This is a genomic window from Umezawaea sp. NPDC059074, from assembly GCF_042738955.1.
Taxonomy (GTDB): Bacteria; Actinomycetota; Actinomycetes; order Mycobacteriales; family Pseudonocardiaceae; genus Umezawaea.
Genome location: NZ_JBHYHC010000003.1, coordinates 126,575 through 183,265 on the forward strand (window position 1 = coordinate 126,575; position 56,691 = coordinate 183,265).

The window sequence follows — 56,691 nt, forward strand, 5'->3', positions numbered from 1 at the left end:
GGGGAGAACGGCGACATGATGCACTTCGATCTGCGGCACTGATCACTCGGCGAGTTCCTGATCGAGCGCCGCCTTCAGGTCTTCGCAGCCTGCCCCGCACCGCCGGAACCGCAACTCCACGGTCGAGTGAGCGACCTTGGACAGCCTCGGGTTCATCGCTCACCTCACCGCCCTCCAACCCTGGGACCCCACTGTCCGGCCGCCGCCGAGCAGCGTTGACAGGTCTCAGCGGAACGCGGCGACGTTGCGAGCTGCCCACTCGGCGAAGGGGCGCGGGGCACGGCCTAGGACTCGCTGGACGTCCGGGCTGACGCGCAGTTCGGCCGGGCTCGGAGAGCTGAGGATGTCTAGGGTGTCGTCGGCCAGTTCCCCCGGCATGCTCTGGGTCATGCCTGCTTTGGCCTCCTCGCGGGTGAGCTCGTGGAATCGCACTGGTGCGCCCAGCGCGGCGGCGATGGCCTCCGTCTGCTCGCGTGGCGTGATCACCTCCGGTCCGGTCAGCTCGTACACACCGCCGGCGTGCTGGTCGTCCAGCAGGCAGGCCGCCGCGACCTCGGCGATGTCCGCCGGGTCGATGATCGGCACGCCGGTGTCGCCGAAGGGGGCGGCGACGATCTGCTGCGAGCGAACGGATTCGGCCCACCACAGGGCGTTGGAGGCGAAGCCGCCCGGCCGCAGGATGACCCAGTCCAGACCCGAATCCCGCAGCACGTCCTCCAGCGCGCGCAACGCGATCCGCGTCGTGCCGAAGGGCCTGGTCGCCACGCCCAGCGAGGAGAGCAGGACGACCCGACGGACCCCGGCGGCCGCGGCCTGACCGATGATGTCGGCAGGACTGGCTCCGGTGGCGTGCAGATCACCGGACAGCAGCAGGAACAACGCCTTCGCCCCGGCCAGCGCGGACTCGAGACCGGCGGGCTCGGCCAGGTCGGCCACCACATGACGAACGCCTTCCGGCACCACCGCGGCGTGTCGTGACACCGCCGTCACCTGCTGCCCCCGCTCGGCCAACGCCTGGGTCAGGGGTCGGCCCACGTTCCCGGTTGCTCCGGTCACCACGATCATGAAACAGCTCCTCGTCGTCGGTACGTCCTCGGTGGTCGTGACGCTAGGAGCACGGGCTAACTCTTGGTAAGGGCATACCTTGAGGTAAGCTCATCACGTGGCAGGAGGCGCGCAGTTCACGCAGGCCGACACCGGGACTCGGTATGAGGTGTTTCACACCGACTGCCCCGCCCGTGACGTGATCGACCACGTGACCAGCAAGTGGGGCGTCTGGGTGCTGATCTCTTTGCTGAGCAACGACCTCAGGTTCTACGAGCTGCGCGACAGCATCCGGGGCATCAGCGAGAAGATGCTCTCCCAGTCCCTGCGCGCGCTGGTCCAGGACGGGATGGTCTGGCGGAAGGTCGAACCGACGACACCTCCCCAGGTCACCTACGGGCTGACCGAGTTCGGCCGAGACGTCGGCGAGCCGCTGACGGACCTGTTCGACCGCGTCACCCGACGGCTACCGCCGCGCAGCGCCGGGCTTGTGGCCGCCGGCCCTGACTCGGAGGACGAGCGGCGTACTACTCGGGATGCGCGAAACGCCGGAGCATGACCATGAACCTGTCCCTGTCGGCGGGGCGCAGGTCTTCGAGCAAGGTCGCCTCGACTCCGCGTGACGCCCGGTGTGCCGCGCGGTAGACCTTGCGGCCCTCGGGGGTGAGTTCGATGGTCTTGACGCGGCGATCGGTCTCCGACGACGTGCGCAGCGCCAGTCCCTTCGCCTCGAGGTCGTCGAGGATCCGCACCACGGAGACCTTGTCGCTGTCCACGCGTTCGCCGATCTGGCGTTGGCTGAGCGGCTCGTCGGCCACGAGCACGCCCATGACGGCGAAGTGCTTCAACTCGATCCCCAGCGGGGCCAGCTTCGCTCCGAACGCCTGCACCGCACGGGTGTGCGCGCGCCGCAGCAGGAGACCGATCGCGAACACCGACGACTGGTCGAGTTGGATCTCACCACGCTTCTGCGCCATGCGCGCAGCATAGTTCGCGCCTTGAAACACGATGGAGACGCCACGGGAGTCCGCCGCGAGGCCCAGTAGTTGCATACGACACCATTTCCCCGAGACCACCCCGGCAGGCAGGCCTCAGGTCTGCGGCGGATAGGTGTACCGGGTGAGGATGTCGAGCAACTGGTCCAATTCCCCGCGCCCGAGGTGCACGACGAGTCGTTCCGCGATGTCGGCCGCCGCGATGTGGGCCTCGGCGAAGACCTGCCTGCCCCGATCCGTCAAGTCGACGGCGCGAATCCTCCGGTCCCCCGACACCGTGCGGCGGACGGCGAGTCCGGCGGCTTCCAGGTCGTCGACGATGCGAACCATCGACACCTTGTCCGTGCCCATTCTTTCGACGAGTTCACGCTGGCTCAGCGGACTGTCGTTCGAGAGCTCGATGAGCGCCGCGAAATGGCGGAACTCAAGCCCCAACGGCCTGAGCGCGGCCACCAGCTCCGACGTCGTCCGGTTGTGCGCCCGCCTCAACAGCAACCCCAACGCGAACGGCGACGTGTCGCCCGGCCGGTCGGTCGCGTGCGGCGGACCGGTGCGGCTGGTGGATTCGCTGTTCATCGGACGAGGCTACCCCGGTGAGGCGGCACACCCGGTGCGGCGTGAACCTGTGGGCGTCGGGGTGGCACAGCGCCGAAAGCGTCGCCCACGGGTTCGCCTGCCGGCTCATCGCCGGTCCTCCTCGGACTCACCGCAACGCGATCCGCGGAGGAGCAGAGGTGGCCCCGCTCCCCCGCGGACCGCGACGGGGTCAGACCGCCGTTGCCTCGATCACCGCGTACGGCGCCTGCACGGTCGTGACGGAGGTCCTCTTCAGACCGGCGCGCGCCAGCAGCCCGTCCAACTCCTCGAGCCCGCGTTCCCGGCCCTTGGTCATCGCGAGCATGTTGAGGTCCATGAGGGTGCCCGCGCCGGGCGCTTCGTCCGGCCCGAGGACGATGTCCACGACCACGACCTTGCCCCCGTCCGACAGGGACTCGCGGCACCGCTCCAGGATCGTCACGCAGGCCTCGTCGTCCCAGTCGTGCAGGATGTACTTCAGCAGGTAGACGTCCGCGGCGGGCACCGACTCGAAGAAGTTCCCGGCCACCGACGAGAGGCGGTCGGACAGGCCGTACCCCTCCACCTCCGCCGCGCCGCCCGCCACGACGTGCGGCAGGTCGAACAGGACGCCGCTCGCTTCGGGGTTGTGGTCCAGCAGGGCGCGGACGAAGGCGCCGTTGGCCGCTCCGAGGTCGGCGACGACCTGACCGGGCCGGATGTCGATGACCGGGACCGATTCCACGATCACGGGCGTGGAGAGGTCGGTCATCGCCGTGGAGAACAGCCCGGCTTCCCGGCCGTTGACGCCGAAGTAGTCGAAGATGTCCATCCCCAGCGCCTTCACGGCCTGGGAACCGCCCTCGCGGACGGCGTCGGTGAAGCCGCCCCAGGTGAGCCAGTGGCCGGGCTCGGTCAACACCTGGGCGAGGTGCCGAAGCGAGTTGGGCGCGCCGTCGCGCAGCGTGTTCAGCAGAGAGGTGCCGCGGTACCGGCCGTCCTCTGTGGTGACGAGGCCGAGCGTCACACCCGCCGCGAGCAGTCGGCGGACAGCGGCCGGGTCGGCGTCCTCGGCCTTGGCGATCTCCTCCGGCGTGCGCGATTGCCCGTGCAGGTGTTCGGGGATCGAGAGGTTCGCGTACGCGCCCACGATCTGGCTCACCCAGTAGCCCGTGATCATGCCGAGCATCACGCCGTGGTTCTCGGTCTCCGAGTGGCGCGTGGAAGTGTTGGACGACAACGTGTCTCCTAGTGACGAGGTGCCTTTCGCCTTGCACGGCACAGTTTCCGGCCACTCGGAGGGCACGTCGTCATGCCTGGGACGCTGCTCCGGTCATCCCGCTGCCGTACGCGGGCGGCCACTCGTACCCCAGGAGTTGGCACTTCCTGGACACGGCTCTGGCCCCTACCCGATCCGGTAGGGGCCAGAGCCGCGTCAGGCGATCACGGCACGTGCACGGACTCGACGGTGAACCGCCGCGGGTCGGGCTTCGACAGGGCCCAGGCCGCCGCCATCCGCTCGCGGATCTCGGGCTTGGCGATCATCGTCCGCATGGCTTCCTCGCTCTCCCACCGGGCGTAGTTGACGACCTGGGTGCCGTCCACACCGGACAGGATGCCGCAGGCGATGAACCCCGGCTCGTGCCGCAGCAGCTCCTCGGCGGCCGACGTCAGTAGCTCGGCCAGTTCCCGCTGCCGTGCGGGGTCCACGGGGAAGGTCGAGATCGAGGTGACGCCGCCCTGCTCGTCGTCGATCGTGAAGTCGGTCATGGGGATCTCCGTTCGTCCAAGGGGTTTTCGGGACGGGTGTTCAGAAGAAGGTCGCCTTGATCTTCCGTTCGAGGTCTGGGAGGCCACCGACGTCCAAGAGGAAGACGTCCTCCAACGTGGCCATCACCTCGGACGCGGAGTCCAGCTCACGGCGCGTGGACGGGCCGCCGAAGCGGTGGACCGCGGCTTCGACGCCGCGGAGCGTGTGCCTGCTGTCGGTGTCGGCCCGTGCGGCCATGAGGTTGTTCACGAACAGCGAGTCCGGGTGCCGGGAGACGTACCAGGTCCCCATCTCCAGGTCCGACCTGTGCTGCGGTTCGAGCTCGAACCGGTAGAGGGACCGCCAGTCGGCCCCGATGAGCGACTGCATCAGGAACCCCCCGGTGTCGACCGGCAGGATCCGGAAAGGTTCGTGCGGAGTCTTCTGTTCCTCGCCGGACCGCAACGCGAGCACACCGGTGATGCTCTGCCCGCCGAAGCCGACGTCCACCAGGTACGACTCCTCGTCGAGGTCCACGCGTACCAGCATGTGCGTGCGCGGGGCCAACGGCTGGTCCTCGTCCCTGCCCCACACGACGCGCCCGGTGAGCGCGGTCGTGCGGTAGCCGAGCGAGTCCAGCGCGCCGCGCAGGAGCATGTTCTGCTCGAAGCAGAACCCTCCGCGGCGACCGTGGACGAGCTTCGCGACGAGCGCGTCGTCGTCGACGGAGACGTCGCGCCCGACGAAGGAATCCAGGTTCTCGAAGGCGATCGACCTGGCGTGTCCGGCCACGATGGACTCGAGCAGGCGCAGGTCCGCCGATTCGCCCCGCTCCACGCCGATCCTCGCGAGGTAGGCGTCGACGTGGAGGTCGAGGCCCGGATTCGCTTCCGCGGGGCTGACCAAATAGGGGTCCAGTGTGGTGTTCATGGCTCCAAACCTGACTACGGGATTCCGGGAAGTCGCGGCGGGCGGACCGCCTCGGGCTCGCGGCCGTCCTGCCGCTGAGCCCATGCTGGTGCCGGAACAGGTGCCAGGTCGTCATCCCGGTGGGGGCGAACCCCTTGTGCCAGGGGTGGTACGGCGACGGTCGGTCGTACCACTCGGGTCGACCGGGCTGGGCGCGCAGCAGCGCAGGCTGTCGCAACCCATGACCTCCAACTCCCGGCACGCTCGCGCACGCGTGCCCTCCGATCGTTCCGCCACGACAGATGGTTACTAACTTAACCATCTCAGATGAAACCAAATCGGGTACGGTCGCACCCAGGGCACGCGGTCGACCCACGACCGCGAGGAGGTGGACCATGAGAGCGCTGATCATCGGCGGCACGGTGACCGGACGGCGCGGCTTCTGGCCGCCGCGCGGCTTCGTCGCGGACCTGGCGGTCGTCCTCACGTCCGTGGCGGTGCTCGCCCTCTGGGGGTGGTCCGACCTCGGCGTCCGGGGGTGGCTCGTCGGCCTCACGATGAGCCTGGCGCTGTTCTTCCGGCGCAGGTACCCGGTCCACGTGGCCGTGCTGGGGCTGCTGCTCTGCGGGGTCTACTACATCGTCGGCGACGCCGACGGCGAGGTGTGGCCAGCGTTCGTCGTGGCGCTCTACACCGTGGCCGCACAGGCCAGGCTGGCCGTCGCGGTCGTGCTGACCACCGTGGGGCTTCTCGCGTTCGCGATCAGCGGCTGGGACACCGGCACGCCCCACCTCGCCGACGCGGCGGCGTTCCTGCTCGCGGGGTGGTTCGTGGCGGCCGTGGCCATCGGCGCGGTGGTCTACAACCGGCGCGCGTACCTCCAGGTCGCCGAGGAGCGCAAGCAGGAGGAGCTCCAGACCCGCGCGGTGCAGGAACGGCTGCGCATCGCCCGTGAACTGCACGACTCCCTCGGCCACCACCTGTCGCTGATCCACGTGCAGGCGAGCGCGGCGCTGCACGGGATCGAGCGCGGACCGGAGCGGGCCTCCCCCGCGCTGGCGACCATCAAGGGCACCAGCAGGCAGGCGCTCCAGGAGTTGCGCCGCACGCTCGGCGTCCTGCGGCACGCCCACGAGCCCGGTCTCGCCGACATCGGCGACCTGGTGGCCGGGACGAGGTCGACCGGGGTGGACGTGACCCTGCGCGTCGAGGGCGACGAGGCCGCCGTGCCGGACGGGGTCGGTCTCGCGTGCTACCGGGTGGTCCAGGAGAGCCTGACGAACGTCACGCGGCACTCGTCCGCCAGCGAGGTCGTCGTCCGGCTGGAGTACGGGACCGAGATCGCCGTGACGATCGACGACAACGGGGACGGGCTGGCCGGGGACCCCGCCACGGCGGGCACCGGCATCCGGGGCATGGCGGACCGCGTCACCGCGCTCGGAGGTCGGTTCACCGCCGAGAACCGCCCCGTCGGCGGCTTCCGCGTGGCCGCCCGGATACCGCTGGGAGGTCGGACGTGATCCGAGTGGTGCTGGTCGACGACCAGGTCCTCGTCCGGGCCGGTTTCCGGTCCATCCTCGACTCCGAGGACGACATCTCCGTGGTCGCCGAGGCGAGCAACGGCTCCGAGGGCCTGCACGAGGTGCGGGAGTCGCTGCCCGACGTGGTGCTCATGGACGTCCAGATGCCGGAAATGGACGGCCTGGAGGCCACCCGTCGCCTGTGCTCCGACCCCCGGCTGGCCAAGACCAAGGTCATCATCCTGACGACGTTCGACCTCGACGACTACGTCTACGCCGCCCTGCGGGCGGGCGCGAGCGGGTTCCTGGTGAAGGACACCGAGCCCGCGGAGATGCTGCACGGCATCCGGGTCGTCGCACGGGGCGACGCGCTGCTCGCCCCGTCGGTCACCCGGCGGTTGATCTCCGAGTTCGCCTCCCGGTCCAAGCAGCCCGATCCCAGCCCCCGGTTGAGCGTGCTGACCCCGCGCGAACGCGAGGTGATGGCGCTCGTCGCGGGCGGCCTGTCCAACGACGCCATCTCCCAGCGGCTGTTCCTGAGCCCGGCCACCACGAAGACCCACGTCAGCAGGATCATGTCCAAAGTGGACGTCCGCGACCGCGCGCAGCTCGTCGTGCTGGCCTACGAGTCCGCGATGGTCACGCCGGGCTGGCTCGGCTGACACCCCACCACGAGAGGCTCGACCATGGTGAACGTGCTCGGCGTGAGCGCACGGGCCGAGGAGGTCTCGGCCGCCCTCCCCGGCGACGACATCGTCCCCGACGCGGTGGTCGTCATGAACCGCGGCTTCACGCTGCCCGCTACGCCCGACCGGGTGTGGCCGTGGATCGCCCAGCTCGGCCGCAACCGCTCCGGCTGGTACCTGCCGCGGTGGGTGGAGGCGGTCCTCCCGAGGGGCAGGAGGGCGCTGCGCCACGTCGACGACTCGTTGCAGCACCTGAGCCCCGGCGACGTCATCGACGACTGGCCGGGGCGCGACGACACCTTCGAGATCGTCGTGCACCGCGCGCCCGACCTCGTGGTCCACCGCTCGACCCGCGGCGACCTCCGGATCAGCTGGGTGATCGCGCTGCGCGCCGAGGGCCCGGCGACCCGTGTGCACCTGCGGCTGCGCCTGGGCGGCGTGCGCCGCAAGCTGCTGGTGGAGACGGCGGGCGAACTCGTCGACCTGCTGACCGTCGCCGGGCTCGCGGCGGGCCTGCGGGAGAGGGTCGCTCCGTGACCAACCGCCGCGGTACGCCGTGGCGTCGGTCTACCCCCGTGGCGAGTGCCGGGAAGACATCCGCGGCGGGACGACCGCGAGCGCGCTCGCGGGCGACCCTGGAGGTGTCGGCAAGGTGGACCACCCGGTACCACCGCGAACTCCGGGAGAGCTGTGAACTCGACGATGGACCAGCAGGACCTGCGAACCGCCACGACGTCGGCGCTGAGCCGATTCGACGGAGCGAGCGGCCTCGCCGTCGCCGCGGCGCCCTCCGTCGCGTTCGGCGTCCTCAGCACAACCGTGTCCACCACCGCAGGACTCGTGGCGGCGGCCGCGGTGTCCGCCGCCACGGTGCTGTGGCGGCTCGCCCGCCGGGCGTCGCTGAAGCAGGCCGTGGTGGGGGTCGCGCTGGTCGCGGTGTACTCGGCGGTGGTGCTCGCGACCGGTGAGGCGAAGAACTACTTCCTGGTGCAGTCGCTGACCTCGGTGGCCACCGTCCTCCTCTGCCTCGCCTCGGTCGCCGTCCGGTGGCCGCTGGCGGGCGTGCTGCTCAACCGGATCGTCGGCGGCAGGCGCGGGTGGCGGGAGAACGCGACCTTCCTCCGCCTGTACACCAGGGCGACGCTCGCGTGCGCGGGAGTCGCGGCGGTCACCTCCACCGTGCAGGTGTCGCTCTACCTCGCCGATCGGACCGCGCTTCTCGCCGCCGTCACGTCGGTGGACGGCCCGCTGTGGGGTGTCGTGGCCGCCGCCATCGTCGTGGTGGCGCGCAAGGCCGTTCGGGAGGACCGCGTGGCGACCGGCTGATCGTCCACGGCCGATCAGGTGACGACGAAGTCCGCCATCATCGCCATGTCCTCGTGCTCCAGGTTGTGGCAGTGGAACACGTACCGGCCCGCGTGGTCGTTGAACCGGACGAGCACCTCCGCCGCCTGGGCAGGTGCCAGGTCGAGGCATCGGTGACCCCGCACCCGGCGGCCGAGAAAGTCACGGCCCCGCCCGCGGTGACCGCCGCCAAGCCGAGGAAGCGCCTGCGGCTCATCCTCCGGCCGGTCACCGGTCCACCCCCGCGGCCTCACGCTCGGGAACGTCTCCCCACCGCGATGGTCGAGTTGTCCCGGTGCAGGGCGAGCATGTCGTAGTCGCCTGCCAGGAACCCGCCCGCGAACACCGCTTGCGTCACCGTCAGCGCGGCCTCGGCGGTGGCGAGCACCCGGAACGTCCACAGGGCCCACCGGCGCGGCCGGTCATCCACAGTCATCACGGCGACATAGTTACATACAAAACGGTTACATGTGTAGCCATCTCACTCCACGATGGAACGCGGGATTCGCCTACCCCAACGGATGTAGACGAGGAGCCAACTCCAGCGGGACGTGGACGAGGCCGTGGGCACAGCATGCTGGCGCCACCTGGGAACGGCACGAGCAGGGCAGGACGCCCGAATCAGAAGCGGATTCACGTGCACGCTCCATCCGAGAGAGGAAGAACTGTGCGAGCACTCGTCATCGGAGCCGGCCTTGGCGGCCTCACCCTCGCCCACGGGCTGCTGCGCGCAGGCGTGGAGGTCACCGTGTTCGAGCGCAGCGGCAGTGCGGGCGCGCAGCCCGCGAGCTACGGGCTGCACCTCGACGCCAACGGCCTCGGTGCCGCGCACGCCTGCCTGCCCGCGGAGAACTGGGCGATCCTCGACCGGGTCGCGGCTCCGGCCCGCGACGCGGTCACCTTCCGCGACAAGGACCTGCACCCCCTCGCGGTCATCGATCGCGAGAAGGACGCCGCGGTCGACCCGGTGACCCGTCGACGCGGGATCAAGCGGGACGCGCTGCGCGACGCCCTCCTGCACGGGCTCGACGACGTGATCCTGTGGGACAAGAAGTTCGTCGGCTACGAGAAGCCGCCCACCGGCGGCGTCCGGGTGCGGTTCGCCGACGGCTCCTCCGTCGAGGGCGACCTGCTCGTCGCCGCCGACGGCAGCAACTCCGCCGTTCGCGCCCAGTACCTCCCCGACCTGAAGCGCGTGGACCTCGGCATCGTCAACATCGCGGGCACCATCCGCCTCACCCCCGGCCTGCGCGATCGGCTTCCCGCGAGCCTGGTCGACGGCTCGGTCAACAACGTCCTGCCGTCCGGACCCGGCTGGGTCTTCACCGCCAACTGGTTGGCCCCCGGCGGGAACAGCGCGCAGGACTCGCTGGTGTGGGCGTGGGCGGGCGCGCGCGACAGCTACCCGAAGGGCGTCGAGGACATGGACGGCGAGGCGCTGCGGCGGATCGTGCTGGACCGGCTCCACGGCTGGTCGCCCGCACTGCGGCAGGTGGTGGTCGACACGGACTCGAGCACCATCGTCCCGATCACCCTCCGCTCCATGCCGCAGCTCCCCTCGTGGACCCCGTCCCAGGTCACCCTCATCGGCGACGCCATCCACAACATGACGCCGATGGGCGGCGTGGGCGCGAACACCGCGCTGCGCGACGCCGACGCCCTGCGCGTGGCCCTCCTCGGCCACGTCAACGGGACGCGCGACCTCGTCACGGCCGTCGGCGACTACGAGACCACCATGCGCGAGTACGCGAACGAGGCCTTGGCCGTGTCCACGCGCAACGCCCGCAACGCGACCTCGCCCGCACGCCTGCCCCGCACGGCCTTCCGCACGATGCTCCGCGTCGCCGAGGCGCTGCCACCGGTGAAGAAGGCCATGTTCTCCCCCGCCGCCAAGGCGCACAGCGCGAAGGCCTAGCCGCCGGGAGGTCCGTCGTCGACGGATGCCGACCGTGCACGTGGTGGGCGTCGGGCTCGCCCCCGGACCTGAGGGCCCGCGGTCGAACGCCGGTCGGCGGCCCCGACCGGCGTTCGAGCACCGAGGTCGCTACTCCACGAGCGGGCCGACGCAGAAGTTCTCCATGTGCCTGATCGCCGCCCTGCTGTGGAAGTCGCCGAACTCGGCCGTGGCGTCCTTCCCGGCGAACAGCCGCGCGACGAACGACCCGCCGGGGTGGTGGTGCTTCCACTCCGTGAAGTCGTAGACCTTCCCCCGGATCACGATCCAGCAGTCGTCGAACGCGCTGTGGAACCGGAGTTCGTCGCGGGTCACCGGCTTGTCGCCGGTGAGCGGCACGTCCGGCTTCCACAGGTTCCGGTAGATGTCCTTGCGCGCGTCCGCTCCGGCGGTCCGGGTGCGGAAGTCCCACGGGCCGAGTCGACGCGGCGGCAGGGTGTCGCCGATCGCGCGGGCGTCGTAGGCGTAGATCCACGAGTCGTCACTGCCCGCGCGCTCCTCGTGGTCGAAGATCGCCATGTCCCGTTCGTCGGTGGCGGCCAGGATCTGCCGCCGTGCGGCCGAGTCCTCCGGCTCCAACTGCTTGAACGCCACCTTGGACCCGAACTGGAACCGGGTGGCGCGGTAGTGCCGGACGCGCTCGTAGTGCAGCAGCGCGCTGCGGAAGTCGTTGCCGTGCAGTGCGAAGCACTTGCTCAGCGCCGCTCCGTCCTCGAAGGACTGGGACGCGCCCTGGCCGAACGTCGGGAGCATCGGGTGGGCGGCGTCGCCGACGAGGCACACCCGCCCCTCCTGCCAGCGGTCGAGCGCGTCCCGGTCGAACAGGCCCCACTTGGTGGGGTTCCCGATCGCGCCCGCGAGGGCGATCACCTCCTCCCCTCGGGGGTCGTCGCCCCAGGTCCGCGCGAGCGTCTCGACGACCTCCGCCCGGTCGATGGCCCGCCAGTCGCCCCAGTCCTCGTGGAACTCCCTGGACTCGGGCTCGTACCAGGTGATCGCGACGTTCAGCAGCTCGCCCCCGCGGACCCAGTAGGACATGCAGAGGGCGTCGTCCCGCTTGATCATGTCGTGGTACCTGTGGCCCGTCGGGCTGAAGTCCAGCGGGCTGCCGTCGCGCTTGCGCAGCGCGGCGACCTCCTCCTTCGGGATGAGTCCGCGCAGGATGATCGACCCGGTCCACCGCCGTTCGCGCGAGCCCGGCCACAGCAGCTCCAGGACCTTCGAGTGGATGCCGTCCGCGCCGATGAGGACGTCGGCCGTGGTGCTGGTGCCGTCCTCGAACGCGGCCGTCACCGAGTCCTCGTCCTGCTCCAGCCGCGAGAGGCGCTTGCCCATGTGGAGGGTGATCGGGCAGCGGACCCCCGACTCCGGGCCGAGTTCCGCGACGCGCTGGTGCAGGCACATCAGCAGGTCCTGGCGGTGCATGTGGTGGAACCCGCCGCCCTCGGCGATCTTCTCCGGGGCGTTGTAGTCGAAGGGCCGCAACGACACCGACAGGTCGGGCATGATCTGGCGGGTGGCGTCCAGGATCGCGGCCCGGCCGCCGTCCGGGACCCCCACCGGCCCCTTCGGGTCGCCGCCGTCCAGGTCGATGCCGAGCCAGTGGCACAGTCGGGCGCCGTTCGGCGCGATGTTGAGGCCCGCTCCCGCCGTGGTCGGGACCGCGGTCTGCTCGTAGACGTCCACGGCCTCGAACGCGTCCCCGGACTCCCGGAGGGCGATGGCCGTGAAGAGGCCCGCCATGCCCCCGCCGATTACCGCAGCGCGCATACCGGCACGCTCCTTTCGCTGGTGTGGAAGGTCTTCCCGATCACGCGAGTTCCGCCGCGTACTCCTCGGCGCTTCTCAGCCGGTCGAGCTCCTCGGGGCGGGAGGCCTGGATCCTGACGAACCACGCGGCGTACGGATCGGTGTTCACCTGCTCCGGGTCGCCCACGAGTGACTCGTTGACCTCGACCACCCGCCCGGAGCATGGCGCGTAGACCTCCGACGCGGTCTTCGTCGACTCCACCTCCACGAACGCGGCCCCGAGTTCGACCTCGGCGCCCACCCTCGGCAGCTCGACCCACTGGACGTCACCGAGCTGGTCCTGCGCGTAGTCGGTGATGCCCACGGTCACGACGTGGCCGGGCGCCACCTCGGACCACTCGTGCTCGGGCCCGTAGCGCAGGTTCTCCGGAAAGCGCATCTCCGACACCTCACGCGATCCCACAACGACCTCCTTCGACGACGTGCCTGCGAGCGGGCTTCACCGGGCGATGCCGAAGGCCGCGTCCCGGACGGCGGCGTCCTCCGACGCCCGCATGTGGTCCCGCACCCGGACGAGCAGCCCGGCCAGCGCCGTGCGTCCCCACAGCCATTCGCCCGCGGCGTCGGGGGATTCGCCCGCCCGCATGACCATGCGGCCTTCGAGGTACAGGGCTTTGAGGTCGTCGGCGCAGTACCTCAGGAACTCGCCCACCGGGACCCCGTCCGGCCGCAGGCCCTTCTCCGGCTCGTCCGCAACGAAGGCCTCCAGGTAGCGCACGACACCCCGGAACCGGACCGCGGGTATCCCGGTGAGGCCGACCGCCGTCCTGCCTTCACGGCGCACCCACAACTCGTGGTAGCGCCGCATCATCGACACCTCGGTGGCGGCGTCGACCTCGACCGGCGCGAGGTCCACATCGGACGCCTGGACGGGGCTGAGCCGCTGCCCTTCCACGCCCTCGGCCGCGTAGCCCCGGACGACGGGACCGGGGCCGGGCTCGTCGAAGAGCGAGAGGGCCGCCGTGAGCACGTCCAACTGCTGTTCCCGGTCGCCGGGGAGTCCGCACGGCGCGCCGAACGGGAACGGGACGTACAGCGAACGCGGGGGCCGGACCTTGTCCGTGTACTCCCGGACCATGCTGATCGCCGCGGTCGGCACCCCCAGCGCCTCCAGGACACGCGCCACCGCGCCACCGGTGTGCGTGCACACCGGGCACGTGGGGGTGACCAGCACCAGGTCCACGCCATCCGCGCGGAGCAGCGGCCCCAGCGCCTCCCCGACCGTGGCGGCCGTCTTCTCCGAATCCTCCTGCGCCCCTACGAGCGAGTAGAAGTTCGGCGACAGCTCCCCCACGCGGCCGTCGGCCACGAGATCCTGGAGCCGGTCGATCGGGTACACGACGTTGATGTCGCGCATCCGCAACGACCGGTCGAACCCGATGCTGCTCTGGCTCTGCAACAAATCGGCTTCTCCGGCCGAGTTCGGGATCACCCGGTAGCCCTGGTCGTACTTGGCGAAGGGCAGGTCCGAACGCAGGTGGAGCCCCGCCGTGGTGACCAGGGCGAGCCGGGAGGCGTTCACCGGCGCGGTCGGCGCCGTCCACGGCACGTCGTCGTTGATCGGCACCGGACGCATCAGCACGCGCTGCCGCACGACGTCGGGCAACTGGTCGAGATCGGGCACGTCCGTCACCACCCTCGTTCGTCGATCGGCTGCCCGTCCCGCGTCACCACGGCTTCTTCCAGCCCTCGACGAGGAGCACCCGCCCCTTGCTGGTGGCCTGCCGCTTGCGCGCCGCAGCCTGGTACTGCTCGGACCCGTACCAGTCCCGAGCCACCGCGACGCTGGCGAACTCCACGACCACCAGGCGCTTGGTCGGCCACTCGCCTTCGAGGCACTCGACCACCCCGCGCGGAGCGGGTTCCCCGCTCAGCACCCGCCCGTCCCACTCCCGGATGCTGGCCTGCCCATCAAGCCGGTAGTCCTCGTAACCCTCGGAATCGGTGATCTCCAGGTCGAAGACCACGTACCCCTTGGGCACGAAGTCCACATCGGACACCTGAGGACCGCTTTCCCGCTTCTCGCCCATGATCACTCCCTCGCGTACTTGCGTAGCTTCTGCTCGTCCAACTCCACTCCGAGCCCCGGCCCCCGCGGCACCACGAGGTCACCGTTCTCGTAGGACACCGGCTCCACGACGACGTCGTCCGTCATGAGCAGCGGCCCGATGAGGTCGCAGCCGTGCACGACGGGCCAGGTGCCGAACAGCTGGGCGGCGGCCGACGTCCCGATCGACGTCTCCATCGTTCCGCCGCCGTAGCACCCGATCCCGGCCGCACGCGCCACCGCCGCGATGCCGTTCGCCGCCGCCAACCCCCCGGATTTGGGGACCTTGACGGAGAACAGGTCGGCACTGCGCCGTCGGCTCACGGCCACCGCGTCGTGCACCGACGCCACGGCCTCGTCCGCCATCACCCGCATCCCCGACGACGCCCTGATCCGGGCCATCCCGTCGAGGTTCCACGCGGGCAGGGGCTGTTCGGCGATGTCCACCCCCGCCTCGGCCAGACGGGGCAACCACCGGCGCGCGGCCGACTCGTCCCACCGCCCGTTCGGGTCGACCACGACCACGACGTCCTCGGGCACCTCGCGCAGGAGCCCGAGGATCCTGGCGGCGTCCTCGGCCGGTGACGGGTGGGCCATCATGAACTTGACCATCCGATGGCCCGCCGCGACGCGGTCGGCGATCTCGTCGGCGGCCCGCTCGGTGTCCGCCCCGACCGACCACAGGACCGGCAGCCGGTCGCGCACCAACCCGCCGAACAGCTCCGACACCGGGCAGCCGTGCACCTTGCCGACGATGTCCCAGAGCGCCATCTCCAGCGCCGCCTTGGCGAACCTGTTGTGCGCCGACGCCCGGTCCAGCCGCGCGACCGCATCGTTCACCCCGCTCATCGGCGCGGCGCACAGGGCGGGGGCGAGGTACAGGTCGATGACGGCCTTCATCGTCTCGACGGACTCGCCACCCCATTCCGGGCCGCCGCCGGGCACCACCGCCTCGCCGAGCCCGGTCACGCCGTCGCGCGTGTGCACCTGGACGACAACCGAACTCTGCCTGGTCATCACCCCGACCCCGATGCGGTGGCGGCGCCGGATCGGCAGGTCGACCACGACGGTGTCAACCGACCGGATCGCGAACATCACGCACCGCTCCGGGACGAGCCGAGCCGTGCCCGGTCGCCCAGGAGGTGGCGCCCCAGGAAGGACGTGGTCACCTGCCACGACGCGTGCGCGGCGGCCGAGGATGGCCCCGGCTCGGTGAGCCCGCCCAGGAAGGCGTGGCCCACGCCGGGGTACACGCGGTGGTCGTAGTCCGCCGCGGAGCCGTCCAGCGCGGACCGCAGTTCCTCGATGTCGTCCCGGTCGATGTAGTCCTGGTCGCCCCAGATGCCGAGGACGGGTCCGCGGGTGCGGGTCGCCGCGCTGATCGGCTCCTCGGCGGCCACCAGCGCGCCGGGCGCGCCTCGGGGGAAGCCGTAGTAGGACGCGGTCACGGCCTCTGGAGCGTCGGCGGCCGCCAACAGCACCAGGCTGCCCCCGAGGCAGAACCCGAGCAGCCCGAACCGCTGCCCCTCCGCCACGAACGCCTGCCGGACCACGGTGAGGTCGGCCAGGGCCTGGCGGTCGTCGAGCCGTGCCCGACGGCGCAGGGCGGCCTCCCTGCTCGAGTCCTCCGCCGCCCCCAGCCTGAAGAACAGGTCGGGGACGTAGGTCGTGAAGCCGGACTCGGCCAGCCGCGACCCCAGGTACCGGTAGAAGTCGTTGACGCCGTGGACGTCCGTCGCGAGCAGCACGCTCGGGGCCGACTCACCGGCCGAAAAGCGCAGGACCGGCATTTCCCCGTTCGCCGTCGCGACCACTTCGGGCGCAGCGGTCACGGTGAGGCCTTCGGACACCGACGTCTTGTCGTGACACATCTCGCACCTGCCATCTCATTTCCGGCGGAATTCAAAACCCTTCGCGCACGACGGGGATGCCGACGCGGTATCGGCGGGCGGATCAGTGAGAACAATGCGAACCCTGAGGGTTCACCGGGAAAAGTCGTTCTTCCCCACGAAATCGAGGAACGCCTTCACGACAGGAGGGGATTCCTGCCGGTGCAGGCAGCTCAGCGGCCTGCTCGCCACCCCGGTCAACGGCACGAAGCCGATGCCGGGCAGCCTGATCCTCGTGGCGGACCGGAGCACGACCGTGCACAGCTTCGCCGTGGCCACGTAGGCGAGCGCCGTGACGACGTCCTCGGCCTCGCGCGCGACCCTCATCTCGACCCCGGCGTCGGTGAAGAGGTCGGCCACCTCCTCGCCGAAGCTGGGCCGCGGCCGCGTCGGGAAGAGCACGAGGCCCTCCGCCGCCAGGTCGGCGACGCGCACCTCGGCCCGGTCGAGCAGCGGGTGGCCGAGGGGCAGCGCGACGTGCATCGACTCGCCGGGGATGTCGTCGACCACGAGGCCGACCTCGTCCGGGTACCGGCGGCTGAAGCCCAGGTGCATGCCCCCGCCGCGGATGGCGTCGGCCTGCACACTCGTCGACGCCCGCTCCAGGACCAGGTCCACCGCGGGCCTGGTGTCGAGGAAGGCCCTCAGCAGCCGCGGGACGACGTCGAAGATCATCGAACCGAAGTACCCGACGACGAACGCGCCCGCCTGTCCGTGGTGGGCCAGCCGGGTTCGCTCGACGGCCTGCCCGGTGACCTGGACGATCCGGTAGGCGCGTTCCAGGAGCACCTCGCCCGCCGCGGTGAGTTCGACGCCCGCCGCCGTCCGCACGAACAGCAGCGCGCCGACCTCGCCCTCCAGCCGGGTGATGCGCCGGGTCAGCGGCGGCTGGGTCATGTGCAGCCTCGCCGCCGCGCGCCCGATGTGCTTCTCCTCGGCCACGGCGATGAAGCACTCGAACTGCCTCACGTCGACTGCGGGCACTGCTGTGACCTCGGTTCGCACTGGATCGGACGGGACCGCGGGAAGCCGACCGGGGTCAGGGAGGACCGAGTCCCGGCGGCGGGCGTTCGCCCGTCCACGCGGCGGTGATCAACGCCCGCAGCGTCGCGGCCGTCGATCCTCGGGGGTGGACGGGTGGACGGCCCCCGACGGAGTCGACCGCCGCGGTGATCGCCCGGTCGAGATCCTCCTCCCCCACGCCCAACTCGGCGAGGGAAGTGGGGGCGCCGAGCCTCGTGGACAGGTCCCACACCGCGCCACCGGCGTCGGCCGGGTCGTCCCCCGCTCCCGGCAACGCCGACACCAGCAGGCGCATGGCCGCCGGCGCCACGGGAGCGGTGAACGCGGTGACGTAGGGCAGGACCACCGCGTGCAACGGCGAGTGGGGCAGGTCCAGGAGACCGCCGAGGACGTGGCACAGCCGGTGGTGCAGGCCCATTTCCGACACGTTCAGCACCCACCCGGCGAGCCAGGCCCCCCGCAGGGCCAGGCCGCGTCCGCCGGGGTCGTCGGCGGACAGGGTGAGGACGTCGAGCGCCGTTGCCAGCGCCCGGATCCCCTCCCCCGCGGCCGCCTGCGCCATCGGCGAGGGAGCGGGCGCGTAGAGGGCCTCCACGCAGTGCGCGACTGCGTTCAGGCCGCTGGTCACCGACAGCTCCAGGGGCAGGCCGACGGTGAGGTCGGGGTCGTACACGACCGTCCTGGGGCGAACGCCCTCCAGCCTGCCGGTGACCTTCTTCCCGCCGTCGGTCAAGCCGTACACGGACGTCATCTCGCTGCCCGCGTACGTCGTCGGGATCGCCAGCACGGGCAGCCCGGCGAACTTGGCGACCCCCTTGGCCAACCCGGTGGCCGAGCCCCCGCCGATGCAGACGACCAGGTCCGCGGCGGTCTCGGTGGCACGTCGGGCGGCCTCGCGCGCCACCGGCGACGGGACGTGCATGACCACCTCGTCGATCCGGTCCACGACGAGCGCGGCACCCAGCGACTCGACGACCCGATCGGCCGCGGTGGAGGCAGCGGGGTCGCAGATCAGCTGAACCCGCCGCGCGCCGAGCCTGGCGACCTCAGACGGCACGGCGGCGACCTGCCCGTGCCCGAAGACGACACGGGACGACGGCCAGTCGTGGACGAAGTCGGCCCGCGGAATCCCGCTCATGAGCCTGCCTCCCGACGCATCGCGACCCCTTAGGAGGGCTGGAGGACGAAGTCGAACGCGACGCGCTGGTACGGCTCGCCGTCGACCTCGACCTTCTCGGGCACGACCACGAGCTCGTTCTTGACGCCGGTGCAGGAGTCGCTCTCCAGGTAGGGGTCGCCCTCGAAGTAGAGCTGCGTGACGAGGGTGCGGTACCCCGGCGCCTGGACCCTGAAGTGCAGGTGGGCGGGCCGCCACGAGTGCCTGCCCAGCACGGTGTTGAGCAGGTTCCCCGTCGGCCCGTCGTGGGGCACCTCGTAGGGCACCGGGCGGACGCTCCGGAACCTGAAGGCGCCGTCGGGGTCCGAGGTCAGCTTGCCGCGCAGGAGGTACTCGTCCGGGAGCCTCGGCGAGAAGAACGTGTAGACGCCGTCGTTGGTGGAGTGCCAGACGTCGACCACGGCCCCCTCGACCGGCGTTCCGTCCGCGTCGTGGAGACCGCCGAGGAACTCGAGCCGGTCGCCGGGCTCGTCGGGGCGCATCGGCAGCGCGAACGGCTCCGCGTCGATGTGCGGAGCGCCTTCCTTGAAGTAGGGCCCTTCGATGGCGCTGGGGGTCCAGTCGCCCTCGCCGTAGCTCACGGTGTTCACCGTCGACTCGAAGAAGACGTCCATCAGCAGCGGCCACTCCCCCGCTTCGCCCACGCTGATGACGTACTTCAGAACGGCTTCGTAGTCGTTGTAGTGCAGGCCGTGCTTCACGATGAAAGACCTCGTGAATTCGACGAATTCGTCGAAAAGCGCGACCGTTCGCTGATCCGCCATTGAGACGATCTCCCCTCCGTACGCGTTATTCGGGGCGCACACCGACTTCGTCGTGCGCTGTTTCCCGGTAACACCACGCTAACCCGCACGGACCGGAGGTCACCAATACCGGATCGTCACCGATTCCGGTGCGCCACGGGTATGAAGACCGCCGGATCACCCCGCCCGATCGTCGAACTCGAGGTGGTCGACCAGGTCCCGCACGATTTCCGGCACTTCACCGGCCCGGTGCAGGCAGCACACCGGCACGCGCGGGATGTCGCCGACCTCGACGTAGACGACGTCGGGGAATTCGAGGGTCGTCGCCGATTCGGGCACGATGGCGCACAAGCGGGTCGCCGCGACGTAGGCGATGGCGGTGACGACGTCCTGGGCCTCGCGCACCACGCGCATCGGGACCTCCGCCTTGGCGAACAGCCTGGTGACCTCGTCGGCGAAGCTGGGGCGGGACTCCACCGGGAAGAGGACCAGGGGCGCGTCGACCAGGTCCGGCAACGCGATCGGCCCGCCTGCGGCCAGTGGGTGGTCGGTCGGGACGGCGACGAAGAGGCGCTCGGCGGCGACGACCCGCGTCACCAGCTCGGGCTCGGCCGGGTACCGGCGGGCGAAGCCCAGGTGCATCCGCCCGTCGCGGATGGCGTCCGCCTGCACGGTCTCGGACGCGCGTTCCAGGACGAGCTCCACCTCGGGGTGCCGGTCGTGGAACGACCGGAGCACACGGGGGATCAACCCGAAGATCAGGGCGCCGAAGTACCCGACCACCAACGACCCCTGGTGGCCCGCGTCGGCGAGGCGGGTCCGCTCGACCGCGTGGTCGGTCAGCTGCACGATCCGGTGGGCGCGCTCCAGCAGGACGCTGCCCGCCTCGGTCAGCTCGACGCCCGTGGCGGTCCGCAGGAACAGGCGCGCCCCGACCTCGCGCTCCAGCCGCGCGATGCGCCGCGTCAGCGGCGGCTGGGTCATGCGCAACCGAGCCGCGGCCCTGCCGATGTGCAGCTCCTCGGCGACCGCGATGAAGCACTCGAGCTGCCGTACGTCAACCGGTATCACCCCGGAAACACTAGCGCCCCCAAGCGATCGCGCACCTCCACGACGTGATCACCACCGCGAGAACCGCAGGACCAGTTCCTCGCCGCGCGACCGTGAGCAGCAGATCATCATCACGTCGTTCGCCGCGCGCTCGGCCTCGGTCAGCACGGAGTCGCGGTGATCGGGGACGCCGCCGACCACGGCGGTCTCGCACGTGCCGCAGACGCCCTCCCGGCAGGAGTTGGGCAGGTCGTACCCCTCGCCCTCCAGGGTTTCCAGGATGCCGCGATCCGCGTCGATCCTGACCCGGCGACCGGAGTCCGCGTCGACCACGTCGAAGGCGGTGTCCGCGGCGGTGTCGAACTCCGGCGCCACGAAGCGCTCGACCCTCAGCCGGGAGGGGTCGTCGATCGCGTTCTCGACGAACGCGATCATCGGCTCCGGCCCGCAGCAGTACAGGACCGCCTCGGGGTCGACGGCCATCCACGCCGCCAGGTCCAGCCGACCGCCCTGCTCGTCGTCGACGTGGACGAGCACCCGGTCGTCGTTCCAGGACTCGACTTCCGCCAGGTAGGCCATGAGGGCCCGCGTCCTGCCGCAGTAGACGAAGCGGAAGTCGGCCCCGTCGTCCCTCAGGGACCGGACCATCGCGATGATCGGCGTCACACCGATCCCACCCGCGACGAGGTCGACCCGCTCCGCCTCCTCCAACGGGAAGTCGTTCAGCGGTCCGACGACGTCGAGTTCGGCGTCGGGTCGCAAGGTGTCGTGGACGAAGGCGCTCCCACCCCGCGAAGCGGGAGCCCGGTGGACCGCGATCGTCCACGTGCCGTCGAACCGGTCGGCCCCGCACAACGAGTAGTGCCTGCGCAGCCCCTCGGCGAGGTGCAGGACGACGTGCGCGCCCGGCTCCCACGAAGGCAGGCCACCCCCTTCGGCGTCGACCAGAACGATCTCCACCACCCCGTCCGCCACGACCGTCTTCTTCGCCACGCGCAGTGCGCGCGCGACACCGGGCTCCCTCGCCATGACAGCGTTCCTTCCGGTCCTCGGCCCCGATCGGGACGACACCTCCACCGTCCAGGGAACGTGGTGGCGGTGTCCAATACCCAGGAGTCGAGCGGCCGATACCCCGCGGGGTTCCCCGAGCACCGTCAACAACGGCGAGCAGCACGGGTGATTCCCTGGTCCCCCTTCGGTTTCAGCGCCCCGTGCCCACCGGCCCCGAACGCGGACCTAGCGCTCCAGCGGGATCGCGATCGTGCCGGGGTAGGTCGGGTCCTCGGCCTCGTCCAGCATGGCGGCGGCGACGGTCGCGCGGCTCACGCGGGCGGGGAAGAAGCGGTGCGGAGCGTCGCCGAGACCGACCGTGCGCCGGGTCGGGCTGAGGGGTCCGTCCGACAGCGGTCCGGCGTGGAAGACGGTCCCGCCCGCGGCCAGGACGGCGGCGTCGGAGGCGGCCTTGTCGGTCAGCTTGTCCTCTCCCATCACCTTCAGCAGCGTGCGGGTGGCGGCACCGGCCGCGCGGGCGGACGGGCCCGTGCCGAACGCGCCGAGCCAGATGGCGCGCTGCGGTTGGGCCGCGACGAGGGCGTGGGCTCCCGCGGTGAGCGCGCCCGGCTTGTCACCGCTCGCGATGCCGAGGCCGGAGAGCACGATCTTCCGCCCCGCCAGGGCTTCTCCGATCGATCGCGGGTCACGCACGTCGGCGGCCACCCGGATCAACCTCGGCGAGTCCGGGACGGCGATGTTGGCGGGGGTGCGCGCGATCGCCGTGACCGTGTGGCCGCGCTCCAGGGCTTGGCGGGTCAGTTCGCGTCCGGTCGCACCGGAGGCGGCGAGGATGGTGATCTCCATGTCAGCGCACGTCCTTGTTCTTCAGCAGGGCGAGCAGTTCCTCGTGCACGCCGGGAGCCCCGGCGAGGATGTCGGGGTGACCGGGCCGCCACGGCTCGCCGTCGAGACCGGTCACCACGCCGCCCGCCTCGGTGACGAGCAGGACGCCCGCCGCCACGCCGACCAGGTCGCACTCGTACTGCCAGTAGGCGTCCACGTGCCCCTCGGCGACGTCCAACTGCGGGAACGTGCTGGGCACCGTGGAGCGGAGGAGCAGGACCTCGTCGAGCAGGTCCGCCACGGCGTCGCCGAAGCGGCGGTTCAGGGTGCGGGGCTGGGTCGTGGTGACGATCGCCGCGCCGACGTCCGTCTTAGCCGACACGGTGAGCGGCCTGCCGTTGAGGAACGAGCCTCCGCCGCGCACCGCGGTCCACGTGCGGTCGCCGACCGGCTGGTGGACGACCGCCAGCACGGGATCGTTGTCCCGGAGCAGGGTGACCGTGACCGCCCACTGGTCCATGCCGTGCACGAAGTTGACGCCGCCCTCGATCGGGTCGACGGCCCACCACTCACCGGGCGGGAGTTCGGTCATCTCTTGGTCGTCGCCGATCCAGCGCGCTTGGGGCCGGATCTTGGCGAGGGCCGGTTCCAGGATGCCGGTGACGAGGTCGTCGAGGCGTTTCCCGGCCCTGCCCATGTCCGCCTTGTCCGCGGGGCGGGCCGTGTCGGTGTACTCGTCGTGCAGGGCCGCGCCCGCCTGGACGACGACGGCTTTGACCTGGTCGAGGAGCTTGTCCATCGTGGACTCCACTTCAGCGCGCGGTGCGGAGGACGTCGAGCACGGCGGCGTGCAGGCCGGGGGCGGCGGCGAGGTAGCCGTCACTGGTGACCTGCCACGGCTTCCCGTCGAGGTCGGTGACGGTGGCGCCCGCCTCCCGTGCGATCAGCACGGGCCCGATGTGCGAGCGCAGGTTGTCGAACTGCCAGTGCAGGTCCATGCGGCCCGCGGCGACCTGCACGAGCTGGTGGCTGACCGGAACCGACACCCGGACGTAGAGGGCGCGCTGCATCATCGCCTCGATGGCGGCGGCGGCGCGTCGCGCGTCGGCGGGCTCGTGGCTGGGCTTGGCCTGGCCGGTGCCCGCCAGCGCCACACCGAGGTCGGTCTTCTCCGAGACGTGCACGGGCACGCCGTTGAGGCGCGCGCCCTCGCCCGCGACGGCGGTGAACGTCTCGCCGGACGTCGGGGTGTGCAGGACGGCGAGGACGGGTTCGCCGTCGCGCACCAGGCTGACGCCGATGTTCCAGTCGGCCATGCCGTACACGGCGTGGAGGTTGCCGCCGACCGGGTCGACGACCCACCAGTCACCGTCGGGCATCGGGCCGGAGCCGTGCTCGTCGGTGTTCCAGCCGGAGCCCGGCAGGGCGGCGGTCAGCGCGGGCCGGAGCACCGCGGTGACGGCCTCGTCGTTGGCCTGGAGCGCGGCCATCATGGCCTCGGTGGTCGTGGGCCGGGTGCCGAGGAAGCGCAGCTGCTCGCCTGCTTCGTGGACGGACGCGATCACCGCGTCGAGGAGTTCGTTGCGCATGGATCAACCTTCACGCCTCGATGCGATTAAGTCCAATGCACTCTTGCTAAGGTAGGATTTACTCTCATGCAATTGGATTTGAACCTGCTCACGGTGCTCGACGCGCTCCTGGAGGAGGGCAGCGTGCTCGGTGCGGCCGACCGGCTGCGGCTCTCCTCCCCCGCGGTCAGCCGTTCGCTGGGCCGCATCCGGCGGCTGACCGGCGACGACATCCTGGTGCGCACCGGTCGCACCATGACCCCCACGCCCTACGCGCTGGCGGTCCGCGAGCAGGTCGGCGACCTCGTGCGGCAGGCCAGGAGCGTGCTCGTCCCCAACCGGGAACTCGACCTGGCCGAACTCGACCGCACGTTCACGTTGCAGTGCCACGACGCCCTCACCACCGCGCTGGCGCCGACGCTGCTGAGCAGCATCGCGGAACTCGCCCCCGGCGTGCGCCTGCGCTTCCTGGCCGAGCCCGCGTCCGACACCGACGACCTGCGCCACGGCCGCATCGACCTGGCGATCGGCTCGTCCGCCCCCGACCAGCCCGAGTTCCGCTCCGAGACCCTCGGCCACGACCGGGTCGTCGTGATCCTGCGCCAGGGCCACCCGTGCGCGGGTGCCCTCGACCTGGCCGCCTACGCCGCCCAACCGCACGTCCTGGTGTCCCGCCGCGGCCGCCTCGCCGACCCGGTCGACGACCTGCTCGCGACCCACGGCCTCACCCGCCGCGTCCTCGGCTCGGTCAGCACCGCCGCCAGCGCCATGCTCATCGTCAGCCGCGGCGACGCCGTCCTGACCGTGCCGGAAGCGACCTGGCGCCCCCTCGTCGAGACGTTCGGCCTGCGCACCGAACCCCTGCCGCTCCCGGTGCCGTCCCCGCCGATGATCTGCAGCTGGCACCAGCGCTACGACACCGACGCCGCCCACACCTGGCTCCGCGCCAGGGTGCGCGCGATCCTGTCCCCGACCGTCGCCTCCTGACCCGCGCGTCAGGGCCCTGATCACCCGAGGATCCGAAACCACATCACGTCCGCACCAGCCGACACTGTCGGTGGGAGCTGGTTGACTTGCCGAATGTTCGAGACTCCCGACGAGCTCCACAGCCTGCAACTCCTGCTCGACACCTCGTTGGCCGACTCCACCAGCCACCTCAAATCGATCATCCGGCCAGGGGAGAGCACCTTGGACGCCGAGCAGGTCGTCCAAGTCTGCCAAGGCATGTGCACCCTGGCGATCGCCACGGTCACCCGGCGCGGTGAGCCACGCATCAGCGGCGCCGACGGGCACTTCCTGCACGGCCGCTGGATCGTCGGCACCCACCGCCAGGCCGCCAAGGCCCGTCACCTCGCGGCGCGGCCCGGCATCAGCGCGACCTACCTGCGCGGCGAGCAACTCGGCATCTTCACGCACGGACACGCCGTCGAGCTCAACCCCGAGGGGACGAGCAGCGACCCGACGTGGCCGGCGATCCGCGACTACCTCGTCGACCACTACGACGGCGACAGCGACGACCCGTTCTGGGACGAGAACGTCTGGTATCGCATCGACCCCAGCTGGATGGTCGCCTACAGCACCGACCCCGCCGGCCTGCTCGACCAACAACCGCCAGCCTGAAAGACCTTGAGCGAGTCCACCTCAGGCCGCCACCCTGGGGCCAGTCGAGGGTGACATCCTCAACGCCACCCTGATAGTGGAACCCCGACTCTTCTGCCGCTGCCCCGTCTGACTGATGATCATGATGGGCGGGGTCGTCCCTGCGTGTTCACGCTCATTCGTCCACACCTGGGAGGTCGGGCGGCGCGACGTGGACATGCGCTAGCTTGGTCAGCCGGTGGATGTTCAGCAGCGCAGCATCCGGTTCCCACTGTGCCGTCCCACTGCAACCGGGCGGGCAGCTACCACCGAGGAGCGCAGGATGACCAGCCCCACGAACATCTCCTTCTCGACGTTGGCCAGTGAGTTGGCGGAGATGACCCGACTGGTCGAGGACGAGGACCACGAGGCGATCGCCCGCCGGTTCACCAACCACTTGGCACGCACTGTCGGCAGCTGCGACCTGGCGTTCCTCGCGGTCAGCAGTGCTGGTGGCTTCGAGGTCGTCGTCTCTTCCGCGCAGCCGCCGCACATCGTCGGGATCGACGACAACCCGATCCGCGAGGTTCTTCGCTACGGCGAGCCGCGCCGTCTGGGTGACTCCGCCCAAGAGCAACGCTGGCCGGCGTTCGCCGCGGGATTGGCCGAGCAGGGCTACCGCGACTGCCTGGTGCTCCCCCTCCCCGCGGAGCACGTCCCGGCTACGGCGGTAACGCTGCTGTCGCGTGAACCCCACCGGTTCACCGATCACTCCTACGACGTCATCCTGCTGATCGCCGTGCACGCCGGGGTTGCCCTCGACAACATCGAGGTGCTGCACCGCAGCAAGCAGATGGTGCAGCACCTGACGACGGCACTCGGCACGCGACACATCATCGGTGTGGCCCAAGGACTGCTGATGCGGCACTTCTCCTGTGACGTCGACAGCAGCTACGAACTGCTGCGCAGGGCATCTCAAAGCACCAACCGCAAGCTGCGGGACATCGCGTCCGACCTGGTCGAAGGGCAGGAGCAGGATCGATTTTCCGAAGTTCTCGCCCGCCTCGGCGCGACGGGAACGCGGCACCGCTAGCCGACGACCTCGCCCGGTGATCAGAGCCGGTCAGACCGCCCCGGCGATGAGCAGGACGACGGCCAGCAAAGCGATCGCGATCGTGATCCGAAACGCCGCCGGGCTGTCGGGCGACCGCAGCGCGACCGCCGTCGCGGCGGCGGCGCCGAGCACCCCGCCACCCACGGCGACCACGCCGAGGGCCCACGAGGTCTGGTTGAGGCCGAGCACGACCGATGCCGCCGCCAGCACGACCGCCATGACCACGACACCCCACCGCGGGCCGAGGCGTTGCGGCAGGCCGCGCACGCCCGTGGCGGCGTCCGCGCGCAGGTCCGGCAGCACGTTCGCGAAGTGCGCGGCGAACCCCAGCAGCGCCCCGACCACCGGCACCCACCACCGCGGCCACGGGTGCTCGGGCAGCGCGAGGTACGGCCCGAGGGGCAGGGCGCCGAACGCGACCAGGTAGGCCGCGCCGGACCAGACCGTGGCCTTCAGCCCCAGGTTGTACGCCCAGCCCGCGGCGACCCCGATCAGCAGCGCGACGGCGGCGAGCGTGCCCAGCAGGGCCGACAGCACGACGGTGGTCGCCAACGCCACCCCGGCCGCCACGGCGACCACCGGGACCGGGACCTGCCCGGCGGCGGCGGGTTTGGCGGCGCGACCGGTGGCCCGGTCCCTCGCGGCGTCGATCCAGTCGTTGGACCAGCCGATCGACAACTGGCCGGTCAGCACGGCCGCGCCGATGAGCACCACACCGACCGTGTCGTGCCCGACCCCGACGGCGAGCAGCACCGCCACGGTCGTGACGGCGAGCGAGGGCAAGGGGTGGCACGCGCCCGCGAGCCCTCGGACCAGCGCGCGCTTGGGCGGTGCGGTCGGCGTTCCGGCCATCTGCCGAGTGTAGGTCCAGCGCTTAGTGTCGACAGGATGACAGCGATAACAGCGGTGCGCGGATCCTTGCCGCGGCACCGATATCCCCAGGCACAGTTGACCGACCTGTTCGCGCGGCTGTGCCTTCCCGACTCGGCGTCGCGCGCCGTCGTGGACCGCTTCCACGCCAACGCGCGCGTCGCCACCCGGCACCTCGCCCTGCCCATCGAGGAGTACGCCGGGCTCGACGGCTTCACCGCGGCCAACGACGCCTTCCTGTCCGTGGCGGTGGACCTGGGCTGCGACGCCGTGCTGGGAGCCCTCGCCGACGCCGGCCTGCACCCGACCGACGTCGACGTGGTGATGTCCACGACCGTCACCGGCGTCGCGGTGCCCTCACTCGACGCCCGCATCGCGGCCCGGATCGGGATGCGGCCCGACGTCAAGCGCATCCCGATGCTGGGGCTGGGGTGCCTCGCGGGCGCGGCGGGGGTGGCCCGCCTGCACGACTTCCTGCTCGGGGCGCCGAAGTCCGTCGCGGTGCTCGTCGCGGTCGAGCTGTGCTCGCTGACCGTGCAGCGCCAGGATCCCAGTGCCGCCAACATGATCGCGTCCGGTCTCTTCGGGGACGGTGCCGCCGCGGTGGTGGCGGTCGGCGCGGAGCACCCCCTGGACTCGGCGGGTCCCCACGTCGTCGACACCACGAGCCACCTGTACCCCGACACCGAACGCGCCATGGGCTGGGACATCGGCGGTTCCGGCCTGAAGATCGTCCTCGGCGCGGAGGTGCCGGACCTGGTGCGCACCTACCTGGCGGACGACGTGAAGACCCTGCTGGCGCCGCACGGTCTGGTGGTCGACGACATCTCCCGCTGGATCTGCCACCCCGGCGGCCCGAAGGTGATCGAGACCATCCAGTCGGTGCTCGGTCTCGACCAGGACGACCTGGCGATGACGTGGAACTCGCTCAACCGGATCGGCAACCTGTCGTCCGCGTCCGTGCTGCACGTGTTCGCCGACACGCTCGCCCAGAGACCGTCGGCGGCAGGAGATTGGGGTGTGCTGATGGCGATGGGTCCCGGCTTCTGCGCGGAGTTGGTGTTGCTCCGGTGGTGAGCCAGCTCTGGTACACCGTCCTCATCGGACTCGTCGGCGTCGAGCGGCTGGCGGAACTGGTGGTGGCCAAGCGGAACATGGCGTGGAGCCTGGCGCGCGGCGGCCGCGAGACCGGCTTCGGGCACTACCCGTTCATGGTGGTGCTGCACACCGGCCTGCTGGTGGGCTGCCTGGCGGAGGTGTGGTGGGGTCACCGCGACTTCCACCCCGTGCTCGGGTGGTCGATGCTGGCCCTGGTGCTCGCCGCGCAGGCGCTGCGGTGGTGGTGCATCCGCACCCTGGGCCACCAGTGGAACACCCGGATCGTGGTCGTGCCGGGCCTGCCCAGGATCACCGGCGGGCCGTACCGGATCGTCGGCCACCCCAACTACGTCGCCGTGGTCGTCGAAGGCTTCGCCCTGCCGCTGGTGCACGACGCGTGGCTCACCGCGCTGGTGTTCACGGTCCTCAACGCCGGTCTGCTCACCGTCCGGATCCGCGCCGAGAACGACGCGTTGCGGACCGTCGATGCGTGACGTCGTGGTCGTGGGCGGCGGACCCGCCGGGCTCGCGGTCGCCCTGGGCTGCGCCAAGGCGGGTTTGGACGTCGTGGTGCGGGAGAAGCGCGACGGCGTGATCGACAAGGCCTGCGGGGAGGGGTTGATGCCCGGCGCGGTGCGCGCGCTCGCCGCGCTCGGCGTCGACCCTCCCGGGCACCCGATCCACGGCATCACCTACCGGCAGGGCACGGCGGTCGCGCACGCCGCGTTCCGCGACGGCCCCGGCCGCGGGGTCCGGCGCACCGCCCTGCACGACGCGCTGCGCGCCGAGGCGCTGCGGCACGGTGTCGAGGTGGTGCGAGCGCCGGTCGTCGAGGTCGAGCAGCACGCCGACCACGTGCGGGTCGACGGCTCGCGCGCCCGGTACCTCGTCGCCGCGGACGGGCTCCACTCCACGATCCGCGACACGGCGGGGCTCGCCGCGGGCAACGGCGCACGAAGGCCCCGCTGGGGTCTGCGCCGCCACTACGCCCTGCGCCCGTTCAGCGATTCGGTCGAGGTGACCTGGGCGGCGCACTCGGAGGCCTACGTGACGCCGGTCGCGGCGGACACCGTCGGCGTGGCGATCCTGTCGTCGGTCCGCGGTGGCTTCGACGAGCAGTTGGCGGCCTTCCCCGACTTGGCGGCGAAGGTGGCCGACGCCGAGCCCGCGTCCGACGTCCGCGGGGCGGGACCGCTGTTCCAGCGGACCTCCGGCCGGGTCGCCGGTCGGGTGCTGCTGGTCGGGGACGCCGCGGGCTACATCGACGCGCTGACCGGCGAGGGGCTCGCGCTGGCGCTGACCACCGCCGCCGAACTGGTCCGGTGCCTGAGCGAGGACCGGCCCGGCGACTACGACCGCGCGTGGACCAGGACGTCGCGCCGCTCCCGGTGGCTGACCTCCGGCCTGCTGCGGGCACGCGGCACACCCGCGCTGGCGCGCCGCGTCGTGCCGCTGTCCGCCCGCGCGCCGGGGCTGTTCTCCTTCGTGGTCAACCAGTTGGCCCGATGACGGCGAACACCTGGGACCTGGTCGTCGTGGGCGCGGGACCCGCGGGGTCCACCGCGGCCATCGCGGCGCTGCGCGCGGATCCCGACGCACGGGTCCTGCTGCTGGACGCGGCGGCCTTCCCCCGCGACAAGGTCTGCGGTGACGGTGTGGCACCGCACGCGCTGGACGTGCTGGCGGACCTCGGCGTCGACGTGGCCGCACTCGTGGCGGGCACCGAGCCGATCACCTCGCTGCGGATGGTGTCGCCCGGCGGGGTCGTCGCCGCCCGGACGTTCGCGCGGCAGGCGGCCGTCGTGCCCAGGGTGCTGCTGGACGAACGCCTGGTGCGCGCCGCCGTCGCGTCGGGCGCGGTGCTGCGCCGCCGTCGGGTGCGCACGGTCGTGGCGGCCGAGGACGAGGTGCTGGTGGACGGGGACATCCGGGCACGCGTGGTCGTCGGCGCGGACGGCGCCGAGTCGGTGGTCCGCCGCCAGTGCGGCGCCCGACCCGCCCCCGCGGGGACGGTCGCCGTGGCACTGCGCGGCTACGCCCCCGCCGATCCGTGGCCCGCGGGGGAACAGCTGCTCACCATGACCGGAGCGGACTGGCCCGCCTACGCCTGGGCGTTCCCCGTGGGCGACGGCACCGCGAACGTCGGGTACGGGCAGCTCGTCACCGGTGTCGTGCCGACGCGGGCGCGGATGACCGAACGGCTGCACCACCTGCTGCCCGACCTCGCCCCGCTCCCGTTGCGCGGACACCGGCTGCCGTTGTCCACCGGACGGCCCGAGGTCGGCCACGGTCGCGTCCTGCTCACCGGCGACGCCGCGTCGCTCGTCAACCCCCTGACGGGCGAGGGGATCTACTACGCGGTGCTGTCCGGTGGCCTCGCGGGCGCGGCGGCCCTGACGCCCGATCCCGCGCGCGCCTACCGCCGTGCGCTGCGCGAGCGTCTGGGCGGTCACCTCCGCCACACCGACCTGCTCGCCCGTCTCACCCGACGGCCGTGGCCGCTGGACCTGGCGACCGCCGCCGCGGCCGCGGACCAGGACTCGTTCGACCGGTTCGTCGAGATCGGCCTCGGCGCGGGCAAGGTGAACGCCCACCTGCTGGCGGCGCTGGCCCGTGCGACCGGACGTCACCGCGGCAGAGCGTGAGACCTCCGCCAACCGGGGACCGAGGTCCACGTCGTCGCCACCCACTCCGCTTCGACACCGACCACTGGGAGAACACGGGATGGACGAGCACGCGACACCCCCGAAGACCGAGGACGGCCACTTCGTCGTGATCTCCGGCCGCCGCTGGCGCGCCACCGATCCCGACATCCCCGAGGACGTTGCCGCGCTGCTGCGCAAAGCCCTGATGGCCGCTCGCCGAGACGTTGGTGCCGCGCTGCGCTCCGGTGAGGATCCGGCGGCCGCGCGTGCACGCGTGCACGCGGCGAAGGTCGCGCTCGGCGAGCGCGGCACCCCGTGGTGGGAGCAGACGCCCGACGAGCGGCAGCGGCGCTGGGAACAGGGCCTGCGCACATCGGAGCCCTGATCCCGCCCCGCGCCCGCCGCGTGACCACTTCGGCTACGCGGCGGGCCTGTTGGTCGCCTGTTCCCTACCCGATGAAGGTCCAAGCGGGTTCGGGTGTCCGCAGTGGCGAGGGGCTGCGCGAGAGCGGGCGGTGGTCAGCCGAGTGGCGGGAACTGCTGAAGGTCCGCGATGTTCAACGGCGGCGGAGGAGCGACCGGCGGCGGGGGCGGTGGAGGAGCGACGAAGAGGTTGTTGGCCTGCCAGCCGTCCACGTAGAGGTGGAAGTTGAGGACCACGTTGTAGTTGCCCGCGGGCGCCACGCCGGGGATTCCCGCGGGGAAGTGCTGCTGACCGGGCACCGCACGGGTGATGTTGTAGAACTCGTGGACGAACTGCGGCTGCCCGTTCGCGCCCACAATGCCTCCCCACCTCTGGTTCGGCCCGGCGGTGAACACGAATCCCGCCGGTAAGTGGCCCGTCAACCACACGTAGAGCGCATGGTCGACCCAGTCGACACCGTAGTCACCGCCGTTGTTGACACCGCCGCAGTTGTAGAGCAGCGACCCGTTCGGGTGGAGCTGGTACCACGCTCCATGGGCCATGTGCTGGTTGGTGGCGCGGACGTGCCAGAGGTTGAGGGCGGTGACCACCCGGCCCTGGTGGAGCGGGTTGTTCTGGAACTGCATGGATCCCCCGTTTCCCGATGGTGCGATCAAGTGGCGGAACTCCGCACGCGTTGGTCGTCCGGCACGAGGGCGGCGTTACGCCGGGGTACGCGGTGATCGGCGAACTCGGGAAGATGGCCGGACCGGGATCGGCCATCGGGAGCGGGGAATCCGGTCACCTGCCGAGCAGTCCGACCACCACCGGGCCGGTCAGGGGCAGCAGGATGCTCGACATCGCGTAGGTGACGGTGTAGCCGATGAGCGGCACGGAGTTGCCCGCGACGCTCGTCACCGCGGAGATCGCCGGAGTGCTGCACTGCTGACCGGCGATGGCGCCGAGGAGGATCGGCGGTTCGATCTTCAGCACGCGGCTGCCCAGGTAGAGCGACAGCAGCGCGGGCACCAGGACCAGCGCCACACCGGCGAACGGCAGCAGCGCGCCGTACTGCCTGAGCAGCGCCCCCGCTTGGGGCGCGGCGGCCAAACCGGTGGCGGCGATGAAGGTCGCCAGACCGAGGTCCTTGGTGAGGGTCGCGGCAGCGGGCGGGAAGTTGCCGATCGACCGGTGGCGGGCGCGGAACCAGCCGAACACCAGACCGGCCAGCAGCGCGCCGCCCCCCGTGCCGAGCGACAGCGCGATCGGTCCGAAGTGGACGGTCAGCTTGCCGATGAGCATGCCCAGGGTGACGCCGACACCCAGGTACACGAAGTCCGTCGCCACCGTCCGCGGCACCGCGTAGCCCGTGCGCGAGGTCATCGCGTCCAGGTCCTCCGCACCGCCCACGAGCGTCAGCACGTCACCGCGCCGCAGGACCGTCCCCTCGGCCACCGGCAGCCGCTGCTCGGCCCGGACCACGCCGGTGGTGAACACACCTCGCGTCCGCACGTCGCGCAACGCCGCCCCGTCGACCTCCTTCGAGGTGACCACGACCTCGCGCGTTTCCACGGTGGTCTTCGTCGCCAGGTCCGGTCGCGCCTGCTCGGGTCCGATCACCGCCTCCGCCCGCAGGAACGCCTGCCGCTCGCCGACCAGCACCACCACGTCGCCCGCCACCAGTTCGAACCGCGGGTCCACCTGCTGGAACTCCTCACGCACGACGCCCTCGACCGACACCTGCCTCGACAGTTCGGACTCCAACTCGCCGACGGTCCGCCCTGCCAGGTGCGTCACCTCGTACGCGCGCCCCACGAGGGCGGGCATCGCGGGCGCGGTTCCCGGTTCGTCGTCGCTCCCGCCCATCTTCGCCAGCAGCGCCCGTGACGACTCCCTCAGGTTCGTCTTCAGCAGCGCGGGTGCGAAGCCGCTGGCGAACAGCACGATCGCGACCAGACCGAACAGGTAGCAGACGGTGTACGCGGTGGCCACGTTGCCCTGCAACGCCGCCGTGGTGGCGGGATCCAGGCCGAGCTTGCCGATCGCCTCGGTGGACGTGCCGACGACCGCCGATTCCGTCGCCGCTCCGGCCAGGATGCCCGACGCCGTGCCGACGTCCAGGTCCAGGACCCCGGCCAGCGCGAGCACCATCAGCACGACGGTCAGCACCTCGACCACCGACAGCACACCGATCTTGAGACCGGACCGGTTGAGGTTGGCGAAGAACTGGGGGCCGCCGGTGTAGCCGAGCGCGAAGATGAACAGCGCGAACGCGATCGTGCGCACCTGCTCGTTCAACGACACGTCGAGCAGCCCCACCACGAGCGCCACGATCAGCGTCCCGCACACGCCACCGAGTTGGACGCGACCCACCCTCAGCTTGCCCAGCAGGTATCCCAGCGCCAAGCACACGAACAGGGCGATCTCGGGGGTCGCCTGCAGCAGACTCCTCAACCATTCCACCGACCGACTATGACCAGGTCTACGTGTCCCCGCCGGGGCGCTGCGGGGGTTCCCACCCGTTCGGGTGACGTCGGACGGCGCCGTCCGGACCATCGCCCTAGCCTCGGACGGCGCGCTCACCGAGCGCCCGATGGAGGTCGGATGCACGTCCTCAAGGATGAGATCTTCAAGCCCTACCCCGAATTGCTGGTGTTCCTCACCGTCGCGTTCGGATTCCTGCTCGGCCGCATCCGGCGGCGCAGCATCGCGCTGGGCGCGGTCACCGGTTGCCTGCTCGCGGGCCTCGCGCTCGGCTGGTTGTTCGAGGTGTCGATCAACGGCACCGTCAAGTCGCTGTTCTTCGTGATGTTCCTGTTCGCCTTGGGCTACCGGGTCGGCCCGCAGTTCTTCCGCGGTCTGCGCAAGGACGGCCTGCCGCAGGTGCTGCTGGCGGTGGTGGTGTGCGTGGCGGGTCTGCTGGTGTGCTGGCTCTTCGCCGCGGTCCTCGGCTACGGGCCGGGATTGAGCGCGGGTCTGCTGGGCGGCGCCCTCACGCAGTCCGCCGTCATCGGCGTCGCGGGCGACGCCATCGCGGGACTTCCCGGCCTGAGCCACGACCAGATCACCGAGCAGCAGAACCTGGTCGCCATCGGCTACGCCGTCACCTACCCGCTCGGCACGATCCTGTGCGCGCTGCTGCTGGCCAACGTGCTGCCGCGGCTGATCGGCCGCGACCTGGCGGTCGAGAGCGCGGCGCTGGCGGCGGAACTGGACGCCGGCGGCGACGACCCCGACCTCGGCCGGGGCTACTACGAAGTGGTGCTGCGCGCCTACACCATCGCGCACCCCTCCGTGGTCGGCGCGACCGTCGACGAGTTCGAACGAGCCCAAGCGGACCTCGGCCGCCTCGTGTTCATCACCCGAGTGCGCCGCGACGGCGTCCTGCTCGACCAGGACCAGGGCATCGTGCTCGCGGAGGGCGATGTGGTCGCCGTCAGCGCGGTGCGCGGCGACATCGTCGCCTACGACCCGGAACAGGTGATCGGCCCGGAGACCGACGACGTCGAACTGCTGGGCTACCGCACGCAGACCCTGCACGTCGTGGCCAACGTCAAGGACCGGATGGGGCGCACCGTGGCCGATCTTCGGCGCGAGCCGTTCATGGTCGGGGTGTTCGTCACGGAGTTGCACCGGTCGGGGGCGAAGTTCCCGCTGCGCTCCTCCACGAAGGTCGAGCGCGGGGACACACTCCTGCTCACCGGCCCCCAGCGCCTCGTCGAGCCCGCTGCCCGCGCGCTGGGCACACCGGTGCCCACCAGCTTCGCCACCGACATGGTCTGGGTGGGCCTGGGCATCGTCCTCGGCGGGTGCATCGGCATCCCCGCGCTCCACGCCGGAGGGGTCCCGATCAGCCTGTCCACCTCCGGCGGCGCGCTCATCATGGGCCTGGTGTTCGGGTGGCTCCGCGCCAAGTACCCGACCTACGGCAACGTGCCGGGCGGCGCGCAGTGGTTCATGGACACCCTCGGCCTGTGCCTGTTCGTCGCGGTCGTCGGCATCAACGCGGGCCCCAGCTTCAGCTCCGGCCTCGCCCAAGCCGGGTGGGGGCTCCTGCTGCTCGGCGCCGTCGCCACCGTCGTGCCGCTCCTGGTGGGCTTCGCCGTGGGGCACTGGCTGATGAAGATGCGACTACCCGTCCTGCTCGGCGTTCTGGCCGGAGCGCAGACCACCACCGCGGCCATCGGCGCCCTCAACGAGTCCGCCAAGAGCCAGGTGCCGACCATCGGCTACACGATCCCCTACGCCGTCGGCAACGTCCTGCTCACCATCTGGGGCGCGGTGATCGTGCTCCTCCAGCACTGAAAGGCCATTACCGTGCCGAAAAGCACCCGTACCCGCGAAGAGATGGCGAAGCTCAGCGCGCTGAGCCCGTTCGAGCTCAAGAACCGGTTCATCGCGCTCGCCGAGGAGCACCACGACGAGCAGCAGACCAAGACCGCCCGCCTGATGCTCAACGCTGGCCGCGGCAACCCGAACTGGATCGCCACGGGACCGCGTGAGGCGTTCCACACCCTCGGGTACTTCTCCCTCGTCGAGAGCCGCCGCGTGCTCACCGGCGACAACATCGGCGGCATGCCCGCCGAAGCGGGCATCGCCGACCGGTTCGCGGCCTTCGTCAAGGCCCACCCCGACCTGCCGGGCGTCGACCTGTTGGCCGCGTCGGTCCGCGTGGGCGTGGAGCGGTTCGGGTTCGACCCCGACGCGTGGGTGCACGAACTCACCGACGGCATCGTCGGCGACAACTACCCCGTGCCCGATCGCATCCTCCCCCACGCGGAACAGGTCGTGCGCGCGTACCTCCACCAGGAGCTGTTCGACGAACGCCCCGCGCCGACGCCGTTGAGCCTGTTCGCGACCGAGGGCGGCACCGCCGCGATGTGCTACGCGTTCGACTCCCTGGTCGCCAACGGGGTGCTGCGCAAGGGCGACAAGATCGCCCTGATGGTGCCGATCTTCACGCCGTACATCGAGATGCCGCACCTCGACGAGTACCAGTTCACCGTGGAGCTGGTGCACGCCGACCTGTTCACCGAGACAGGGGTGCGCGAGTGGCGCTACCCCACCGAGGAGGTCGCCAAGCTCGCCGATCCGACCATCAAGGCGGTGTGCCTGGTCAACCCGAGCAACCCGCCCTCGCTGGCGCTGTCGGACCGGGTGCGCGACCAGATCGCCGAGATCGTCCGGAACACCAACCCGAACCTCGTCATCATCACCGACGACGTGTACGGCACGTTCGTCAACGGCTTCCGCACCATCGCCGCCGACCTGCCGCGCAACACCCTGCTCGTCTACTCCTACTCCAAGCACTACGGCGCCACGGGCTGGCGCCTGGGCGTGATCGGCCTGCACGAGGACAACGTCATCGACCAGCTCATCGCACAGCTGCCCGAAGCGGAACGCACCCGCCTGGACACCAGGTACGGCACGCTCTCCCTCGAACCGTCGCGACTGCGCTTCATCGACCGCCTGGTCGCGGACTCGCGGCGCGTGGCGCTCAACCACACCGCGGGCCTGAGCCTGCCCCAGCAGGTGCAGATGACCCTGTTCTCGCTGTTCGCCTTGCAGGATGAGGGAAAGGCCTACAAAGCGCACGTGCAGCAGATCGTCCACACACGACTGGACCTGCTGATGGAGGGCGCCGGGATGCGAATCGCCGACGACCCGGAACGCGCCGCGTACTACATCGAACTGGACCTGCTCGCCGAGGCCGAACGCGTCTACGGCCGTGAATTCGCCGACTACCTGGAACAGACCTACGAGCCGGTGGACCCGCTGTTCCGGTTGGCCGAGCAGGCATCGGTGGTGCTGCTCAACGGCGGGGGCTTCGACGGCCCCAAGTGGTCGATCCGAGTCTCCCTCGCCAACCTGGACGACCTGGACTACCTCAAGATCGGCCACCACATCCAGACGATGTTCCGCGACTACCACGACGAGTGGAAGTCGATCTGACGCGATGAGACGTCGAGCGCCGCGTCCGGATCGTGGTGGACTCGCCGAACGGATTCAGCGGTGGAGGCGGCGCCGCGCGCGATCGGCGGTCAACAGCTCACGCAGCCGATCACGTCGGTTCCAGCACGACCTCGCCCGGCCGGGCGTCCAGCAGCGCGAGCGACCGGCGGACCAGCCTGCGCTGGAACCGGCCAAGGCCTCCCAGCGCCAGCGGGAGCGTCGGCCAGGTCACGTGGCCGACGTTGACCAGGTCACCCCATCCGAGGTGGCCCAGCACCCGGAAGAGCACGCTGTTGTCGTTGTAGGAGTCGGCGATGCCGTCGGCGGTCACCCGCGGTCCTCCCCCGTGGTCGAGCGCTCGGGCTCGGTCAGGGCCAGGACGGCCGATACCCGCGCAGGCTGTAGACGTTGTCCCACACGCACTTGCCGGGATCGGGGTTCCACAAGCGGCGGGCGAACGCGGGATCGCGGAACACGTGCCCCACCTCACCGATCGCCAACACGTGCTTGCGGCCGGTGAGCAGCACCGCGCACGCGTTCCTCCTCGGGAACCAATAGGAGCACGTTGCCCGCTGTGGGGTCCGGGCTCTTGCGGATGAGCGCGGCCAGCCGGAACAACGGGTCCATCAGCCGGTCGTGCACCAACCCCGAACGGTGGAAGCACGAAAGGGCCCCGGCCACACCATGGTGTCCGGGGCCCTTCCGTGCGTTCGGGTCAGGCGTGCGTGCGTCGACCGGTCACGAGTCGGTAGATGCCGAGCAGCACCAGCGAGCCCAGGATGGCCAGCAGCCAGGTGCTCAGGTCGAAGAAGCTGTTGATGTCGCTGTTGAACAGCGCGCGGCCGATGAAGCCGCCGAGGATGGCGCCGACGATCCCGATCAGGATCGTCACGATGATGCCGCCGGGGTCCTTGCCGGGCATGATCGCCTTCGCGATGGCACCCGCGATGAGACCCAGGACGATCCAACCCAAGATACCCACGATGACTTCTTCCTCCTCTTGGCGGCAACGACGGACCGTCGTTGGCTCTTGCCTGCTCGAACAGGGAGTTACCGCTGGGCGCCCGTGCCAAACGTGAGTTGTCAACGGATCCACGAGCACGCACATCGCGGTCGCCCGCCAGCTCCAGCAGGACGTCGAGCGCAAGCTGCTGGACCCGCTGGACCTGCTGCTGGATCCGAGCGGGCAGGCCGGGGCCACCGCCGAGTTGCGGCGACAGCTGGCCGCCGACACCGAGATGTGGGCCGCGCAGGTCACGGGGCGGGACGTGGACCTGGCCCAGGAGACGGCGACACGCCTGATCGCGGCCGTCTACCAGTCGGGCGACGCGTTCACCCCGCCCGACGCCTGGTGGCGCACCCCGTTCGGCGCCCTGGTCGCGCAGCGGTTCGGCCACCCGAGCGCTGCCGTCGTATCGCTGTCGGTGGCCAGCGCGATGCTGGGCATCACCAGGCAGGGTGCGCACGACCTGGTCAAGCGCGGCAAGCTCCAGCGGGACCCAGCGGGAACCGGCGTCGTGGTCAGCTCCGTTCAGCGCAGGTTGGTCTCGCAGGAAGTCGGTCGCTCACGCGTTTCCGGGGGGTTGTGAATGTTCGAGAGGGTCACCGACCGCGCGAGGCGGATGGTCGTCCTCGACCGCGACGACACCTGATGGTCGGGCCATGGGCGCGGACGGCGATCGACCTGCTGACTGCGGACGCGCAGGCGGAGCGGCGGACGCCGCTGCGGCACGTCCCGCTGCCCGACGATTGGCCGTTCGCCCTGTACGTCAAGGACGAATCGGCCCGCCCCACCGGCAGCATGAAGCACGGGTTCGCCCGCGACCTGCTGATCGACGCGTTGGCAGGCGGCCGGATCGGCAGGCACACGCCGCTCGTCGAGGCGACGAGCGGCAACATGGCGGTGGCCGAGGCCTACTTCGCGCGCCTGCTCGGCCTCCGGTTCACGGCCGTGGTTCCCGCCAAGACCTCACCGTCCAAACGCGCCCGGATCGAACAGCACGGAGGCGACTGCCACCCCGTCGACCCACCGCCGGCGGTCTACCAGCGCGCACGGGAACTGGCCTACCAGCGGGGCGGCCACTACCTGGACCACCTGGCCAACCTCCGCGACGTGGTGGACGCCCGCGTCACCGACCGGTCCTACGGCCCGGCGGCCAAGATCCTGCGGGACCTCGCCGACATCGGGCAGCCCGCGCCCGCGTGGATCGTGCTGGGCGTGGGAACCGGGGCCGGTTCCCGTGCGGCAGGCCGGTACCTGCGCCACTGGGACCACCCGACGCGGGTCGCGGTCGTCGACCCGGAGAACTCCGCCTACTTTCCGGGTTGGGTGACCGATTGCGGGGACTACGCGACCGGGATGCCGTCGCGGATCGAGGGCATAGGCCGCCCCCGGATGGAACCGGCGTTCGACGGGTCCGTCGTCGACCAGGTCATACCGGTCCCCGACGCGGCCAGCGTGGCCGCGATGCGCTATCTCGACGACGTCATGGGCCTGCGGGCGGGGCCGTCCACCGGGGCGTGCTTCCAGGGCGCGTGCCGCATCCTGTCCCGGATGCGCCGGGACGGCGTGACGGGCACGGTCGTGCTGGTGGCCGCCGACTCGGGCGAGCCGTACGCGGACACGTACTACGACGACGACTGGGTCGCCGCCAAGGGCTGGTCCCTCGACGGCCCGACCGCGGAGTTGGAGCACTTCATGCGCACCGGGGTGCTGGAGGGCACCCGCGGCAGGCGTTGATCGATCAATCCACGCATCTCACTCGACTGATTCCGTTCTGCGCCAAGGTATCCGTCGTGGTCGGCTCGGCTCGCGTCGGGCTAGGGGTGGCGTGGGGTGGTGGTGGGCTGGGTGTTCATCCTGGTTTCGATCAGGTCTGCCGCGCGGGTGGTGCCGCCGGATTCCGCCACGCGGTCGCGCATCCAGTTGAGGCGGGCGGTGGTCGGCTCGTCCGTGGACAGGTCGAGGACTGCTTGGCGCAGGGCTTCCGGGGTGGTGGTGGAGAGTTCGATGATGCGACCGAGGCCCAGTTCCACGACTTGCCTGGCGTCCATGTCCTGTTCGGCTACTTCAGGGGCGAGCAGGAGGGGGGTGCCTTGTTGCACGGCTGCCATGACGCCGCCGAGACCGCCGTTGGAGAGGAAGACGGTGGCGTGTTCCAGGACCGCCAGTTGGGGAAGCCAGGGGTGGACCTCGAAGTTGGCGGGCAGGTCGCCCAGGTCTTCCGCTGCCCAGCCGCCGAGGGTCACCACCACGTGCCAGTCGAGGTCCGCGAAAGCGGTGGCGAAGAGGCGGAAGAAGTCCGGGCGGGCGTTGTGGACGGTGCCGAGGGAGATGAAGAGGACCTCGCGGTCCGTGGTCGGGGGGTGCCAGTCGCCCTGGAAGATGGTGCCTTCGTTGCAGGGGCCCACGAAGGCGTAGTGGTCGTCGAAGGAGTCGCCCTGGGGTTGGAACTCCTTGGGGACGAAGACGAGGGCGAGGTCGTCGGGTCGGTAGAGCAGGGTTTCGTCGATGCCGTGCTGGAGGAAGAGGTCCTGGAGGCCCGACTCCACGGCGGCCGCCTCGGCGCCGTGGGGGCCTGCCAGCAGCTCCGCTCGGCGGGGAGCGGTCCAGTCGACGGTGTCGTTGAAGGCGAGGTTGGGGTGGGTGAGGACGATGGGCACCGTCCACTTGCGACCCAGCACGGCGGCAGCGCCGTACATCATGGGGTCGAAGACGATGAGGTCCGGGGTGGTGTCGACGAGGGCCTCTACGGAGTCGACGCTGCGGAGGCCCTCCTCGTAGAAGCGCATGCAGGTGAGGACGATCTCGGCGGTGTCGGCGTGGTCGCTCAGGCCTGCGGGGATGGCGGCCAGGGCGGGGCCGTAGACCAGCGGGGTGACGCCGGACTGCTCGGCGTACCGGGCGAAGAACTCGGTGGTGGCGTAGCTGACGCGGTGGCCGCGTCGGGCCAGGGCCTCGGCGATGGTGAGGGTGGGGAAGACGTGGCCGAAGGCCGGGGCGCTGAGGAACAGGACGTGCTTGGACATGGTTCTCCTCAGGTGAGGGCGGTGTGCACCTTCCGCACGGCGGTGCTGATGTCGTCGACGTCCGCGTCGGTGTAGTGCTCGTTCCAGAACAGGACCAGCAGGGTGGTGTCGAGCAGTCGTTCGGCGGCCGGGCAGAGGCCGGGGGCGTAGGTCCAGTCCTTCCTGGACGGTGGGCTGGACAGCGGGAAGGCGGAGTTGCCGTAGACGCGGCCGTTCGCGAGCACCGGCGAGGCGTAGGCGGGGTGGTCGAGGAGCCTGCCCTCGGCGAGGATGCCCTCGGCCCGCAGGGCCGCGGCCCAGCGCAGGTTGGCGCCGCCCGCCAGTGCCGGGTCCAGGACGAGCGGGAACGACCAGAAGCTGTGGCCGTCCTCCTCCGGCAGGGTGATGCCGGGCAGGTCGCGCAACGACTCGACCAGCCGGTGGGCGGCGCGCCTGCGTCGTTCGACGACGTCGCGGAGCCTGCCGAGCTGGACCTTGGCAACAGCGCCCTGCAACTCGGTCATCCGGTAGTTCATCCCGAACGACAGGTGCGTGCGGGCCGCCGTGTCGCGCGGCCGCCCCTTGTCGCCGAACAGCCGGAGCCGTCGGGCCAGCGCGGGGTCGTCGGTGATGGCGAGACCGCCGTCGCCGCAGGTGATGTGCTTGTACTGCTGGAGGCTGAAGCAGCCGATGTCGCCGACGGTGCCCGCGAGCCTGCCGGGAGCCGGTTCGGTGAGCAGCGCCTGCGCGCAGTCCTCGATGAGCGGGACGCCGTGGCGGTGGGCGACGTCGGCCAGCTCGACGACGGGCGCGGGCGCGCCGAGCAGGTGCACGGCCACGACGGCGCGGGTGCGCGGGGACAGGCAGCGCCGCACGCTCTCCGGGCTGAGGTTGCCGGTCAACGGGTCGACGTCGGCGAACACCGGGACCGCGTTCTGCGCCAGGATCGCGATGATCGTGCCGAAGTCGGTCACCGGCGTGGTGACGACCTCGTCGCCCGGATCGGGGTCGAGCGCGCCGATCGCCATGTGCAGCGCGGCCGTGCCTGAGCTGCACGCCACCGCGTGGCCGACGCCGTGCAGCCGGGCCATGTCCGACTCCAGCCCGGCGACGTGCGAGCCGCCGAGCGCGTTGAGCCTGCCGCCCGCCAGCACCTCCAGCACCGCGGCGCTCTCCTCCGCCCCGAACGTGCGCCCCGCCGCCTCGGTCGCCACCGGGAACGGGCGGGTGCGCACCGGGGTCCCGCCGTGCAGCGCCAGCCCGTCGAGGGTGCTGGTCACCCGACGTCCCAGGTGACCGGCAGGCCGTGCGTGCCGTAGACCACCATCGTCTCGCGCAACGGGATGTCGGCCGCGGGCACGGCGAGCCGCAGCGTCGGGAACCGGCGCAGCAGCGCGGTGAGCCCGATCCGCAGCTCCGCGCGGGCCAGTTGAAGGCCGGTGCACAGGTGCACGCCGCCGCCGAACGACACGTGCCCGGCCGCCGAGCGGGTCAGGTCCAGCACGTCGGGGTTCGGGAACCGGACGGGGTCGCGGTTGGCCGCGGCCAGCGACATCGTGACGGACTCCCCCGCCTTGACCAGCGTGCCCGCCACCTCGACGTCCTCGACCGCGGTGCGCACCGGGCCGATGTGGCTGACCGTCAGGTACCGCAGCAGCTCCTCGACGGCGTTGTCCACCAGCGACGGGTCGGCGCGCAGCGCGGCCAGCTGCTCGGGGTGCTCCAGCAGCGCGAACACGCCGAGCGTCAACGTGTTCGACGTCGTCTCGTGGCCGGCCATCAGCAGGATCATCGCCACGGTGACCAGCTCGCCGTCGTCGAGCTCACCACCGGAGACGAGCCTGCCGAGCACGTCGTCGGTGGGCTCCTCGTGCTTCGCCTTGATGGCCGTGGTCAGGAAGTCGATCATCGACTGCCAGGAGGCGATGGTGTCCTCCTCCGACGCGCTGAGGTCGAACAGCGTGTCGGAGTCGTGCTGGAACCGGTCGTGCTCGGCGTAGGGCAGGCCGAGCACCTCGCACATCAGCAGCGACGGGAGCGGCAGCGCGTAGGAGCGCAGCAGGTCGACCGCGGGCCCCCGGCGCTCCATCTCGTCGAGCAGCGACTCGGCGATCTGCTCGATCCGCGGCGCGAGCTCGTTGGCCCGGCGCAGGGTGAACTCGGACGTGAGCAGCTTGCGGTACTTGGTGTGCTCCGGCGGGTCGAGCCGGGTGAACATGCCGGGCAGCACCTCGGGGATCTCCACCCGGTCCATGGCGAGCGTCGGCCGCACGAGGTCCGCGCGGTGGCTGAACCGGGGGTCGGTCAGCACCGTGCGGACGGCCGCGTAGCCGGTGGCGATCCAGCCGAGGTGGCCGTCGGGGAACGAGAACCGGCTGATCGGCGCGACCTCCCGCGCCCGACCGAGCTCGTCCGGCGGGTCGAACGGACAACTGCGCGCGGTCGGGATCGACCGCATTGTGCTCCCGGTTTCCACAGCAGATCACTCCAAGGCATTCGCCGAAGTCGCAAGAGGAAATGCGGGACATTCCCCACCGCATCGACGCAGATGCTGGCACACCTCCGAGCGAACCCGCAACGACCGGATCGCACCCATTTCCCGTTAATTCGCAGTCCTATTGTTCCGACTTTGTCGTTCAACGCTCCCGGCTCGACGTCGTACAACGTTCCCGTGTTAGGAGGACAGGCCCGCGCACGCCGCGGGAGGCGCTCCCCCGTCGTGGAAGTCCGAGGCCAGCGCCCGGCACAGCTCCCCGAGCGCGGCCTGCACGTCGGTGGTCCACGGCGTCACGGTCAGGTCCCGGCTGGCGCTGGCCAACGTGCCGTCCGGGCTCCACGCCAGGTCGGTCACCGGTCCGGTGTGCCCGGACAGCACCGCCCACCGGGTGAGCGTGGCCGCGTCGAGCAGGGTCACCGTGTCGTCGTGGTCGAAGGTCGCGATGAGCCGCCCGTCGGGGCTGTAGGCGAGGGAGCTGAACCGGCCGCCGGGGTCGGTCAGCTCCCCGGTCCGCCGGTGGCTCGCGGCGTCCCAGAGCACGACCCGCCCGGCGCCGTCGTGGTAGGTGGTGGCGGCCAGCACCGTCCCGTCGGGGCTGAACACGACGGTCGACGCGTGCCCGTCCTCGGCCACGACGACCTCGTCGTCGGTCTCGGTGTCCCAGACCAGGACCCGGCCGCGGACGGTCGCGACGGCCAGCGAACGGCCGTCCGGGCTGTAGTTGACGTCCAGCGCCCCGTCGCCGTCCACGGTCCGGTCGCGGTGGCTCCCGGTCGCCAGGTCGACGAACCGCACGGTCCTCGCGTCCACGATCACCGCCAGCGTCCGCGAGTCCGGGCTGAACACCGCCTTCTCCACCACGTGCCCCTCGATCACCGTCCTGACCTCGGCCAACGTGGTGGCGTCGCGGAGCACCAGCCTGCCGCCGTAACCCACGACGACCCACCGCCCGTCCGGGCTCACCCACGGGCCGCGCGTCTCCAGCGACGACGTCCCGCCGCCCGGCGCGGACGCCAGCGGGGCGCGGGTCTCGCGGTCCCAGACCAGCAGCGACCCGTCCGCGCTGCTGCTCACGACGTTGCCGCCGACCGGGTCGAACGCGACCCCGCTGACCGTGTCGACGTGGCCGATGAACGGGACGCGGGTGCGGTCCCAGAGCAGGAAGCCGGACTTGCTGCTGCCCGCGATGAACCGGCCGTCCGGGCTGACCACCGCGGCGCCGACGCCGTGGTTCTTGTTGCGCAGCAGCTGGCCGACGCGGGCCCGGCGGGCCAGGTCCCAGACGGCCACCGTGCCGCCGACGTCGACCGAGAACAGCCGTCCGCCGGTCGGGTCGAACTCGACCTGGGCGACGCTGTCCACGTGGTCGAGGTCGGCCACCCGCTGCCGGGTGCCCGCGTCCCACAGCCGCACGGAGCGCCCGGCCCCGGCGGTGGCGACCGTGCGGCCGTCCGGGCTGAACGCGACCGAGCTGAGCTGGCCCTCCGGTGAGGGCAGGGTGCCGACGGCGGTGGCGGTGCGCAGGTCCCACAGCACGACCCCGCCGCCGTCGGTGAACGCCAGCGTCGTGCCGTCCGGGCTGAACGCGAGCGACCCCGACCCGGCGCCGGAGCCGGGTGCGGCCACCAGCCGGGCGTCCCCGGCGCCCAGCAGCCGGGTCGCGGCCGCGTCCGCCACGGCGACCACCCGGCCGTCGGGGCTGAACCGCAGCTCGCGGACCGGTTCGGGCGAGGCCGACGCGCGGGCCACCAGCGACCGGTCGGCCAGCCGCCAGATCAGCACCTCGCCGTCCTGGGTGCCCGCCGCGAGCAGGGCGCCGTCCCCGCTGACCGCGACCACCAGCACCTGGCCGAACGAGCCGCTCAGCTCGGTGCGGCGGGTGTGGTCGGCCACGTCCCACAGGTCGACGCGCCCCGGTGCGCCGGGCGCGGCGAGCAGCCGTCCGTCCGGGGTGAACGCCGGTTTCGTGCGCACGTCCGACGGCGAGGGCAGCAGTGCCTGGTAGTCGCGCCGCGACGCGAGGCTGAGCACCTCGCTGCGCGCCTCGACCGTGGGGTAGCTCTGGTAGGCGTCCAGGCTCGCGCGCATGGCTCGGGCGACGTCCTTGCCCGCCAGCGTCTCGGCCTCGGCCGCGAGCTGCCGCGAGGTGCTGACCCGGCCTTCGCTGACGGCGTCCTGGCGTTGCCGGACGGCCACGACCGTGACGGCCACGGCCACCACGAGCAGCACGGACAGCGCGGTGGTGAGCCAGCGCAGCTGCCGGTTGCGGCGCTGGCGCAACGCCTGGTCCGCCTCCTCGGCGTGCGTGCTGGAGTCGAGGAACGACCGCTCGTGCGCGGTCATGTCGTCGGCGTGCCGCTTCGCCCAGTCGCCGGTGACCGCGAGCCGGACGCCCCGGTAGAGCGCGCCGGGGTCACGCCGCACGGCCTCCCAGGCGGCCGCTGCCTCGGTGAGGCCGCGGTGGACGCGGATGTCGGCGCGGTCCTCGGCCAGCCAGTCGCGCAGCCGCGGCCACGACCTGATCAGGGCTTCGTGGGCGATCTCCACGGAGTCGCGGTCCAGCACCACGAGCCGGGCACGGGCCAGCGCGTCCAGCACGGCGGCGGTGTCCGGGTCGTCGTCCAGCTCGCCGCACGGCACCCGGCGGCGGGTGTCCTCGTTGCCCTCGCCGAGGGTGATCAGCCGCAGCAGGATCTGCCTGGCGCGGCGCTGCCTGCTGGGGTCGAGCGCGGTGTAGACCTGCTCGGCGGTCTGCGCGATGGCGCCGTGGATGCCGCCGGACGCCTCGTACCCCGCCACCGTCAGCGCGTTGCCGCGGCGGCGGCGCCACGTCTCCAGCAGGGCGTGCGACACCAGCGGCAGCATCCCGGCCTGCCCGGTCGCGTCGGCGACGATCTTGGCCAGCAGCGGCCCCTCGACCGTGCACCCGGCCTGGACGGCGGGCTTGATGATCGCCTGCGGGAGCTCGTCGCTGCTCATCGGACCGACGGCGACCTGCGCCTCCGCCAACGCCCGCGCGAGCCCGGTGTGCGCGGCGCAGCGGTGGTAGAAGTCGGCCCGGATGCCCACCACGACCCGGCGCGACCCGACGTCGGGCTCCGCCTCGGCCAGCAGCGCGTCGATGAACCGGGCGCGCTCGGACTCGTCGCGGCAGAGCGTGAACACCTCCTCGAACTGGTCGACGACCACCACGAGCTCGTCGCCCGGCGGGTGCTCGGCGAGCACCCTCGCCAGCTCGCGCATCGGCCGGGCGCCGGGGGTGAACAGCGCGGCGCGCAGCCCCGGCAGCAGGCCCGCCCGCAGCAGCGACGACTTGCCCGCGCCGGACACGCCGAGCACGCCGACGAACCGGTGCTCGGCCAGCCGGGCGCGCACCTCCTCGACCAGCCGTTCCCGGCCGAAGAACCGGGCGCTGTCCTCGGGCTGGAACGCCGCCAGGCCCACGTACGGCGAGCCCGCGTCGCCGTCGGCCGGTTCCCCGGCGGCGCTCAGCTCGGCCGCGAGGGCGTGCCAGCGGGCCTCCCACTCGACCGGGTCACCGCCGCACGCGCGGACGTAGGCGAGGGTCACCGCGAGCCTCGGCAGCTTCCGGCCGCCCGCGGCGTCGGACAGGGTCGCGGCCGAGTAGTGGGCGATCACACCCAATTCCCGATAAGGCGGGCTCCCGGCTTTCTCCCGTACCGCGCGCAAATCGGCGGCGAATCCCAGCAACGGGCTGTCGCCCACATCCAATGGGCGTTCACGACGCGGCATGTGCACCATCCCCAGATTTCGCGCCCATTGTCCAGACATTGTCGTACACCGTCCAGACGTCGACATCGAACAACGAAAGGGCACTAGACAAAGCGGCAGGACACAGGGCAACGAAACAGGGGACGCACCGTGACCCGTTCCGCACGCATTCCGCTGACCGCGGCCCAGCGCGACATCTGGGCGGCGGCCTCGCACCTGCCGCACCTCGCGCAGCACAACTCCGTCGCCCTCGACCGGCTCACCGGGGACGTCGACGTCGCCGTGCTGCGGGCGTGCCTGGCACGCGCGCTGGACCGCAACGACGCCCTGCGGCTGCGCTTCGACGAGCACGACGGCGTGCCGCACCAGTGGCCGGACCCCGAACCGGCGCCCGCGGAGGTCGTGGAGCTGGCCGACCGGGAGGCGTGCGACGCGTGGGTCGACGCCGTGTTCCACCGGCCGTTCCCGCTGCGCGGTGGGCCCGTGGTGCGGGCCGCGCTGCTGGTCGAGGGCACCGCCGCGGTGCACGTGTGCATCGCCGCGCACCACGTCGTGGCCGACGGCTGGGCCCTGCACCAGGCGCTCTGCCAGGTGCTCGACGACTACGCCCACGTCGTGCGCACCGGTGAGCCGCTCGCCTTCCCCACCCGCTCCTACCTGCCGTTCGTCGACCGCGAGCGGCGCTACCGGGAGTCGGCGGACTTCGAGGCGGACCGCGACTTCTACCGGGGCTTCCTCGCGGGCGTCGAGCCGGTCCTGTTCCCCCGCAAGGCGATGAGCGGCGCGCGGACCACAGCCCGGCACCGGTTCGTGCTGCCCGGCGCGCTGATCGACCGGATCCGCGCGGGCGGCCACTCGCCGTTCACCGCGGTCACGGCGGCGTTCGCGACCTACCTGGCGCGGGTGCACGGCGCCGACGAGGTGGTGCTCGGCGTGCCCTCGCTCAACCGGCGGACGTTCGCCGACAAGCAGACCGTGGGCCAGTTCGCGAGCACGTTGCCGCTGCGCCTGCCCGTGCCGGGCGATCGGACGCTCCGGGATTTGGCTACGGAGGTCCGAACCAGGACTTACGGGCTCAAGCGGCGCGACCGGCTGTCGCTGGGCGACCTGCTGCGCGCGCTCCCCGCCGGGTCGCCGCGGCAGCTGTTCGACGTGACGGTCTCGTACATGCGCTACCCCGGCCGCGCGGCCATCCCCGGCGTCGCCCGCGACATGGCCGGGGTCGGGCACTCGCACGACCAGGACGCGCTGGCGGTCGTGCTGACCGAGTTCGACGACACCGCCGACGTGGTGGTGGACCTGGACTACGCGTGCGACGTGTTCGACGCGGACTTCCCGGTCGAGGCGATGGCCCGGCACGTGCGCGCGCTGCTCGTGGGTGGCCTCGCCGAGCCGGAGCCGGTGCTGGCCGCGCTGCCGATGCTCACCGCGGCCGAGCGCGACCGGCTCGTCAGCGCCGACGCGCCCTCGGTGCCGGTCGACGACCGCACCCTGCACGAGCTGATCTCCGAGCAGGTCGCGCGGGGGCCCGGCCGGACCGCGGTCCTCGGCGACTCCCCGATGACCTACGCGGAGCTGGACGTGCGGGCCGACCGGGTCGCGGCCGGACTGCGCGCCACCGGGGTCGGGCGGGACGACCGGGTGGCCGTGCTGCTCGACCGCGGGCGACCGCTGCTCGTGGCGCTGCTGGGCATCCTCAAGGCGGGCGCGGCGTACGTGCCGCTGGACCGCGGCTACCCGGAGGACCGGCTGCGGTTCATGCTGGCCGACAGCGGGGCGAAGGTCGTGCTGGTGGACGGCCCGACCTCGTTCGACGGGCCGCTGGTGCGACAGGTGGACGACCTCACCGGCGCCTGCGACGGCGTGGCGACCGACGCGGGCGGGCTGGCCTACGTGATCTACACGTCCGGCTCGACCGGGCGGCCGAAGGGCGTGGCGGTCGAGCACCGGTCGGTGGTGAACCGGCTGGAGTGGATGCAGCGGAGGTACCCGCTCGACGAGCGGGACGTGCTGCTGCAGAAGACACCGGTGTCGTTCGACGTGTCGGTGTGGGAGCTGTTCTGGTGGGCGCTGGCCGGGGCCCGGCTGGCGCTGCTGGAGCCTGGTGGGGAGAAGGACCCGCTCGCCGTGCTGCGGGCCGTCGACCGGCACGGGGTCACGGTGGCGCACTTCGTGCCGTCGATGCTCGGGCCGTTCCTGGACCAGGTGGAGGCCGACCCGGTGCGCGCGAGGTCGTTGCGGCGGGTGTTCTGCAGCGGTGAGGCGCTGTCGCCCGCGCTGGTCGAGCGGTTCCACCGGGTGCTCGGCGGCGCGCGGCTGGTCAACCTCTACGGGCCGACCGAGGCGACGGTCGACGTGTCGTTCCACGACTGCGCGCCCGGTCCGCGCGTCCCGATCGGCCGGGCGATCGACAACATCCGGCTGTACGTGCTGGACCGCCACGGGTTCCCGCAACCCGCGGGCGCTCCCGGTGAGCTGTGCGTGTCCGGGGTCGGCGTGGCGCGGGGCTACCTGGACCGGCCCGCGCTGACCGCGACCAGGTTCGTGGCCGACCCGTTCGCGCCCGGACGGCGGATGTACCGCACCGGCGACGTCGCGCGGTGGCTGGCCGACGGGACCCTGGAGTACCTGGGCCGCGAGGACGGGCAGGTGAAGATCCGCGGCAACCGGGTCGAGCTCGGCGAGGTGCGCGACCGGCTCGCGTCCTGCCCCGGCGTGCGCGACGCGGTGGTCGTGGACCGGCGCACGGCGCACGGCGTGCGGCTGGTCGGGTACTACGTGGCCGACCAGGACGTCGACCACGCGCGGGAGCACCTCGCGAAGGCGCTGCCGGACTTCATGGTCCCCGCGCACCTGGTGCGGATCGACCGGATCCCGTTGACGCCCAACGGGAAGGCCGACCGGGCCGCGCTGCCCGACCCGACGCACCAGACCGTGGACGACCCGCCGACCACGGCGGTGGAGGCGGCGCTGGCGGCGGTGTGGGCCGAGGTGCTCGGCGTGCCGTCGGTGGGTGTGCGCACCGACTACGCCTCGCTCGGCGGCGACTCGATCCTGTCGTTGCGGATCCGCGCGGAGGCGGCGAAGCGGGGCCTGCACTTCGGCCTGTCCGACCTGGTCGCCCACCCGACCGTCGCCGCACTCGCCACGCGGGTCACCGCGGTCCACGACGTCGTGGACCTGGCGCCGTTCGACCTCGTGCCCGCCGTGGACCGGGCCGGGTTGGCCGGGGCCGTGGACGCCCACCCCGTCACGGCGTTGCAGCTCGGCCTGCTCTACCACAGCCGCGCGCACGAGAAGTCCGCCGTGTACCACGACGTCTTCCGCTACACGCTGGGAATCCGCTGGCACGGCAAGGAGTTCCGGCGGGCGTTCGCCGCGCTGGTCGCCCGGCACCCGGTACTGCGGTCGTCGTTCGAGCTGGCGGGCACGCCGTTGCAGGTCGTGCGCGCCGAGGTGGACGGAGGGCTGGACGTCGTGGACCTGCGCGCGGTCGACCCGGCCGAGGCCGAGGTGGAGGTGCGCAAGCACGTCGAGGACCGGCGGTTCCACGACTACGAGTTCGACCGGCCGCCGCTGTACCTGTTCCGCGCGCACGTCCTGACCGACGACCGGGTGGACCTCGTGCTGAGCTTCCACCACGCGATCCTGGACGGCTGGAGCGTGGCGAGCCTGATCCGCGAGTTGCTCCAGGACTACCTGCACGACACCGGGTCCGGCATCGGCCCGGTGCCCGCCGACCCGCCGCCGTCGGCCGCGCGGCACGTGCTCGACGAACGCCGGACGCTCGCCTCGGAGGCGCCGCGCGAGTACTGGCGGCGGCTGCTGGAGGGCGCGACGCCCGCGCTGCCGACCGGGTTCGGCGCGCACGCGGCACCCGGCGGCCGCGACCTCGTCGTGCGGTCGGCGTCCCTGCCCACCGGCCTGGACGCGCGGTTGCGCGCGTTCGCCCGCGAGCACGTCGTCCCGGTGAAGTCGGTGCTGTTCGCCGCGCACTGCCTGGTGCTGCGGATGTTCTGCGGGCAGGACGACCTGGTGACCGGGCTGGTCACGCACGCCCGGCCGGAGGAGGCGGGCGCGGACCGGACGGCCGGGCTGTTCCTCAACACCCTCCCGGTGCGGCTCGACGGCACGCCCGGCACGTGGCTGGACGTCGTGCGCGAGGTGCGCGGGCAGGAGGTCGCGGGCCACCCGCACCGGCACTTCCCGATCAGCGAGATCCGGCGCGAGCACGGCGGACCGGTGCTGGAGACCGCGTTCAACCACGTGCACCTGCACGTCGTCGAGCCCGTGCTGGCGCTGCCGGACGTGGAGCTGCTCGGGTTCGAGGTGTGGGAGGAGACCAACTTCGCGCTGGTGGTCACCGCGTTCGTCGACCCCACCGACCAGCGGATCAGGGTGCGGGTCGACTGCGAGGCGCCGCGGTTCACCGTCGACCAGGCCGAGCTGCTGGCCCGGGCGTACACCGACCTGCTGGCCAGGATCGTCGACCGGCCGGACGAGCCGGTCGACTTCGGGTTCCTGGCGACCGAGGAGCCGCCGCACGTGGTGCGCGAGTTCGAACGGCGGGTGGCGCGGGCGCCCGAGGCCGTCGCGCTGGTGTTCGGCGACGACACCTGGACCTACCGGGAGCTGGATGGGGCGGCGAACCGGGTGGCCCGCAACCTGGTGGCGCTGGGCGCCCCGCGCGGCGCCCGGATCGGCGTGGCGCTGGACCGGTCGTTCGAGCTGGTCGCCGTGCTGCTGGGGATCGCGAAGGCCGGTGGCGCGTGCGTGCCGCTGGACACCGGCTACCCGGCGGCCCGGATCGCCGCCGTGGTCGAGGACGTCCGGCCGTTCCGCGTCATAGTCCACGAAGGACACTCCGGGCTCATCGCCGACCCGGCGGTCGTGCTCGACCCCGAGGTGCTGCTGACGGGCGACGGGGAGCCGGTGGCACTGGGGGTGTCACCGGACGACGCCGCCTACGTCCTGTTCACCTCGGGGTCGACCGGAAAGCCGAACGGGGTGGTGATGCCGCACCGGGCGCTGGCGAACGTGGTGGCGGGCCAGAACCGGTCCGCGACCGGTGTCGTCGGCGGCCGGACGCTCCAGTACGCGCCGATCGGGTTCGACGTGTCGTTCCAGGAGGTCTTCTCCACGCTGTGCGGCGGCGGCACGCTGGTGCTGGTGTCCGACGAGGACCGGCGCGACCCGGTGTCGTTGCTGCGCCTGGTGGACAGCGCTCGGGTCGAGCGGATCTTCCTGCCGTACGTGGCGCTCCAGCAGTTCGCCGAGGCCGCGGACGCGCTCGGCGTGGCACCGCGCGCGTTGCGGGCGGTGATCTCCTCCGGCGAGCAGCTGCGGGTGACCGACGAGATCCGGCGGTTCTGCGCGTCCGTTCCGGGACTGCTGCTGGAGAACCAGTACGGGCCGACCGAGACGCACGTGGCGACGACGTTCACGATGTCGGGGAACCCGTGGGACTTCCCCGCGCTGCCCCCGATCGGCAGGCCGTTCGACGGGCTGCGGGTGCTGCTGCTCGACGAGCGGTCGCGACCGGTCCCGGTCGGCGTCCGCGGCGAGATCCACATCGGCGGCGAGGGCCTGGCCGTCGGGTACCACGACCGGCCGGAGCTGACGGCCGACCGGTTCGTGCACGTCGACGGCGAACGCCTGTATCGCACCGGCGACCTCGGGCTGCGGCTGCCCGACGGCGACCTGGTCTGCCTCGGGCGGCGGGACACCCAGCTCAAGATCCGGGGCTACCGGGTCGAACCCGCCGAGGTCGAGCTGGCGATCACCGCGCTCGGCGTGCCCGAGGTGGCCGTGGTGGCGCGGCGGGAGAACGGCGAGGCGCGGCTCGTGGCGTTCCTGGTCGGCGAGCCCGGTGACGCCGAGGAGCTGCGGACGGCGCTGCGGGCCGCGCTGCCGGAACACTTGGTGCCGTCGCACTTCGAGTGGCTGCCGAGCCTGCCGTGGACGCCGAGCGGGAAGCGCGACGACGCGGCGCTGCGGCGGATCGTGCCGAAGGCGGCCGCCACGACCGCGTCCGCGCCACCGCGCGACGAGTACGAGCGGGCACTGGTCGAGGTGCTGGCCGAGCTGGTGGGCGTGCCGGAACCGGGTGTGCACGACGACTTCTTCGCGCTGGGCGGCACGTCGTTGACGGCGATGCGGCTGGTCGTGGTGCTGGAGAAGCGCTACGGCGTGCACATACCGCTGTCCGCGTTCGTCGCCGCGCCGACGGTGGCGGGGCTGGCCGAGCGCCTGCGGTCCGACCGCGCCACCGCGCACTTCGACCCGCTGGTGCCGATCCGGGAGCACGGGACCGGGAACCCGGTGTTCCTGGTCCACCCGATCGGCGGGAACGTCCTGTGCTACCTGCCGTTGGCCCGGCACCTGCCCGGTGACCGGCCGCTGTACGCGTTGCAGGCGGCCGGGAGCGAGCCGGGCACCGAGCCGCTGCGGACGGTGGAGGAGTTGGCCCGCTACTACCTCGACGCGATCCGCCGGGTGCGGCCCACCGGGCCGTACCTCGTCGCGGGCTGGTCGTTCGGCGGGTTCGTGGCCGTGGAGATGGCCAGGTTGATCCGCGCGGAGGGCGACGAGGTCGAACGGCTGGTGCTGATCGACACCATCGCGCTGGCGCCGGGTCCGCGCGACGAGGTGTCCGACGACGTGCTGCTGACCTGGTTCCTGTGGGAGCTGCTGCGCGGCGACGACGTTCCGCGGCTGCCCGAGGGCGACCGGTTCGACCACGCGGCCCGGCTGGCCGTCGACGCGGGCGTGCTGCCGCCGGGCAGCCCGGCGGCCGTGGTGCGGCGGCTGTTCGGGGTGTTCGCGGCGAACTGGCGGGCAGTCCTGGACTACCGGCCGGACGTGCTGGCCGAGGACGTCGCGCTCATCCGCGCCACCGCCGCGCTGCCCGGCCTGCTCGAACCGGCTCACGACGCCGCCCGCAGCCTGCACCGCGACCCCGCCAACGGGTGGGGTGGCCTGGTCGGCGGCCGACTCGACGTCGTGGACGTGCCGGGCGACCACCTGGAGATGATGGAGGAGCCCCACGTGCGCGAGGTCGCGAACGCCCTGTCCGAGCTCATCGAGGGCGAGGACCGGTGACCAAGGCGATCGTCGTCGGCGCGGGCATCGGCGGGCTGGTCGCCGCCGTCGCCCTGCGCCGCGTCGGGATCGACGTCGAGGTGTACGAGCGGGCGCCCGAGCCGCGCGTCGAGGGCACCGGGCTGTCGCTCATGAGCAACGCCGTCGCCGCGCTGCGCGGGCACGGCGTCGAGCTGGCGCTGGAGGACCGGGGCCGGGCCATCGAGTCGTTCCACCTCAACACGTTCGACGGCCGTCGGATCAGGGCGGTGCCGGTGAGGTCGATCGGCGACCGGCTCGGCGCGCCCAGCGTGTGCGTGCACCGGGCCGACCTCCGGGAGGCGCTGCTGGAGGCCGCGGGCGACTGCCCGATCGCGGTCGGCGCCTCGGCGACCGGGTTCACCGCCGACGGTGGGGGCGTGCGGGTGGACTTCGCCGACGGCCGGGTGGCCCGCGGCGACGTGCTGATCGGGGCGGACGGGTTCCACTCGGCGGTGCGCGAGCGGCTCGTCGGGCCGGAGACGCCCCGTGACGCGGGGTACGTGTGCTGGCTGGCCACGATCCCGTTCGCGCACGAGGCGTTGCCCGCCGGGCACGTGGCGCACTACTGGGGGCGCGGCAGCCGGTTCGGGCTCGTCGACATCGGGCACGGCCGCGTCTACTGGTGGGGCACCAGGAACAACACCACCTGGGACGGCACCAAGGACCAGGTCCTGCGCGCCTGCGACGGGTGGGCCGACGAGGTGCGCGCCGCGGTCGAGGCCACCCCGGAGGAGGCGATCGTCGGACTGGCCGCGCGCGACCGGCCGTTCCTGCGGACGTGGGGCGACGGCCCGGTGACCCTGCTCGGCGACGCCGCGCACCCGATGCTGACGAGCCTGGGCCAGGGCGCCGGGATGGCCGTCGAGGACGGCGTGGTGCTCGCCCGCTGCCTGGCCGACGCCACCGACCCGCGGCAGGGGTTGCGGCGCTACGAGGACGAGCGCCGGGCCCGCACCCGGCGGATGGTCCGGGACTCCCGTGCGCTGAGCCGCCTCGAACAGGCCGAACGACCGTGGGCGCGGCTCGTGCGCGACGCGGCGTTCCGGTGGATGCCGGAACCGCTGCTGCACCGGCGGAACGCGTCCGCCATGACCTTCCCCGCCACGGCAGGAACGAGGAGCACGTGACCGAGGTCAACCGGCCGCTGAGCCCGGTCGAGCGGTGGTACTGGATCGCCGACCGGCTCTCGCCGCTCAACGTCGTCGCCCGCGTCCGGGTCCGTGGACCGCTGTCGCCGCAAGCGGTCCGCTCCGGGCTCGACGCCGTGCAGAGTCGACACCCGTTGCTGCGCACCACGATCGTCGCCGACGCGAACCCCGAGTTCGTCGCCACCACCGCGATCCCGATCCCGCTTCGGGTTGTCGAAGGGGACGCCCGCTGGGAGCGCGAGGTCGAACGCGAACTGGTCGACCGCGTCGACGTGGCCACCGGTCCGCTGTGCCGCGCGGTCCTGCTCGACCACGGCGACGACACGCACGACCTGCTCCTCACGGTGTCGCACTGCGTCTCCGACGCGATCACCGCGCTGGCGCTGCTGCGGGAGGTGCTGGAGTTCGCGGCCGAGCCGGGGTCCGCCGTCCCGCTGGCGCCGCTGCCCGCGCCGGAGGACATGTTCCCGGCTCGGCAGCGGGCCCTCGGCGGCGTGCTGGGCATCGCCTCGCGCGTGCTGCCCGACCAGCGGCGGTTGCGGCGCGCCGCGGTGCGCCGCCTAGTGCCCAGCGAGGTCGTGCCCGACGAGCGGCGGCGGTCGCGGTTCGTGCACCGGGCGCTGGA

Annotated in this window: 54 protein-coding genes (2 of these 54 only partly in view); 22 read left to right on the forward strand and 32 right to left on the reverse strand. The window is 71.9% G+C overall.

Features of this window, described 5'->3' with window-relative positions; all coding sequences use genetic code 11:
• On the forward strand, positions 1–42 hold the end of the coding sequence (locus ACFWW9_RS02440; RefSeq protein ID WP_390370610.1) for a hypothetical protein. It extends 897 nt beyond the left edge of the window; 42 of the gene's 939 nt are visible here — the last part of the coding sequence; its start codon lies off the left edge, out of view; its stop codon occupies positions 40–42.
• Between the two features lie 183 nt (positions 43–225).
• On the opposite strand, the gene ACFWW9_RS02445 is transcribed toward ACFWW9_RS02440, so the two are convergent.
• Positions 226–1,065 (reverse strand): SDR family oxidoreductase, encoded by an 840-nt coding sequence (locus tag ACFWW9_RS02445; RefSeq protein WP_390370612.1) that lies wholly within the window; start codon positions 1,063–1,065, stop codon positions 226–228.
• 97 nt (positions 1,066–1,162) lie between these two features.
• Between ACFWW9_RS02445 and ACFWW9_RS02450 the strand changes: the two genes are divergently transcribed.
• The gene (locus ACFWW9_RS02450) at positions 1,163–1,603 is read left to right on the forward strand and encodes a winged helix-turn-helix transcriptional regulator (protein ID WP_390370614.1); all 441 of its coding nucleotides are present in this window, start codon (positions 1,163–1,165) and stop codon (positions 1,601–1,603) included.
• Here ACFWW9_RS02450 and ACFWW9_RS02455 read toward each other — a convergent pair.
• The 5 genes from ACFWW9_RS02455 to ACFWW9_RS02475 form a co-directional block, all read right to left on the reverse strand.
• Positions 1,572–2,021 carry a MarR family winged helix-turn-helix transcriptional regulator gene (locus ACFWW9_RS02455; protein WP_390370615.1) on the reverse strand — a complete coding sequence of 150 codons (450 nt, stop codon included), beginning with the start codon at positions 2,019–2,021 and terminating at the stop codon, positions 1,572–1,574. The genes ACFWW9_RS02450 and ACFWW9_RS02455 overlap by 32 nt on opposite strands.
• A gap of 114 nt (positions 2,022–2,135) precedes the next feature.
• Positions 2,136–2,615, reverse strand: coding sequence for a MarR family winged helix-turn-helix transcriptional regulator (locus ACFWW9_RS02460; protein ID WP_390370616.1), 480 nt, complete (start codon positions 2,613–2,615; stop codon positions 2,136–2,138).
• A 190-nt stretch (positions 2,616–2,805) separates the two neighbouring features.
• A complete protein-coding gene (locus tag ACFWW9_RS02465; RefSeq protein ID WP_390370618.1) occupies positions 2,806–3,834 on the reverse strand; it encodes a methyltransferase in 1,029 nt (342 codons plus the stop codon).
• Positions 3,835–4,037: 203 nt separating this feature from the next.
• Positions 4,038–4,364 (reverse strand): putative quinol monooxygenase, encoded by a 327-nt coding sequence (locus ACFWW9_RS02470; RefSeq protein ID WP_390370620.1) that lies wholly within the window; start codon positions 4,362–4,364, stop codon positions 4,038–4,040.
• A 40-nt stretch (positions 4,365–4,404) separates the two neighbouring features.
• Entirely contained in the window at positions 4,405–5,274 is an 870-nt protein-coding gene (locus tag ACFWW9_RS02475) for an arylamine N-acetyltransferase (protein WP_390370622.1), read from the reverse strand.
• Positions 5,275–5,648: 374 nt separating this feature from the next.
• On the opposite strand from ACFWW9_RS02475, the gene ACFWW9_RS02480 reads away from it, so the two are divergent.
• The 4 genes from ACFWW9_RS02480 (at position 5,649) to ACFWW9_RS02495 (ending at position 8,785) form a co-directional block, all read left to right on the forward strand.
• The gene (locus ACFWW9_RS02480) at positions 5,649–6,773 is read left to right on the forward strand and encodes a sensor histidine kinase (RefSeq protein ID WP_390370624.1); all 1,125 of its coding nucleotides are present in this window, start codon (positions 5,649–5,651) and stop codon (positions 6,771–6,773) included.
• Positions 6,770–7,435: a response regulator gene (locus ACFWW9_RS02485; RefSeq protein WP_390370626.1), complete on the forward strand. Its 666-nt coding sequence runs from the start codon at positions 6,770–6,772 to the stop codon at positions 7,433–7,435. Before ACFWW9_RS02480 ends, ACFWW9_RS02485 begins: the two co-directional genes overlap by 4 nt.
• 24 nt (positions 7,436–7,459) lie before the next feature.
• Positions 7,460–7,996: a hypothetical protein gene (locus tag ACFWW9_RS02490; RefSeq protein ID WP_390370628.1), complete on the forward strand. Its 537-nt coding sequence runs from the start codon at positions 7,460–7,462 to the stop codon at positions 7,994–7,996.
• Between the two features lie 153 nt (positions 7,997–8,149).
• Positions 8,150–8,785, forward strand: a complete 636-nt coding sequence (locus tag ACFWW9_RS02495) for a DUF3159 domain-containing protein (RefSeq protein ID WP_390370629.1) — start codon at positions 8,150–8,152, stop codon at positions 8,783–8,785.
• A gap of 14 nt (positions 8,786–8,799) precedes the next feature.
• Here the strand turns inward: ACFWW9_RS02495 and ACFWW9_RS02500 are convergent, their stop codons facing one another.
• Both ACFWW9_RS02500 and ACFWW9_RS02505 read right to left on the reverse strand, forming a co-directional pair.
• Positions 8,800–8,901, reverse strand: coding sequence for a multicopper oxidase domain-containing protein (locus ACFWW9_RS02500; RefSeq protein WP_390370630.1), 102 nt, complete (start codon positions 8,899–8,901; stop codon positions 8,800–8,802).
• 152 nt (positions 8,902–9,053) lie between these two features.
• Positions 9,054–9,242, reverse strand: coding sequence for a hypothetical protein (locus ACFWW9_RS02505; RefSeq protein ID WP_390370632.1), 189 nt, complete (start codon positions 9,240–9,242; stop codon positions 9,054–9,056).
• Between the two features lie 228 nt (positions 9,243–9,470).
• Here ACFWW9_RS02505 and ACFWW9_RS02510 point away from each other — a divergent pair, with 228 nt between their 5' ends.
• On the forward strand, positions 9,471–10,718 hold the full coding sequence (locus ACFWW9_RS02510; RefSeq protein ID WP_390370634.1) for an FAD-dependent oxidoreductase: 1,248 nt from the start codon (positions 9,471–9,473) through the stop codon (positions 10,716–10,718).
• A 129-nt stretch (positions 10,719–10,847) separates the two neighbouring features.
• On the opposite strand, the gene ACFWW9_RS02515 is transcribed toward ACFWW9_RS02510, so the two are convergent.
• The 14 genes from ACFWW9_RS02515 to ACFWW9_RS02580 form a co-directional block, all read right to left on the reverse strand.
• Positions 10,848–12,527 (reverse strand): cytochrome b5 domain-containing protein, encoded by a 1,680-nt coding sequence (locus ACFWW9_RS02515; protein ID WP_390370635.1) that lies wholly within the window; start codon positions 12,525–12,527, stop codon positions 10,848–10,850.
• Between the two features lie 40 nt (positions 12,528–12,567).
• Positions 12,568–12,945, reverse strand: a complete 378-nt coding sequence (gene gcvH, locus ACFWW9_RS02520; protein ID WP_390370637.1) for a glycine cleavage system protein GcvH — start codon at positions 12,943–12,945, stop codon at positions 12,568–12,570.
• Positions 12,946–13,005: 60 nt separating this feature from the next.
• Positions 13,006–14,190 (reverse strand): glycine/sarcosine/betaine reductase selenoprotein B family protein, encoded by a 1,185-nt coding sequence (locus ACFWW9_RS02525; protein WP_390370639.1) that lies wholly within the window; start codon positions 14,188–14,190, stop codon positions 13,006–13,008.
• Positions 14,191–14,233: 43 nt separating this feature from the next.
• On the reverse strand, positions 14,234–14,596 hold the full coding sequence (locus ACFWW9_RS02530; RefSeq protein ID WP_390370641.1) for a DUF1330 domain-containing protein: 363 nt from the start codon (positions 14,594–14,596) through the stop codon (positions 14,234–14,236).
• A gap of 2 nt (positions 14,597–14,598) precedes the next feature.
• Positions 14,599–15,708 carry a muconate/chloromuconate family cycloisomerase gene (locus ACFWW9_RS02535; protein ID WP_390370736.1) on the reverse strand — a complete coding sequence of 370 codons (1,110 nt, stop codon included), beginning with the start codon at positions 15,706–15,708 and terminating at the stop codon, positions 14,599–14,601.
• The gene (locus ACFWW9_RS02540) at positions 15,708–16,445 is read right to left on the reverse strand and encodes a dienelactone hydrolase family protein (protein WP_390370643.1); all 738 of its coding nucleotides are present in this window, start codon (positions 16,443–16,445) and stop codon (positions 15,708–15,710) included. The genes ACFWW9_RS02535 and ACFWW9_RS02540 overlap by 1 nt, the downstream gene beginning before the upstream one ends.
• Before the next feature lie 150 nt (positions 16,446–16,595).
• On the reverse strand, positions 16,596–17,486 hold the full coding sequence (locus ACFWW9_RS02545) for a LysR family transcriptional regulator (RefSeq protein WP_390370645.1): 891 nt from the start codon (positions 17,484–17,486) through the stop codon (positions 16,596–16,598).
• Between the two features lie 55 nt (positions 17,487–17,541).
• A complete protein-coding gene (locus tag ACFWW9_RS02550; RefSeq protein WP_390370647.1) occupies positions 17,542–18,663 on the reverse strand; it encodes a maleylacetate reductase in 1,122 nt (373 codons plus the stop codon).
• A gap of 29 nt (positions 18,664–18,692) precedes the next feature.
• The gene (locus ACFWW9_RS02555) at positions 18,693–19,466 is read right to left on the reverse strand and encodes a dioxygenase (RefSeq protein ID WP_390370649.1); all 774 of its coding nucleotides are present in this window, start codon (positions 19,464–19,466) and stop codon (positions 18,693–18,695) included.
• A 156-nt stretch (positions 19,467–19,622) separates the two neighbouring features.
• Positions 19,623–20,516, reverse strand: coding sequence for a LysR family transcriptional regulator (locus ACFWW9_RS02560; protein ID WP_390370651.1), 894 nt, complete (start codon positions 20,514–20,516; stop codon positions 19,623–19,625).
• Positions 20,517–20,564: 48 nt separating this feature from the next.
• The gene (locus ACFWW9_RS02565) at positions 20,565–21,524 is read right to left on the reverse strand and encodes a PDR/VanB family oxidoreductase (protein WP_390370653.1); all 960 of its coding nucleotides are present in this window, start codon (positions 21,522–21,524) and stop codon (positions 20,565–20,567) included.
• Between the two features lie 207 nt (positions 21,525–21,731).
• Positions 21,732–22,352 carry an NAD(P)-dependent oxidoreductase gene (locus ACFWW9_RS02570; RefSeq protein ID WP_390370654.1) on the reverse strand — a complete coding sequence of 207 codons (621 nt, stop codon included), beginning with the start codon at positions 22,350–22,352 and terminating at the stop codon, positions 21,732–21,734.
• A gap of 1 nt (position 22,353) precedes the next feature.
• A complete protein-coding gene (locus ACFWW9_RS02575; RefSeq protein ID WP_390370656.1) occupies positions 22,354–23,130 on the reverse strand; it encodes an inositol monophosphatase family protein in 777 nt (258 codons plus the stop codon).
• A gap of 13 nt (positions 23,131–23,143) precedes the next feature.
• Positions 23,144–23,920: an inositol monophosphatase family protein gene (locus tag ACFWW9_RS02580; protein ID WP_390370657.1), complete on the reverse strand. Its 777-nt coding sequence runs from the start codon at positions 23,918–23,920 to the stop codon at positions 23,144–23,146.
• Between the two features lie 66 nt (positions 23,921–23,986).
• Here ACFWW9_RS02580 and ACFWW9_RS02585 point away from each other — a divergent pair, with 66 nt between their 5' ends.
• From ACFWW9_RS02585 to ACFWW9_RS02595, 3 genes are all read left to right on the forward strand, one after another.
• On the forward strand, positions 23,987–24,886 hold the full coding sequence (locus ACFWW9_RS02585) for a LysR family transcriptional regulator (protein WP_390370659.1): 900 nt from the start codon (positions 23,987–23,989) through the stop codon (positions 24,884–24,886).
• A 93-nt stretch (positions 24,887–24,979) separates the two neighbouring features.
• Positions 24,980–25,519, forward strand: a complete 540-nt coding sequence (locus ACFWW9_RS02590; RefSeq protein ID WP_390370661.1) for a pyridoxamine 5'-phosphate oxidase family protein — start codon at positions 24,980–24,982, stop codon at positions 25,517–25,519.
• 217 nt (positions 25,520–25,736) lie between these two features.
• Entirely contained in the window at positions 25,737–26,570 is an 834-nt protein-coding gene (locus ACFWW9_RS02595) for a GAF and ANTAR domain-containing protein (protein WP_390370663.1), read from the forward strand.
• A 30-nt stretch (positions 26,571–26,600) separates the two neighbouring features.
• Here the strand turns inward: ACFWW9_RS02595 and ACFWW9_RS02600 are convergent, their stop codons facing one another.
• Complete coding sequence (locus ACFWW9_RS02600) at positions 26,601–27,443, reverse strand: UbiA family prenyltransferase (RefSeq protein ID WP_390370664.1); 843 nt, start codon at positions 27,441–27,443, stop codon at positions 26,601–26,603.
• A 36-nt stretch (positions 27,444–27,479) separates the two neighbouring features.
• Between ACFWW9_RS02600 and ACFWW9_RS02605 the strand changes: the two genes are divergently transcribed.
• The 5 genes from ACFWW9_RS02605 (at position 27,480) to ACFWW9_RS02625 (ending at position 31,589) form a co-directional block, all read left to right on the forward strand.
• The gene (locus tag ACFWW9_RS02605) at positions 27,480–28,538 is read left to right on the forward strand and encodes a type III polyketide synthase (RefSeq protein ID WP_390370665.1); all 1,059 of its coding nucleotides are present in this window, start codon (positions 27,480–27,482) and stop codon (positions 28,536–28,538) included.
• Entirely contained in the window at positions 28,535–29,053 is a 519-nt protein-coding gene (locus ACFWW9_RS02610; RefSeq protein ID WP_390370666.1) for an isoprenylcysteine carboxyl methyltransferase family protein, read from the forward strand. The genes ACFWW9_RS02605 and ACFWW9_RS02610 overlap by 4 nt, the downstream gene beginning before the upstream one ends.
• Positions 29,046–30,068 (forward strand): NAD(P)/FAD-dependent oxidoreductase, encoded by a 1,023-nt coding sequence (locus ACFWW9_RS02615; protein ID WP_390370668.1) that lies wholly within the window; start codon positions 29,046–29,048, stop codon positions 30,066–30,068. Before ACFWW9_RS02610 ends, ACFWW9_RS02615 begins: the two co-directional genes overlap by 8 nt.
• Complete coding sequence (locus ACFWW9_RS02620) at positions 30,065–31,204, forward strand: geranylgeranyl reductase family protein (RefSeq protein WP_390370669.1); 1,140 nt, start codon at positions 30,065–30,067, stop codon at positions 31,202–31,204. The genes ACFWW9_RS02615 and ACFWW9_RS02620 overlap by 4 nt, the downstream gene beginning before the upstream one ends.
• Positions 31,205–31,283: 79 nt before the next feature.
• Positions 31,284–31,589, forward strand: coding sequence for a hypothetical protein (locus tag ACFWW9_RS02625; RefSeq protein ID WP_390370671.1), 306 nt, complete (start codon positions 31,284–31,286; stop codon positions 31,587–31,589).
• A gap of 134 nt (positions 31,590–31,723) precedes the next feature.
• Here ACFWW9_RS02625 and ACFWW9_RS02630 read toward each other — a convergent pair whose 3' ends face one another.
• Together ACFWW9_RS02630 and aspT (ACFWW9_RS02635) are read right to left on the reverse strand one after the other, a co-directional pair.
• Positions 31,724–32,254 carry a hypothetical protein gene (locus ACFWW9_RS02630; protein ID WP_390370672.1) on the reverse strand — a complete coding sequence of 177 codons (531 nt, stop codon included), beginning with the start codon at positions 32,252–32,254 and terminating at the stop codon, positions 31,724–31,726.
• Between the two features lie 154 nt (positions 32,255–32,408).
• Positions 32,409–34,070 carry an aspartate-alanine antiporter gene (gene aspT / locus ACFWW9_RS02635; protein ID WP_390370674.1) on the reverse strand — a complete coding sequence of 554 codons (1,662 nt, stop codon included), beginning with the start codon at positions 34,068–34,070 and terminating at the stop codon, positions 32,409–32,411.
• 141 nt (positions 34,071–34,211) lie between these two features.
• Between aspT (ACFWW9_RS02635) and aspT (ACFWW9_RS02640) the strand changes: the two genes are divergently transcribed.
• Both aspT (ACFWW9_RS02640) and ACFWW9_RS02645 read left to right on the forward strand, forming a co-directional pair.
• Positions 34,212–35,912, forward strand: a complete 1,701-nt coding sequence (gene aspT, locus ACFWW9_RS02640; protein WP_390370676.1) for an aspartate-alanine antiporter — start codon at positions 34,212–34,214, stop codon at positions 35,910–35,912.
• A gap of 42 nt (positions 35,913–35,954) precedes the next feature.
• Positions 35,955–37,559: a bifunctional aspartate transaminase/aspartate 4-decarboxylase gene (locus ACFWW9_RS02645; RefSeq protein WP_390370677.1), complete on the forward strand. Its 1,605-nt coding sequence runs from the start codon at positions 35,955–35,957 to the stop codon at positions 37,557–37,559.
• Between the two features lie 109 nt (positions 37,560–37,668).
• Here ACFWW9_RS02645 and ACFWW9_RS02650 read toward each other — a convergent pair whose 3' ends face one another.
• From ACFWW9_RS02650 to ACFWW9_RS02660, 3 genes are all read right to left on the reverse strand, one after another.
• Positions 37,669–37,890, reverse strand: coding sequence for a hypothetical protein (locus ACFWW9_RS02650; protein ID WP_390370678.1), 222 nt, complete (start codon positions 37,888–37,890; stop codon positions 37,669–37,671).
• 37 nt (positions 37,891–37,927) lie between these two features.
• Positions 37,928–38,086 (reverse strand): hypothetical protein, encoded by a 159-nt coding sequence (locus ACFWW9_RS02655; protein WP_390370680.1) that lies wholly within the window; start codon positions 38,084–38,086, stop codon positions 37,928–37,930.
• 188 nt (positions 38,087–38,274) lie between these two features.
• Positions 38,275–38,541 (reverse strand): GlsB/YeaQ/YmgE family stress response membrane protein, encoded by a 267-nt coding sequence (locus tag ACFWW9_RS02660; protein ID WP_390370681.1) that lies wholly within the window; start codon positions 38,539–38,541, stop codon positions 38,275–38,277.
• 226 nt (positions 38,542–38,767) lie between these two features.
• Here ACFWW9_RS02660 and ACFWW9_RS02665 point away from each other — a divergent pair, with 226 nt between their 5' ends.
• A complete protein-coding gene (locus ACFWW9_RS02665) occupies positions 38,768–39,148 on the forward strand; it encodes a hypothetical protein (RefSeq protein ID WP_390370683.1) in 381 nt (126 codons plus the stop codon).
• A 62-nt stretch (positions 39,149–39,210) separates the two neighbouring features.
• Complete coding sequence (locus ACFWW9_RS02670; protein ID WP_390370684.1) at positions 39,211–40,299, forward strand: PLP-dependent cysteine synthase family protein; 1,089 nt, start codon at positions 39,211–39,213, stop codon at positions 40,297–40,299.
• 80 nt (positions 40,300–40,379) lie between these two features.
• On the opposite strand, the gene ACFWW9_RS02675 is transcribed toward ACFWW9_RS02670, so the two are convergent.
• From ACFWW9_RS02675 to ACFWW9_RS02690, 4 genes are all read right to left on the reverse strand, one after another.
• On the reverse strand, positions 40,380–41,588 hold the full coding sequence (locus ACFWW9_RS02675) for a macrolide family glycosyltransferase (RefSeq protein ID WP_390370686.1): 1,209 nt from the start codon (positions 41,586–41,588) through the stop codon (positions 40,380–40,382).
• 8 nt (positions 41,589–41,596) lie between these two features.
• Complete coding sequence (locus tag ACFWW9_RS02680; protein ID WP_390370688.1) at positions 41,597–42,847, reverse strand: DegT/DnrJ/EryC1/StrS family aminotransferase; 1,251 nt, start codon at positions 42,845–42,847, stop codon at positions 41,597–41,599.
• Positions 42,844–44,025, reverse strand: coding sequence for a cytochrome P450 (locus tag ACFWW9_RS02685; RefSeq protein WP_390370690.1), 1,182 nt, complete (start codon positions 44,023–44,025; stop codon positions 42,844–42,846). The genes ACFWW9_RS02680 and ACFWW9_RS02685 overlap by 4 nt, the downstream gene beginning before the upstream one ends.
• Before the next feature lie 216 nt (positions 44,026–44,241).
• Entirely contained in the window at positions 44,242–47,703 is a 3,462-nt protein-coding gene (locus tag ACFWW9_RS02690; protein WP_390370692.1) for a hypothetical protein, read from the reverse strand.
• Positions 47,704–47,946: 243 nt separating this feature from the next.
• On the opposite strand from ACFWW9_RS02690, the gene ACFWW9_RS02695 reads away from it, so the two are divergent.
• The 3 genes in view from ACFWW9_RS02695 to ACFWW9_RS02705 are tightly spaced (each overlapping or abutting the next) and all read left to right on the forward strand, a layout consistent with a single transcriptional unit that may run on beyond the window.
• The gene (locus ACFWW9_RS02695; RefSeq protein WP_390370694.1) at positions 47,947–54,897 is read left to right on the forward strand and encodes an amino acid adenylation domain-containing protein; all 6,951 of its coding nucleotides are present in this window, start codon (positions 47,947–47,949) and stop codon (positions 54,895–54,897) included.
• Positions 54,894–56,045, forward strand: a complete 1,152-nt coding sequence (locus ACFWW9_RS02700) for an FAD-dependent monooxygenase (RefSeq protein ID WP_390370695.1) — start codon at positions 54,894–54,896, stop codon at positions 56,043–56,045. Before ACFWW9_RS02695 ends, ACFWW9_RS02700 begins: the two co-directional genes overlap by 4 nt.
• Positions 56,042–56,691, forward strand: the 5' portion of a protein-coding gene (locus ACFWW9_RS02705; protein ID WP_390370697.1) for a condensation domain-containing protein. Its footprint extends 649 nt past the window's final position; the window shows 650 of its 1,299 coding nt (coding positions 1–650); it begins with the start codon at positions 56,042–56,044; its stop codon lies off the right edge, out of view. Before ACFWW9_RS02700 ends, ACFWW9_RS02705 begins: the two co-directional genes overlap by 4 nt.

Excerpts from the sequence above, each read along its gene's own strand:
- ACFWW9_RS02670 (WP_390370684.1), top strand. The coding sequence starts at position 39,211 with ATGGTCGGGCCATGGGCGCGGACGGCGATCGACCTGCTGACTGCGGAC.
- ACFWW9_RS02585 (WP_390370659.1), top strand. The coding sequence starts at position 23,987 with ATGCAATTGGATTTGAACCTGCTCACGGTGCTCGACGCGCTCCTGGAG.
- ACFWW9_RS02555 (WP_390370649.1), bottom strand. The coding sequence starts at position 19,466 with ATGGCGGATCAGCGAACGGTCGCGCTTTTCGACGAATTCGTCGAATTC.
- ACFWW9_RS02630 (WP_390370672.1), bottom strand. The coding sequence starts at position 32,254 with ATGCAGTTCCAGAACAACCCGCTCCACCAGGGCCGGGTGGTCACCGCC.
- ACFWW9_RS02645 (WP_390370677.1), top strand. The coding sequence starts at position 35,955 with ATGGCGAAGCTCAGCGCGCTGAGCCCGTTCGAGCTCAAGAACCGGTTC.
- ACFWW9_RS02460 (WP_390370616.1), bottom strand. The coding sequence starts at position 2,615 with ATGAACAGCGAATCCACCAGCCGCACCGGTCCGCCGCACGCGACCGAC.
- ACFWW9_RS02565 (WP_390370653.1), bottom strand. The coding sequence starts at position 21,524 with ATGGCGAGGGAGCCCGGTGTCGCGCGCGCACTGCGCGTGGCGAAGAAG.
- ACFWW9_RS02590 (WP_390370661.1), top strand. The coding sequence starts at position 24,980 with ATGTTCGAGACTCCCGACGAGCTCCACAGCCTGCAACTCCTGCTCGAC.
- ACFWW9_RS02615 (WP_390370668.1), top strand. The coding sequence starts at position 29,046 with ATGCGTGACGTCGTGGTCGTGGGCGGCGGACCCGCCGGGCTCGCGGTC.
- ACFWW9_RS02580 (WP_390370657.1), bottom strand. The coding sequence starts at position 23,920 with ATGCGCAACGAACTCCTCGACGCGGTGATCGCGTCCGTCCACGAAGCA.
- ACFWW9_RS02455 (WP_390370615.1), bottom strand. The coding sequence starts at position 2,021 with ATGGCGCAGAAGCGTGGTGAGATCCAACTCGACCAGTCGTCGGTGTTC.
- ACFWW9_RS02535 (WP_390370736.1), bottom strand. The coding sequence starts at position 15,708 with ATGTTCGCGATCCGGTCGGTTGACACCGTCGTGGTCGACCTGCCGATC.
- ACFWW9_RS02675 (WP_390370686.1), bottom strand. The coding sequence starts at position 41,588 with ATGTCCAAGCACGTCCTGTTCCTCAGCGCCCCGGCCTTCGGCCACGTC.
- ACFWW9_RS02575 (WP_390370656.1), bottom strand. The coding sequence starts at position 23,130 with ATGGACAAGCTCCTCGACCAGGTCAAAGCCGTCGTCGTCCAGGCGGGC.
- gcvH (WP_390370637.1), bottom strand. The coding sequence starts at position 12,945 with ATGCGCTTTCCGGAGAACCTGCGCTACGGGCCCGAGCACGAGTGGTCC.
- ACFWW9_RS02475 (WP_390370622.1), bottom strand. The coding sequence starts at position 5,274 with ATGAACACCACACTGGACCCCTATTTGGTCAGCCCCGCGGAAGCGAAT.
- ACFWW9_RS02605 (WP_390370665.1), top strand. The coding sequence starts at position 27,480 with ATGACAGCGATAACAGCGGTGCGCGGATCCTTGCCGCGGCACCGATAT.
- ACFWW9_RS02480 (WP_390370624.1), top strand. The coding sequence starts at position 5,649 with ATGAGAGCGCTGATCATCGGCGGCACGGTGACCGGACGGCGCGGCTTC.
- ACFWW9_RS02445 (WP_390370612.1), bottom strand. The coding sequence starts at position 1,065 with ATGATCGTGGTGACCGGAGCAACCGGGAACGTGGGCCGACCCCTGACC.
- ACFWW9_RS02550 (WP_390370647.1), bottom strand. The coding sequence starts at position 18,663 with ATGAGCGGGATTCCGCGGGCCGACTTCGTCCACGACTGGCCGTCGTCC.
- ACFWW9_RS02600 (WP_390370664.1), bottom strand. The coding sequence starts at position 27,443 with ATGGCCGGAACGCCGACCGCACCGCCCAAGCGCGCGCTGGTCCGAGGG.
- ACFWW9_RS02570 (WP_390370654.1), bottom strand. The coding sequence starts at position 22,352 with ATGGAGATCACCATCCTCGCCGCCTCCGGTGCGACCGGACGCGAACTG.
- ACFWW9_RS02470 (WP_390370620.1), bottom strand. The coding sequence starts at position 4,364 with ATGACCGACTTCACGATCGACGACGAGCAGGGCGGCGTCACCTCGATC.
- ACFWW9_RS02620 (WP_390370669.1), top strand. The coding sequence starts at position 30,065 with ATGACGGCGAACACCTGGGACCTGGTCGTCGTGGGCGCGGGACCCGCG.
- ACFWW9_RS02685 (WP_390370690.1), bottom strand. The coding sequence starts at position 44,025 with ATGCGGTCGATCCCGACCGCGCGCAGTTGTCCGTTCGACCCGCCGGAC.
- ACFWW9_RS02530 (WP_390370641.1), bottom strand. The coding sequence starts at position 14,596 with ATGGGCGAGAAGCGGGAAAGCGGTCCTCAGGTGTCCGATGTGGACTTC.
- ACFWW9_RS02515 (WP_390370635.1), bottom strand. The coding sequence starts at position 12,527 with ATGCGCGCTGCGGTAATCGGCGGGGGCATGGCGGGCCTCTTCACGGCC.
- aspT (WP_390370676.1), top strand. The coding sequence starts at position 34,212 with ATGCACGTCCTCAAGGATGAGATCTTCAAGCCCTACCCCGAATTGCTG.
- ACFWW9_RS02490 (WP_390370628.1), top strand. The coding sequence starts at position 7,460 with ATGGTGAACGTGCTCGGCGTGAGCGCACGGGCCGAGGAGGTCTCGGCC.
- ACFWW9_RS02625 (WP_390370671.1), top strand. The coding sequence starts at position 31,284 with ATGGACGAGCACGCGACACCCCCGAAGACCGAGGACGGCCACTTCGTC.